The organism is Butyrivibrio sp. FCS014 (assembly GCF_000526935.1).
GTDB lineage: Bacteria > Bacillota > Clostridia > Lachnospirales > Lachnospiraceae > Butyrivibrio.
The window spans coordinates 288,357-346,027 of record NZ_JAHA01000008.1; the positions used below are offsets into that span (position 1 = coordinate 288,357).

The following is a 57,671-nucleotide window of genomic DNA, read 5'->3' on the forward strand; positions in this document are numbered from 1 at the left end:
TTCAGCTGGGCCTGCATCATCTCTATCCTGGTCTCATTGACCTTCCTCTCGGCCGCAACCCGCTCCTCCATGGTGTCCTTGAGCTGGGTCGTCATTTTGTTGAAGCCCACTGCCAGCTGCTCAAACTCATCTTCTCTGTCTATCTCGATCTTGGTGTCAAAATCTCCTTTCCTGAACCGCTTCATTCCCGAAGCCAGGATTCCTATGGGTTTCGACACATAGTTACTCATCCTGTTAGCAACAAACAGACACACCGCAACGCTGATGACCGCCAAAAGAAGTATGATCTGATAGCCCGCTCTAACCGCCGATTCGTCCAGAGGCGGAGGCGTGATATAAATGCCAAGAAGCCCGGTATTTCCAAGCTCCTTCATGTAAACATTCTTGTCAAAGCCGTCGGTATACAGCTTTCCGCCAAGGAGATTGCTGCGGATGGACGAAAGGTCTTTTCCGTCCTCGGCTGTCCCTACAAGACAGTACGGCTCCAGAAAACTTCCGGTGAGCATAAAGCCGTCCCTGGCATTTATGGATCCCGAGATCCTGTCCCGAAGCACCTGCTGATCGATCCTGATTAGGGCAACACCCGGCTCCTCCTTGTTCACCATGAGCCTTGCGATGATCAGATCTCCGCCACCTTCGGCGTCGGCGCTCATATCCTGGGAAAAGACTGTGCGGCCACCCGCCTTCACAGCTTCATAGAGCACACCGTAATAATCCGGCAGTGCCTCGGGTTTGCCCACGCTTGCTGTGGAGTACATGCAGCGGCTTCCCATATAAAGGTCCACCTGGGCAAATGGTCGAACCTGCCTGGTGGCGTCGTAAAGGTCCGCATAGATGGCGATGGAATTCTTTCTTCCCTTATAAAAGGAATCCAGAAGAACGTCGCTGGCTGCGATCAGGTCCAGGGTCTCCCCGGATTTATCCAGGATATCATTTATGTTTCTAATGGCAACGGCTTCCTGCTCCGCGTCTCTCTTCTCGTAATCGGCTCTGATCCTGGCCTGGAAGCCCTGTACTGTCAATATGCCTCCGAAGATTACAAGGAAAAGAGTCACCGCAAGGAATACCACAAAGATCTGCCGCTTGAAGGATTGTCTCACAAAGCCCATGCTCACTCTCCTTCCTGCCCGGCGAGGGCATTCCAGAGGGAAAAGACTTCCTCCTCTTCCCTGGCGGATCTTTCAACGTCAAACTTTATAAATGTCTCGGTATTGCCCCTGTTGCTGCCGATATCCCGCCTGGCGGATCTTCTGAAGAAATTCTCAAGGGCATACCTCTGGGTGTCGTAGCTCACCACGAAATCGATGAACTTTCCGGCATTATAGCTGTGTGGCGCGTTCTTTACCATGGCACATCCGTCGGGAACCGCGCTGGTCCCGTCTTCCGGATAGAGCATTGAGATGTCCTCGTATTGGTCCATGGCCTTTTTTGCTGTTTCCTCCAGAGTTATTCCTATAAGGAAACTGCCATCGGATACCTCCGGAATCACCTGCCCTGAGGAGGGAAGGATCCTGCCATCCAACTGCTGATAGAACCTTGGCACCAGGCTCTTTGGCTCCTCACCAAAAAGCTGCTCCATGGTGGAAAGTATAGTATAGCTGGTTCCGGAATTATTTGGATCTGCAAAGGCTATCTGCCCCTTCCACTTGCTGTCAAAGATTTCACTCCAGGTTGCGGGCACCTCCGAAAAAGAAACCAGCTTTTTGTTATAAACAAAGACTATGGGAAGCTCCGTAAACGGAGTCCAGTAACCCTCATCATCCACATAATCAGGGTCAAGGGCATCCTTTTCCTGTGGTACGTAGGGCATAAAAAGATCCTTGGCCGCCTCGTAGCTCTCGATACCGCCGCCGAACATTATGTCACAGCGTCCCTCCTTCGATGCCTCTTTTACCTCAGAAAACATCTGGGTAGTACCGCCGGTGTGAAGCTCCACCCATATCCCTGTCCGCTCCTCAAACTCCCTGATAATGGGAAGATACACCTCTTCCTTGTGGGAGGTGTAAACGATGAGCTGCTTCTCCGGGGGAACTGCGTAGCTTCGGGACATCTCCTCGATCTCCTGCTGCCTCTCAGAACCTGCGCAGGCACAAAGAAGGAGCATCATTGCCCCTGTCAGCGCCGCTACTGCTATGGTCTTAAGACGTTTTACTTCATTTATCCCGTGTCTCATGGTTTTATTCTACTACATCCACGCCGCAATTTGCACGGGTTGTGTGTGCGGGGTCCCCCATGGCGGGGCGCAACCGGGGGGTGAGCGGTAACCTGCCTTGATTTCACTTCTGTCTTGTGATAATATACTTAGTGCATGTTTCCGTAGCTCAGCAGGATAGAGCGTTCGCCTCCTAAGCGAAAGGTCGTGGGTTCGAATCCCGTCGGGAACATTCGCGAAGGCTACAAGCCATGCAAAATAAGGATACATAAAGCTCGACGGGAGTTTACTCACGAGAGAGCTTTTATGTATCCTTTTTTATAGGGCGCCAGCCCGCGACGAAGGAAGCTATGCTTCCGAGTTGCTGCATGGCTGTTGTGACAGGAAGCTATGCTTCCGAGTTGCTGCATGGCTGCAAACCCCAAATGCTCCCCCGGGACGGGGTTAAGGTATCATTTTCATCCAAAGACAAAAGAAAGCACTTTATGTCGGACCCCCTATATACAAACCCTCTATACTAAAGCTACAATCAAGTTGGAGGTTACCTATGAACTGGACAAAAACTATTGAAGACGCCATACGTTTTATCGAGGAGAACATCACTGAGGATCTGACGGTTGGCAGGATTGCCCGGGAAGTGAATACATCCGCGTTTTATTTCCAGAAGGGCTTTTCCATGCTGTGCGGATACACCGTCGGTGAGTATGTGCGCATGAGAAGGCTGTCTCTTGCAGGAGAAGAGCTAGTTTCATCGGACGTCAAGGTGATAGATCTTGCTGTGAAGTACGGCTATGACTCGGCAGACAGCTTCACCAGGGCGTTTACAAGGTTCCACGGAAGTACCCCGACTGATGTAAGACAAAACGGTGCCAGTATAAAGGCTTTCGCACCGCTGCATATCAAGCTCACGTTGGATGGAGGTAAAACTATGGAGTACAGAATTGAGAAGAAACCGGCATTTAAAGTAATGGGCGTTTCTAAGCTTGTTGGATACGGAAATGGCTACAGTGAAATCCCAAAATTCTGGGATGAAGTTTTTGCAAAGCCCGAAAACAAGATTATGGGCGTATACGGAGTATGCCTTGACGATGAGGTGCCAGGAGATGAATTCCGCTACATGATCGCCGACGACTACAACGAAGAACTCGCTAAGTCTGAGGGTTTTGATGTAAAAGAGATCCCTGCCTACACCTGGGCTGTGTTCCCCTGCCGCGGCGCAATGCCACAGGCTCTTCAGAGCGTTAACACCCAGGTCTTTAACGAGTGGCTTCCCGCCAGCAGCTACGAGATCGCCGCAGGTTTTAACATTGAGTTCTACACCGACGAAACAAAATATAAGCTCGGCTCTCAAGATCCCGATTACTACTCAGAGATCTGGGTTCCGGTAAAGGCCTGAAATGGTCCCTGGGGCCAGAGTTTGGCCACTCTTTTTTGCCGATTTATTTTTTTATTCGTATAAATCTTTGCTACAATAAAAAAATAAAGTGTTATTTGGGAGGTAGAAACTATGCCCGGAACAGCAGCTGACGAATTATTGAGAAAAATAAACGAAAGATCACTTGTCGCAAATCTTGAAGCCACTCATCAGGAGATCACAAATGATGATCTGGCTACCATGAAGAATTATTCCGGCCTGGAGAAGAATACCGAGCAGTATAAGAAGGGAAAACAGCTCCACGACCTTATGGTGGAACAGCTCTTGGTATCCCAGGAGAATACCGACAGTCTCACTTCAGAGTATAAAAGCCTTGTGGATGAGGCTTCAGAAAAACGACTTCAATTGGAGACAGATGCTAACCGCAAAGGCATGGAAAAAGTCTCAAATGACTTTTTGGGTACCAGGAAAAGAGCTGCCAGGAAAAGGATTGCTGAGCTCAATGCCAAAAATGCGCTTTACAACAATGCAAAGCAGGCTGAAGTAAACTCCGCCGATGAATATAAAATGACGCTTCGCAGCAACAGGTTTAAAAAATCAAAGCAGCTCAACGATGCCTGCAAGAGTTCAGGATTCTTTGCCTGGATGGCCAAGAAAAAATTTAACGGAACCGAAGAGACCCGTCGAATGGGTCTTAAAACAGAAGGCTATAAGGATGCTATTTCAGTTGGAAAGGGAAAAGAAGTTTCTTTTGACGGACACAAAGGTTCAAAACTCAAGGGGTATTGCTTTTCTCCCGAAGTCTGGAACAACAAGGTTGTCATCCTTTATACCGGTTCCGGATGCCCCGGAAGTGCAGAGGAAGGCATGGGAGAGACAATACAAAATTATCTTAATTCAGGATTTAAGGTTTATCAGGTGGATTATCGCGGATACGGTGATAGCGGATCTGCCGGTTCTGATGGTTACCTGGTGGAAGAGACCTTTACCGAGAAGCATTTTTATGAGGACGGCATGGACATCTATAATGGCGTCAAAGATGATTCAAAGGTTACGGCCAATAATATCATTATCCATGGCTACTCCATGGGTGCTTCCATTGCATCCCGTGTGGCTGCCACAGTAGCGCTTAACAACAGAAAGGCAGAAACCGCAAATCACACAGCAACCAATAATGAAAATTATATAGGTGGAATAGTCATGGACTCTCCTATGGTATCCCTGAAATATGCAGCAGGGGATGGCAGTGTAGGAAGCTTTGGCGAATGGGCCGAGGGAAAATACTCTACAGAGGAACACCTTACCACGTTAAGTGATATACAGCCTGAAGTCCCTATTCTTTTCGTCAGTGGTACATCCGTGGCTAAGGATCACCTTTCACTTGAAGGCTCCAGGATTCATAAGAAGTTCCATTTTACGAATTCGTCCTTCTCGGTCAAGAATAATTCCGGTCATGCGGACTGCCATATAAGCTCAGATCTGATCAATAACAAATTCTTAGGGATAAATGCTTAAAAGTAAGTAAACACGTTGGGGGAAAAACGGGTAATGGATGAAATCAAACTTGTTGTCGTAGACAAACAGGAGCTGGGGGTTTTTGCAGAATTTCTTGAAGAAGATGCCGGGGAGCGCTTTACAGATAGTACCGTTGCGGTTGGAGCTCTTTTGCCAAAAGAGAATTCTCTTATCCCTGCCGGTATCATAATCGGTGACTTTGTGGACGATATCATCGAACTCAAATGGCTGTATGTGGATAAAAGCTTAAGACGCAGAGGAATCGGACAGGAGCTCCTTTATTTCTATATGGATATGGCTGCCCGTATTTCAGATTGCAGCGGAGTCATGGCAGTTTTGCCGGAGAATAAGCCGGATCTTATCAGCTTTTTTGATGCCATGAGTTTTGTATTATTCGATGCAGCAGGCAGAAGACAATACGCAGCCAGGTTATCCGAAATGAAAATGCCTGCAGCAAAAAGCGGACCGCTTAATGAATGCATTCATCATCTTCCGGATATATCACCGGATCATCTTCGAAGCTTTGAAAAAAACATCATGAATTCGCAGCAGGATCTTTCCCTTGGCGTTCCATTCCCCATTCTTCCAAAGAATTTCAGTGATGAGAGTCTTGTCTGCTTAAACGGGCGCACCATAGATGCTATCCTGCTCCTTAAGAATACCCGGGTTCTGTTAGATGACGGGAAAAGAGCTGATGGCTTTGACATTGCATGGCTCTATGGAAGCCCCAAAAATGTGGTTGCCCTTGCTTCAGTTCTCGGGGCAGCAAAGACGAATCTACAAAAAAGATATGGGGAAGATGTTCCGATAACTTTTACCACTCTGAATGACAGTTCTGTTGACCTGGGGGAAAAGCTCTTTCCCGGGCACGGTTTTTCTACCTTCCAAGTCGCCTACTTCCCTTTTGAAGATGAAAGATAGCCTTCAGCGTTGTTGACTTGGTCCCTGGGGACTTAAGTCAAGGGACCATTGTATAAGCTCGGCGCACAGGATCCCGAGTACTACTCGGAAATCTGGGTTCCGGTAAAGAGCTGACAGTAAACTTTCGCAAAATTGTTTGCTGATTTATCAGATTAAAGTTGTAAATCTCTAAAGTATGGTGTATAATACTTCAAAACAAAGGCGTTTCGAATTATTTCGTGCGCCTTTTTTCTTTAATCAGCAAGGAGGAGATTTACTATGGGTGATTTTGTCAGCACAGTTGAACAGGTCAACGGCGCAGTTAACGGGTTTGTATGGGGCCTTCCCATGCTGATCCTTCTTGTGGGAACCGGCATTCTCATGACCATTCTAACGAAGGTCTTTCAGATTTCCCACTTCAGTCACTGGGTAAAAAATACCATTGGAGGAATCTTTAAGGACAAACATGTCACAGCCCACACCGGTAAGGAGGATACTCAGATATCCCAGTTCCAGAGCCTGTGTACGGCACTGGCAGCCACCATCGGAACCGGTAATATCGCAGGTGTTGCCGCAGCCATCCTGTCCGGCGGACCCGGAGCCATATTCTGGATGTGGATCGTTGCCTTTTTTGGAATGATGACAAACTTCGCCGAGAATGTGCTTGGTATCTACTACAGAAGAAGGAATTCCAGAAACGAGTGGTGCGGCGGTGCCATGTACTACTTAAAATACGGCCTCGGAGAGAAAAAAGGCTGTGCCCAGATTGGTGCTGTTCTCGCCGTAATGTTCAGCAGCTTCTGTGTTATAGCATCCTTCGGTATCGGCAACATGAGCCAGATAAACTCCATCGCAGCAAATATGAATTCTGCTTTTGGAATCTCTCACTTTATAACAGGATTTGTTCTGATGATCCTGGCAGGCCTTGTTATCGTAGGCGGTCTTAAGAGAATTGCTTCCGTAACAGAAAGACTTGTTCCTTTCATGGCCATCATCTATGTTGTGGGTGCTCTTGTAATAGTCATATTAAATGCAGATCAGATCGGACCTGTATTCGTATCCATCATCAAAGGAGCTTTCGGTATGAAGGCAGTTGGCGGCGGTATCGTAGGAAGCGGCGTTGCCTATGCGGTTCAGTGGGGAATGAAAAGAGGTGTCTTCTCCAATGAGGCAGGTCTTGGTTCTTCCGTAATGGTACACTCCAGCTCCAACGTAAGAGAGCCTGTTGTTCAGGGAATGTGGGGAATCTTTGAGGTGTTTGCCGACACTATCATCGTCTGCTCCCTCACTGCTTTTGCAGTTCTCTCCTGCGGTATCGTAGACCTTAATACAGGTGCTGTTCTTTCCGACCAGGTATCAACCGCCCTGGTGGCAGAGGCTTTCTCAACAGTATACGGCCGGTCCGGCGCAGCATTTATCGCCATAGCCATTCTGTTTTTTGCCTTCTCTACAGTACTTGGCTGGAGCCAGTATGGAAGCAGAGGCTTTGAGTACCTCTTTGGCACAAAGTCCACAAGATATTTCAAATTCATCTTCGTGGCATTCATCATGATCGGCGCAACCATGGACCTTACCCTTGCATGGGATCTGTCTGATACCTTCAATGGCCTTATGGCGATCCCGAACCTTATCGGTGTCATTGCCCTTAGCGGAACTGTTATGAAGATCACCCGCAACTACGTAGACAGAAAGATTCTTGGAAAAAAGGTAAAGCCTATGCTCTCAGCTGTTGATGAAATCCAGGAACTCCATGAGCAGGAGATCTCTGCGTAAGAAAGTGGCTCCGAATGATCTCCGGGTGCGAAGTCTTAGGACCATTTTCAAAATAGCACACGTAAAAAGAAGCCCTCGGTACAACGAGAGCTTCTTTTTTATTCTTCTATTCTTCTATTTTTCTATCCTTCCGGGCTTCCCTCACTTCCTGCTGCGATGACCTGCGCCCTGGCCTTATCCATGGCATCAATCACGGTGTCGCAGAATCTGTCAAACTCGGGATCCTCCTCATAGTGCTCCTCATGGGACAGAACATAGTCAAGAGCGATGCGCACTCCCTTGTGAAAAGGGATCGTGGTGGTCATCTGAGGCACCAGGCGTTTTAACTTACTGTTGTCAAAGACCACTGATACCGACTTATCGCCGATGAGACCTCCGCGGAAATCGTAGCCGTATTTTTCTCCAACATCTGCAAGAAAGTCTGAAGCCACATGGCAGGCCTTGAGCTCCACGCCCAAAGCATCTGCGATGGTGCTGTAGATCTGATCCCAGGTAAGGATCTCGTCCCCTGTTATCTGGAAGGCCTCGCCGATAGCGTGCCTGTTTCCCATAAGACCGATATATCCCACCGCAAAATCCCTGTTGAAGGTAAGTGCCCACAAGGAAGAACCGTCCCCCTGTATGATGACGCTCTTTCCTGCCTGCATGCGTTTTATAACCTGATAGAAGCCTTTGTTTCCGTGAACTCCAAGGGGCACATGTCTCTCATCGTAGGTGTGGCTCGGTCTTACTATTGTTACCGGGAAGCCCTCGGTCCTGTACTTATCCATGAGGAATTCCTCGCAGGCTATCTTGTTCCTGGAGTACTCCCAGTAGGGATTTGCAAGGGTCGTACCCTCCGTGATCACATAACTTGCCGCAGGCTTGTTGTAGGCTGATGCAGAACTGATAAACATGTACTGCCTTGTCCTGCCCTTAAAGAGCCTGTAGTCCCGCTCCACAGCAGCTTTGTCAAAGGCGATGAAATCGCTGACAACGTCAAAAGTCATGCCTTCCAGCTTTTTTGCAACATCTTCTTCATCGTGAATGTCGGCGGTTATCTGGAAAACGCCCTCGGGCACCTCAGCCTTTCTGTTTCCTCTGTTCAAAAGATATACCTCCCAGAGGGGATCTTCTGAAAGAGCCTTGACGATTCCCATGCTTATTGTTCCCGTTCCTCCGATAAAAAGAGCTTTCATGTGGTTGTCCTCCTGTTAAGATTCCTGTTTTCAGAATAGTCAATTTCCTTATCCGCTCTAAGCAGCGGGATCAGCGTGATATAGAATGCAAAAGCATTTATCAAAAGAGCTCCCGTCCACGCGCAGATCTCTGCATAGGCCGCAGCTTTGAAACCAAAACTTCCTATGAAGAGGGAGATCACAAGTATTCTCATTACCATTTCCATTATGCCTGAAACCATAGGCAGCATGGGCTTTCCCATACCCTGAACGCAGCTTCTTATAACAAAGAGCACGTTCAGCGAGATGATCCCGATTCCGCATCTTGGCAGGAACTGCGTCACCAGAGCGATCTGCTCAGGACCTGACAGCAATATTCCGGCAAGAGTTCCGGGGATAAATATCATGAGGCCGCCAAGAAGCAGGAAGGAAACTGCTGCTATTCCAAGGCACACATACACGCCATCCAGGATCCTTCTGTATTGCTTTGCTCCGTAATTCTGGCTGGTGTAAGCTGACATGGCATTTCCGGCAGTGGCCGCAGGATTCATGAAAAGATTCAGATACTTGGTACAGGCCGCATAAGCCGCAGTATATACCACGCCGTAGCCGTTGATGAAGTACTGGACCACCATACATCCCACCGCAGTAATGGAATTCATGAGGGCCATGGGAAGGCCGTTCTTTAAAAGTCCCAAAAAAACACTGCTCTCATTGATGAAATATCTCTTTTCCAGTCTTATTGCCTCTATCTGTCTGAGCTTGCCTATGCAAATGATGGATGAAACCACCTGAGATACGATGGTTGCAATGGCTACTCCCTCAACTCCCATGTGGAAGGTGAAGATAAAGAGGCTGTTGAGGCCTACGTTAAGGATCGATGATGCGATGATGGCCTTAAGGGGAGTTCTGCTGTCTCCCAGGGAGCGAAGCACGGACCCTGAGATGTTATAACAGATTCCCGCGGAGAGTCCGCCGAATACGATGTATCCGTACTTCAGACTGTCGCCGATTATCTTTGTATCTGTCTGCATGAGCCTTAAGGCATGGGGAAGGAACAAAACGCTGGCAACGGAAAGTACCAGGGCAAGGGCAATTCCAAGCTCAATGGTCGCCGCAAACCTGTGCCGCAGCTCCTCCTCATTTTTGGCCCCGTAGCTCTGGGCCACCAGGACACCAAAGCCGTTGGCCAGGCCAAAGGAAAACCCCACTATCAAAAAGAAAAGAGAACCCATGTTGCCTACTGCTGCCAGGGCATTGTCTCCAAGGCCCTTTCCAACGATCCAGGTGTCAGCGAAGTTATAGAACTGCTGGAGGGTGCTGGTAAGAAGCAGAGGCCAATAAAAGGAAAGTATCAGTTTTAACGGGCTTCCCTCGGTAAAATCAATCTCACTTTTTTTATTCATTACACATTCTTCCTATTCTCTATGCTGTAGTCTAATTCTATAGTTTTGCCCGGCAGAAAAGAACGCTCTTTTTTGGTAGATTTTGACCAATTTTTGTTATTGTAGAGATATGGAAAAAATAGAGAAGGAAAAAATACAGTTTAATGCACCCTGCTTCTTGATGATAACATGTCCATCACTGGATGAGCAAAATGGTCCCAGAATGCCCCGTCCCCAGGGACCATTTTGGGACCATTTTCTTTTCAGCTTGCAAGATCTCTTTTCCCGAAGATGAAGTAGGCAAGGGCGACGCAGCACACTGTAACCACAGCTGCCACCAACAGAGCCGGTATCGAAACTTCTGCTCCGGTGAAGATCTCTGAGGCATTGGCATAGGAGTAGGGCCCGATATAGAGGTAGTCCTTAAGGTCCGGAACCACTCTTCCCATAAGGTCATAAACATAGAACATCAGCGTGATGCCAAGCCCCATGCCCATCTTGCTCTTTCCTGAAAATGCGGAAATTCCAAAGCAGATAGCTGCTATCTCGAGATTCATCACAAACTGGAAGAACATAAAGGTGAGGAACTCGTTTAAGGGGAATTCCTCTCCAAGATAAAGGACACCGCACCAGTATAATAGTCCGCAGATCACTGTAAAGAGGATCAGATTTATCACAACGCACAGGGCCTTTGCGGTAAGGACCTTTCCTCTTGAAACCGGGAGCGAAAACAGAAACTCTCCGGTGTGCTTATCTTCTTCCTTTGAAATTATATCTGCCGCCATGATTGCTGCAAACATGCCGCTTCCAAGGCCGTGAACCGTGCCCACCTCTGTGGCGAAAAATCCCTTCAGAGTTGCGATGCTCAAGGTGCTCATTCCGAAGGCATCGGAGAATGCACCCATATTTGAGAAAGCATCCGCCATCTCCTTCATATCCCCTTCCATACTCTCGTAGAGCAGAACACAGATAAGACCTACAACGCCCACCGAGATGCTCCAGATCAGGAAGGTCTTCATATTAAGTTTTATTTCTCTTATCAGTATATGTTTCATCCCCGTCACCTCACTGCTCATCTTCATAGAACTTAAGGAAGGTATCGTCATCGATATCAACCCGCTCCAGCATCGTAAGCCTGCCCTCTCTCATGATGGCGGCGTGCTTGCAGTACTTGTTGACCTCCGTCAGTACATGGGTGGACAAAAGACATGTGGTCCCCTCGCTTACATATTCGTTGACCAGGTTAAAGAACGTCCTCTGCATCAGCGGGTCCAGGCCGCCTGTTGGCTCATCGAATATAAAGAGCTTAGGCCTGTGCTGCATGGCGCAGACAATGCTCACCTTCTTTTTGTTGCCGTAAGAGAGCTGCTTTATTCTCTTTTCTTTATCCACTTTCAGTCGCTCGCAGAGCTTTTCTGCCTCAGCGCTGCAATCAAGTCCTCTGACATCGGCGGCGTATTTGATCACGTCTTTAACCTTCATGGATTCGTAGAACCAGGCTTCCGACGGCATATAGCCCACATTCTTTAAAATGCCCTCATGATCCTTAACGCTGTCCATGCCAAGGATCTTTATATTTCCGCTGTTTATTTTTAGGAATCCCAGCATCGATCTTATAGTCGTAGACTTACCGGCTCCGTTGGGACCAAGGAATCCGAAGATATCCCCCTCTTCTATGCTCAGGGAAACATCTATTACTCCGCGGCTTTTTCCGTAACTCTTCGTAAGGTTCTCAATCTCAACTACTTTACTCAATTTTCTGTCCCCTCCTTTTGCCATTTTTTCTTTTCCCTAATCTACAATTAACACATAAAAAGAGCGGGAACAATGGCTGTTCCCGCAAGGTGCACTTATATTACCGTAAGATTCACTTTTTGTGCTCGGACTGAAAGATCCGAAGGTCTTCGTTGAGCTTTTTGTCGTCAATATATCGCTTTGATTTGTATATGAAGAAAACGCAGACATAGCATAACAGGATGTATGCTGCAAAAATCACCGTTGCTAAAAGGCTTCTGTCAAACCACTTAAATACGTAGGACAAAACGCTGTAGATCACAGTGCACAGCGCCATTCCCAAAATCTCTTTTCCCCCCAGGGTATCTGCTTCATCGAAGTTCCAAAGAAGATATACCTGAATGTATCCAATTACGTAGCAGGCAAGGATCATCTCCAGCATGTGAAGCATCTCCGCCACAAAAGAGCCGCCGATAAGCCTCACCACGCAGTAGAAGAACAGTATTGCAAAGAAATATAGACAGGCCTTGAATTCTATTCCGATTTCCTTTGTGAGATAGAGTTCCCACAGCGTAACCCGCGATTTATCTTTGTTTTTATCACTCATCTCATCTGTCTCCTTTCAGAAGTCTTCTGAAATCCACGGCGTATCTTCTTGAAATCATGATGTGCTCGCCGCCTTCCATGGTGGCGTCGATCCTGTTGGAGGAGAGGCTCTTTAGTGCCCGCACTTTTCCTACATTTATGATCATGGATTTGCTGCATCTGAAAAACGTCTCATCCCTCACTTCATTCATGAATGAAACCAGCGACCCTTCGATCCTGGCAACAACTTCTGTCGTATAGGCAAAGAGCTTGTCGTCCACGGTCTCCAGATACAGGATGTCCTTAAGGTCGATGGAAACGCTCCCCGAATCCGTTCTTCCCCAGAGCTTGCCGTCGTCCCCCTCAAGGATTCCGATTATTCTGTTCACCGCAGGGTTCGGGTCTTTGTACCTGATGACAATGCTCTCTTCCCCTTCAGTTATCTTCTCTATGTCAATCTTCATGTCTAATCCTTCCCTATAACTAACATAGCACAATGTAATCCTTGCAAAAAGGCCTATTTTTGTGGTATTATTTCGTCGTTTTGAGATTAAAGTTTAAGGAAAAAATTCATGGGAAAGCTTTTTAAAAATATACGCAAAATCGATACTGTGCTGGGCATAGCCTGGATACTTGCCATAATCTCAGCATTCTTCGTTCATCCGGGCAAAGAATACCTTGGCTACATAGACTTCAGGTCCTTAGGTATCCTCTGGGGCCTGATGGTAATAATCCAGGGCTTTAAGGAGAATTCGGTATTTGACAAAATCGCGGGATTTCTTTTATCAAAGGTAACAAAGAGCTGGCAACTCTCCGCCGTTCTCATCTTCATGTGCTTTCTTGGAAGCATGCTGATTACCAACGACGTAGCGCTAATCACCTTCGTTCCCTTCGCCCTGATGATACTTCACGACTGCGACCGGGAAGATATGATGATTCCCACGGTGGTCCTTCAGACCGTTGCCGCAAACCTGGGCAGTATGCTCACTCCCATCGGCAATCCCCAGAACCTGTACCTCTACGGCTTAACCGGCATGAGCCTTGGCCGCTTTATTCTGATAATGCTGCCCTACTCATTTCTCTCCGCCCTTTTACTTGCTCTCTCCCTTCTTATTATCCCTGGCAGGGAAAAGAGCCTTCAAAGAAGCAAGGATTCGGCAGTTGTAAGTAACTTCGGAAGCATTACCCAGATCATCATTTACGCGGTTCTTTTTGCCATAGCTCTTTTGGCTGTAGTAAGGATCCTGCCCTGGTATGTATTTGCCATAATTGTTCTGGTTGTTGTTGGCGGAATGGATTTAAAGATTTTACTCAGAGCCGATTATATCCTGCTCCTTACCTTCATCGGATTTTTTATCTTCACCGGAAACATGGGAAGGATCGATGTCATAAGCTCATTTCTAGAGAATGTGCTGGTTGGCCGCGAGTTCCCCATAGCCGTTGCCTTAAGCCAGATGATCAGTAATGTTCCCGCAACTTTGATGCTCTCAGGGTTTACTTCAAATTATGAATCCCTGCTTATCGGAGTTAACGTGGGAGGCCTTGGTACCCTCATTGCCTCCATGGCATCGCTGATTTCTTATAAAGCCTACAGCAAGGAGTACAGGGAAAAGAGCGGAAAGTATCTTCTTGTATTTACCGTAACCAATATAATCTTTCTTATAATCCTTGTTCTTGCATATGTAATTCACACACATTTTTAATATGATACAAAGAAGTTTCTGATAATATGTTGACGAAGACTGATAAAAGTGTTACAAATGTAAGTGGTTAGTTTCCAAGCACAATTCGGAGGTAGAGAGGGATGCTACGCAGGTGATATTGATTCATTAAGTAATAGCAGTAATTGACCCGCAAGGGTGTTATTTGCGTTGCGTGAATCGTATCATTCTATAGCAGATCTTTTCTGATTCCGGAGAGGTGCTTTTTTTGTGCCATATTGTATAATTCCAGGTATCGGGATAATTAGATTTTGTGTTAGATAAGATCCGTTTGCGCAGTGCAGACGGATTTTTTTATTGACCAACTTAGGAGGACATCATGGATAATACAACTTCAAATCAATTAGAAATCAGAAATCCCCTTTGGACAAGGGACTTTACCATAATTACCGTAGGCAGCGTTGTCTCCATGCTGGGAAACAGTATGGCCGGATTTGCACTGAGTCTTATGGTCCTTGATTACACAGGCTCCACAATGCTCTATGCGATCTACCTTATGACATACACAGTTCCGCAGCTTATTGTACCGATAATTTCAGGCGCCATTCTGGACAGGTTCTCAAGAAAAAAGATGATCTACACCCTGGACTTTACCATGGGTGGTCTCTACCTGCTCCTTGGAATACTCTTATCCCGCGGATGGTTCAATTTTCCGCTGTTTGCACTGTTTAGCTTAATAGTCGGATCTGTCGGCAGCATCTACATGGTAGCTTACGACAGCTTCTATCCGCTGTTGATCACTGAGGGGAACTATTCAAAAGCTTACTCCATAGCCAGCGTCCTTGAGACTTTTGCGATTTTCATGGTCCCGGTGGCAACCTTTTTCTATAAACTCTTCGGAATGGGCCCGCTTCTTATGGTCAACTCTGTTTGCTTTTTGGTTGCAGCAACTCTGGAGACTCAGATAAGAGCAAAAGAAAACTACATCGAAAAGCAAAAGAAAAGTATCGAAGGTGAGGATCTTTCAAAAGTCGGCCGTGTTCTTGTTGATATAAAGGAAGGATTTAGATATCTCTTTTCCGAGAAAGGACTTATGGCCATCGCCGTCTACTTCCTGTTCAGCTCAATGGCTGGAGGCGCGGCAAATGTAATCTGCCTTCCCTACTTTAAAGGTAATTTTGAAAACGGCGAGTACCTTTTCATGCTGATCTTTGGCATGAGCTTCGTTGGAAGAGCCCTGGGGGGAGCTTTCCATTACAGGAAAAAACTTGGAGCAAACCGAAAATTTACCATTGCCCTTTGCGTCTATATCATGATCGGGGTATTTGAGGGACTATATCTCTACACTCCCATTCCTATGGCAATGCTGCTTAGCTTCTTTGTGGGAGTCGGGGGAGTTACCAGTTACACCATAAGGATTTCATCCACCCAGAGCTACGTTCCTGATGAGAACAAGGGAAGATTCAACGGCGCATTTCAGGTGCTGTCAACTTCCGGATCACTGATCGCAGAGCTTTTGGCAGGTGTTCTTACGCTGGTGCTGGATCAAAGAGCAGTTCTTCTGATATTCGAGCTGTCCACCGTGGTAGCAGCCCTCCTTATCATCGGCGGAAACAGAGAGCACGTTAAAAAGATCTACAACAGAAATATGTAATCCAATCCTTCGAAAGGAGGTACTCATGTCCAAAAAAATACTGATTGAAGCAGAAAATATAGAAGTAACATACGGAGAGCAGACTGTTCTTGACTTTGAGAGGTTCTATCTCTACGAGGGCGAGAAGGTCGGGCTTGTGGGAATAAACGGAGCCGGAAAGACTACTCTTTTGAAGGTTCTTGCAGGAACAATTGAACCCACAAAGGGTAAGGTTTCCCAGTACTGCACACCTTTCTATTTTGAGCAGTTCGGAGACGGGCTAAGTTATGACGATGCTGATTATTCCGAGGCAGGTAAGCTTGGAGTCTCTGATCAGCTCTGGCAGGAGAATGTCAGTGGCGGTGAGAATACCAGGATAAGACTATCACAGCTCTTTTCCAGTCAAAGGGCTGTTGCCTTTCTCGATGAGCCCACATCGAATCTCGATAGTGCAGGGGTTGAGCTTTTGAGAAAAAGACTTTGTGAAATCGAGACGCTGGTCCTTATCAGCCACGATCGTGCCCTTTTGAATGCTGTCTGTGACAGGATCGTGGAAGTATCCTTTGGAGAGCTGAATTTCTTTGACGGCAACTACGATGACTATCTTGAGCAGAAAGCTCTTTTGAAAAAGAGCCAGTACGCGGAGTATGAGAATTACCAGGCCGAGAAAAAAAGACTCCAGGGTGTATATCTTCAGAAAAAAGCCAAGGCAAAAAGCGTTGTGAAAAAGCCAAAAAATCTGACATCCAGCGAAGCTAAAGCCATTGCCCTTTGTGGAAACAGAAAGCCCGAGGATAAGGCCCGGAGCCTGGAAAAGAGCGCAGAGAACGTGCTTAAGAGAATTGAGCACATGGAGGTCAAAGAAAAGCCCAAGGAAGAGCCCGTTGCCCGCCCGGATTTCAGGCTCACCAATCCTCCAAGGAACCCGATAGTCATAAGAGGAGAACATCTTTCCTTTGGATACGGAGATAAGCTGATTTTTGATGATGCGGATTTTATAATTAAAAATGGAGCCAAGGTAGCTCTTGTGGGAAATAACGGCGCAGGTAAGACAACCCTGATTGAACTTATCGACAGACGCGAGGGAGTCTATGTGGTTCCCGGAGCAAAGATTGGCTACGCAAGGCAGAACATGAGCCAGATCGACATGGACAAGACTGTCCTTGAAAATGTCAGGAATGTAAGTATCCAGAAGGAAAGCATAGCCCGTATCATTCTTGCGAGACTTCTTTTAACAGAAAGAGATATTCAGAAGAAAGCGTCGGAACTCTCGGGCGGTGAGAGGATGAAGCTGTCCTTTGCAATGCTGTTTGTGTCGGACGTGAATTTCCTGATTCTGGACGAGCCTACCAACTACCTGGATATTCCATCAATCGAAGCACTGGAGAGACTTCTTATGGAGTACGAAGGGACTCTTGTTTTCGTATCCCACGACAGGACTTTTGTGGATCACGTTGCAACAGAAAAACTTTTGATTCAAGACGGAAAGATAATAAAAAGTGAATAATAAAAAATCTCTATACAGAAAAATATGGGTAGTTGCTCTGCCTATCATATTTCAAAATATAATCGATGCATCGGTTAACAGTGCAGATGTACTGATGCTCAACTACGTAGGTCAGAATGCCATTAGCGCAGTTTCTCTGGCAAACTCCCTTGTGGGAATTTTGTTCATGCTGCTCTACGGAATTGGTACAGGAATTGCTATGCTGGCAGCTCAGTATTATGGCAAAGGCGACCTTGTGACCATTGAAAAGATTGAAGGAATCGGCCTTAAGTTCTCGCTGTCGGTTGCAGCACTTGGTGCATTTTTGTGCGTAACGATTCCGGATAAGCTGATGTTTATCTATACTTCCGACCCGGTGCTTATAGATCTGGGCGCAAAGTACCTTCGCTTCATCGCACCCGGCCTTTTGTTCTGGGCCATAAGCGCAGTGTATATGGCAATTCTGCGCTGTATCGGAAGAGTCGGAACAAGTACAGTGATCGAGACCACAGCACTTATTGTTAATGTCTGTCTGAATGCTCTTTTTATCTTTGGACTTTTCGGAGTTCCAAAGCTTGGAGTTATCGGCGTAGCCGTCGCTACAACGCTAAGCAGACTGATCCAGCTCATATTCTGCATCGTGATTTCTTTTGCAGGCGCCGAAGTAAAACTCTCAATAAAGCCCATGTTTGAACGGCACAGGCTTTTAGAGAAGGATTTCTTTTCCATGGCTCTGCCGGCGATAGGTAATGACCTGTCCTGGTCACTGGCTTTTTCCATGTACTCCGTGATAATCGGTCACCTGGGAAATGACATGGTAGCCGCCTATTCCATTACAAATGTCGTGCGAAACCTCGGTACGGTCTTCTGCTTCGGAATGGCATCAGCTACAGGCATCATCGTAGGTCAGATCCTTGGAAGCGGTCAAAGAGATGAAGGAATAAAGGCAGCTCACACGCTCTTTCGTCTGACTATACTTGCAGGAGTACTTGGCGGAATCATCGTTGCCCTCGTCATGCCCTTTGCACTTACCCACGCTTCTCTCACTCCCAAGGCGCTGGATTATCTTAAATTCATGCTGCTCATCAGCACCTACTACATCATGGGAACTGCAGTAAACACCTGCCTTATTGCCGGTATCTTCAGAGCAGGAGGAGACAGCAAATTCGGTTTTATCTGCGACACCATAGATATGTGGTGCTACGCTGTACCTCTGGGACTTTTGTCAGCCTTCGTGTTCAAGTTTCCAGTAAAAGTAGTGTTCTTCTTACTTTGTACGGATGAGTTTGTTAAATGGCCCTGGGTATTAAAGCACTTTTACAGTCATAAATGGGCCAGGAATATCACCAGAGAAGAGATGGATTAAACAAACCCAAAAAGAAAGGAAGCTGAACTGATCAGCTTCCTCTACATTTTCATTATTAAAGTTGAATTGCAGTCTTAAGTGCAATCTCCATCATGTCAGTAAATCCTGTCTCACGCTCTTTTGCTGTGAGCTCCTCACTCTTGAAGAGATGATCTGAGCAGGTAAGTATTGTAAGAGCATTCTTGCCGGCCTCTGCTGCGTTCATGTAAAGAGCGGGTGTCTCCATCTCTACTGCAAGAGCGCCGTAGTTTCTGTAGAGCTCACTCTCATTGCACTTCTTGTAGAAAGCATCTGAAGAAAGAACATCACCAACGTGATAAGTTACGCCCTTCTCCTTGGCAATTGCTACTGCCTTCTCAAGGATGTTATAGCTTGCTGTAGGAGCGAAGGTTCCGGGAAGTCCGTACTGGAATCCGTAGTTGGAATCTGTGTGAGCGCCCTGGGCAAAGATGATGTCCATTACGTTTACCTTGTCCTGAAGGCCGCCTGCGCTGCCTACTCTGATGATATTGTCAACGTCATAGAAATTGAAGAGCTCATAGGTATAGATACCGATTGAAGGGATTCCCATTCCGTGTCCCATTACAGACACCTCTTTTCCCTCGTACTTACCGGTAAAGCCCAACATTCCTCTGACTTCGTTTACACATTTGATATCTGTAAGAAAGTTCTCTGCGATGAATTTAGCCCTTAAAGGATCACCGGGCATGAGAACGGTTTTTGCGAAATCGCCTTTTTCTGCACTGTTGTGGGGTGTTGCCATGATCATTTCCTCCTTTTTATTTTGCTTCGGGATAATTGATATGTCCCTGCATCCATATATTTCCCTTGAATCTGCGGCCTACGGCAGGTTCTCCCATAAGGTCCTCCCTGTTGATGCAGACATCAAATTCAAGGTCATTGCAATTGATCCTCATGATGTAGACAAACTCGCCGGTGAACTTATTCTCCACAAGTCTTGTGCTCACCACCTCACCAAGAACCGAGTAGTGGTCGCACTCAACTCCGTAGGGCATAAAGTAGGTATCAACGAGACTGAAAACATCCTGCTTTCTTATCTTCTTGGACAGGGTTGTGTAAAGGTCCATGTCCTCCAGAGTCAGGGACTCGATGGCTGTCTCGTCCCCGCGTCTGGCGCTGTTTATAAGCTTATTTCTGTAATTGTTCTTTCTTTTCGCTGCCTCTTTTTCCTCTTCTGTCTTGTGGATCGGCATAAGGATCTGACCGCCTACCGAAAGGGCTGAGAGGCTTAAAGTTGTTCCCTTTATGGGAAACTTGTCCTCATTCTCGTACTTGATGTACGGGATCATGTTCTGAAGGTAAAAGATAAGGGTGACCCCGATCCTGGGTTCGTTGCAAACACCCGCGTAGGAATAGTTGGCAGCATGGCGCTCCACATTCAGGTCCTCTTCGGTACTGACGGCGGAGGGCACAAGATAAGGATAGTAATATTCGTAGATGAACTTATCCTCATCATCAAATTCTCCGCAGACTGCGATACCTATATCTTCGGCGTAATCTCTGTCAAACTCCGACAGAATCACATTGTCGTTGTTGGTGATGTAGGACCGCCTCTGGGCCTGCTGAATTGTACTTGTTATGAGATTTGTTAATTCTTTTCTTTCCTTGATGTTGGAAAATCCCACAGCCCTGAGATATTTATGCAACGGGTTCTTACCTCTTTTCCGGATAAATTACTTCTTGTTTGGAACAAGCAGCTCTTTTCCACCCATGTAAGGTCTGAGAACTTCAGGGATCTTAACGGTTCCGTCAGCCTGAAGGTTGTTCTCAAGGAATGCGATGAGCATTCTGGGAGGAGCAACTACTGTATTGTTAAGGGTATGAGCAAGATAGTTACCGTCCTTGCCCTTGATTCTGATCTTAAGTCTTCTTGCCTGAGCATCTCCAAGGTTGGAGCAGCTTCCTACCTCGAAGTACTTCTTCTGTCTGGGTGACCATGCCTCAACGTCGCAGCTCTTGCACTTAAGATCTGCCAGATCTCCTGAGCAGCACTCCAGAGTTCTTACAGGAATGTCCAGAGTTCTGAAGAGATCTACCGTGTTCTGCCAAAGCTTGTCATACCAGGTCTTGGAATCCTCGGGCTTACAGATAACAACCATCTCCTGCTTCTCAAACTGATGGATTCTGTAAACGCCTCTCTCCTCAATGCCGTGAGCACCTTTCTCTTTTCTGAAGCAAGGTGAATAGCTGGTAAGAGCCATGGGCATCTGCTCTTCGGGAACGATCTGGTCGATGAACTTACCGATCATTGAATGCTCACTGGTTCCGATAAGGTACAGATCCTCGCCCTCGATTTTGTACATCATGGCCTCCATCTCAGGGAAGCTCATAACACCGGCAACAACATTGCCGTGGATCATGAAAGGAGGAACGCAATAGGTGAATCCCCTGTCGATCATGAAATCTCTTGCATAGGAGATAACTGCTGAATGGAGTCTTGCAATGTCGCCCATGAGGTAATAGAAACCGTTACCTGCTACTCTTCTTGCTGCATCAAGGTCGATACCGCTAAAGCTCTCCATGATATCTGTGTGATAAGGAATCTCGAAATCGGGAACCACGGGATCTCCGTACTTCTGGATCTCTACGTTCTCTGAATCATCTTTTCCGATGGGAACTGAATCGTCGATGATCTGAGGAATGATCATCATCTTATTTGTAACCTGCTCGTCCAGCTCCTTCTGCTTAGCTTCAAGCTCCTCAAGCTCCTTGGCTTCCTTGGCTACTTCATCCTTGAGAGCCATGGCCTCTTCCTTTTTACCCTGAGCCATAAGACCGCCAATTTCCTTGGAAATCTTATTTCTGTGAGCTCTGATCTCATCAGCCTTCTGCTGATTGCTTCTTCTCTCGGTATCTAAGGCGATGACCTCGTCTACCAGAGGGAGCTTCTCATCCTGAAATTTCTTCTTGATGTTCTCCCTGACTACATCAGGATTTTCTCTTAGGAACTTAATGTCGATCATGTTGATCTCCTCCGCTATAAATATATTTTATACAATTATATTTTATTAAATATTACCTGTTTCCACTGTCCAGCGCCTGATCCAGCGCTCTCTTTTCATCTCTGCTCAGTTCCACATCCGCAACACCGGCATTGATGGCTTTTGAATAGGAATAGTTCATTCCGTCTGAATTATGAACTGAGTTTAAAAGGAATCCGTTGTCATTCTCATCCAGCATGCACAGAGCAAAACTAAGTTTTCCTCCGTCATGACTGAAGGCATCGTACTTCTCAAGTCCGATCTTCTGGAAGGTTCTGCCAAGTCTTCTGTTGATATCAATGATGTCCTTCCGGTTCTTGTCATTCTCAGCACGGATCATCCTGTTATCATGGAAAAGACCTACGATTTCTTCCTCCAGTGATTCGGCTTCCTTACCGTTCATGAACTTATTGTATTTCCTGGTAAGTTTTTCCAATTTCTTGGACTGAAGAATGTTTAATACAAAAAGAACTATCACCAGAACCAGCATTACTATAAAAAGAATTGCGGGATCCAGATTTCCCAATCCGATGGCATTAAATATATTGCTGTTCATATTGTCCCCCCAACCTTATGATTATTCTCTGCAAAGTCTGTCGGTGATCTTCTCAAGATCATCGGAACTGTAGAACTCTATCTCGATCTTTCCTGTTCCATCTCCCTTTGAGATGATCTCGACCTTTGTTCCGATTGCCTGTTTGCATTTCTCTGAAAGCTGACCGTATACAGCATCAAGACTCTGACTGGTATTTGTCTTGGTCTTCTTGGGCTTGGTCTTTCCAAGATTCTTGACCATCTTCTCAGCTGCTCTAACGCTGAGTTCTTCATCGAATACTTTCTGGGCAAGTTCAAACTGCTGCTCGGGGTCCTCTACAGGGATAAGTGCCCTTGCATGACCGGTGGAAAGCTGACCCTGAACTACCATTTCCCGAACCTTGTCACAGAGTTTGAGAAGTCTTAAGGAGTTGGTAACATATACGCGGCTCTTTGAAATGTTCTTTGCAATAGCATCCTGAGTATAACCGAAATCATCGATGAGCTTCTGGAAAGCCAGGGCTGCTTCGATGGGATTTACATCTTCTCTCTGAACGTTATCGATGATGGAATAAACTGCGATCTGCTCTTCGGTGAGATCCTTGATGATAACAGGAACCTCTTTTAACCCAACCTTCTGAGCGGCTCTCCATCTTCTCTCACCGCCGACGATCATGTAGTGATCGCCCTTATCTACTACAATAAGAGGATTGATGATACCGATCTGTTTGATACTGTCAATCATATCCTCCATGCTGTCTTCATCAAATGTTTTTCTTGGCTGATTCCTGTTAGGCTCAACCTTTGTAATGTTTACATTAACAACCTGTCCCTCAACGTGGTTCTCCACTACAGGTTTTGATTTAGCAACTGTTTTCTTGGCAGGGATCATTGCATCAAGACCCTTGCCCAGTCCCCTCTTTGCTGCCATTATATTTCCTCCGTATATTAGTTAAATTTCCTGTCGATTATTTCCTGAGCCAGTAATCTGTATGCTTCTGCTCCGGCAGACTTGGGTTCATACAGAGTGATAGGCAGTCCGTAACTTGGTGCCTCGGCAAGACGAATATTTCTCGGGATGATTGTCTTGTAGACATGCTCCTCGATATTCTCTTTTACATTTTCTACTACCTGAAGAGAAAGGTTTGTTCTTGAATCAAACATGGTGAACACTACACCTTCCATCTCAAGTTCGGGATTCAATCTGTCTTTTACCAGGTTAACTGTATGGATCAACTGGCTTAATCCTTCCAGTGCATAGTACTCACACTGAATAGGAACAAGAACCGTACTTGCACTTGTCATGGAATTGACTGTCAGCATACTCAGTGAAGGCGGGCAGTCAATAACTATGAAGTCATATTTGTCCTTTACTTCATTAAGTGCTCTCTGAAGAATGAACTCCTTCTCTTCCACATCCATGAGCTCTACTTCCACAGCTGCCAGATCTACATTGGCAGGAAGTATATCAAGACCCGGAAGATCTTCAAGAACATCTTTGATTATTGCTTCATCGATCGAACACTCATCAATCATCAGCTGATAAACCGTGTTCTCAATCTGGGATCTGTCCAGACCAAAACCACTTGTTGTATTTCCCTGGGGATCGGTATCCACTACCAGAACTTTCTTCTTTTTTTCTGCCAGAGCGGCAGCAAGATTGATGGTAGTAGTCGTCTTACCTACTCCACCCTTTTGATTTGCAATCGCTATTATTCTACCCATCATTCCTCCAACTCTAAAACGCTATTATGATTTTATCACAAAATATAGTCGGCGATTATATTATTTTATTAATCGCCGAGGATAATATTACATATCAGACTATATATTGTGGTAATAATTGTATTTTTAATTTCTACAATTTGTTAACTATATTTTGATGTTTCACGTGGAACTCACAATATATTGAGTTTATATGTTTCACGTGAAACAATTTTTTGTATTTTAAATTGTATCTGAATCTAATGTTTCACGTGAAACATTTTGTACATAAAACATTCAATACCACTATATCTATTTCAGAGGTTGCCTTGAAGGAACTCCGGCCTTGCGGGGATACTTCTTAGAAGTCGGTTCAACCTTCTTAACTATACATATTGTTCTTGATATATCCGAACCGGGTAAAACAAATTCATTTGCAGCTTCAAGTTTACCCCCAAGAAGATGAATGGCTCCCTTTGCCTCAGAAAGTTCACCTTCTGCCTTCTCGCTTTTATATGCAAGAAAAGATCCGCCCACCTTTACATAGGGAAGACAATATTCTGATAAGGTAGCCATATTGGCAACTGCTCTTGAGACTGCAACATCGAAAGTCTCTCTTAAAGAACCTTCCTTCTTTTGGCAGAAATCTTCAGCTCTTCCATGAAGTGTTTTTATGGAACCTGTATCATTAAGATGAAGTTCATCTATAACAGCATTAAGAAAATTAAGTCTCTTATTCAATGAGTCCAATAATGTGATATTAAGTTGAGGGAAAACAATCTTAAGAGGAATACCCGGAAAGCCTGCCCCGGTTCCTATATCTATAAGCGATAGTTCTTTTCCCTTAAAATCAAAATATCCGGCACTGCTGATACTGTCAGTAAAGTGAAGTCTGCAAACATCATCAAAATCCGTGATGCCTGTAAGATTCATAACCTTATTCCATTCCACCAGCATGGAATAGTAAGTATCAAACTGCTTAAGCTGATCATCGGTAAGCGCTATACCATACTCAGTAAAATCTTTGATCATATTATTGTACTTAGTTCTCATCACTCTGTCCTCGACGTAATGAATCAAGATAGATTATTAGCACAGAAATATCAGCGGGATTAACTCCACCTATTCGTGATGCCTGTCCTATATTTACCGGTCTGAACTTTTCAAGTTTCTGTCTTGCCTCAAGGCGCAGACTTGATACATCATCGTAATCAATATCAGCAGGTATCAGTTTAGACTCAAGTTTCTTGAACTGTTCAACCTGTCTTTGCTGCCTGTCTATATATCCTTCGTATCTTATTGTTATCTCTACCTGTTCGGTAACATCAAAAGGAAGCTCCTCTCTGTCCGGATCAATCTCTTTTATATTCTCATAATTGAATTCCGGTCTGCAGATAAGTTCGGCAAGAGATGTAGCTGTTTTTAAAGGTGAGCTTCCATTCTTTTCCATGAAGGATTGGATCCTGGCATTGGCACCAACAACTGTCTTCTTAAGTCTATCCACTTCCATTTGTATCTGTTCTTCTTTTAAAAGTAACTTCTTATATTTCTCCTCACTGATAAGACCTACTTCGTACCCTTTTTTTCGAAGTCTTATATCCGCATTATCCTGGCGAAGAAGTAATCTGTACTCAGCACGGGAGGTCATCATTCTATAGGGTTCAAAATTCTCTTTAGTAACAAGGTCATCTACAAGAACTCCGATATACCCTTCGGACCTGTCAATGTAAATATAATCTTTACCAAGGATTTGCATTGAAGCATTGATACCTGCATAAAGACCCTGGGCAGCTGCTTCTTCATAACCACTGCTACCATTGAACTGACCGGCACTGAAAAGACCGCGGATATCTTTGATCTCCAAAGTAGGATGAAGCTGACCCGGGCAAAGGCAATCGTATTCAATAGCATATGCATTCTTAACTATCTTACAATTTTCAAGACCGGGAACTGTTCTGTACATGGCAAGCTGAACATCCTCAGGAAGTGAAGAGGACATTCCGTCAATGTACATCTCATTGGTATAAGTACCTTCAGGTTCAACAAAGACCTGATGTCTTTCATGATCAGGAAACTTAACTACCTTATCTTCAATTGAAGGACAATACCTTGGTCCCACACCTTCTATGATACCTGCATATATAGGTGATCTATCTATGTTTTGTCGTATTATTTCATGTGTTTTTTCGTTTGTATATGTGAGCCAGCATGAAACCTGTGGCTTCTGAACATCCTTTGGATCTGTATCAAATGAGAAAGGAATAACAGGCGTATCACCAAACTGCTCGGACATTTTGGAATAATCGATCGATCTTCCATCCATTCGGGCAGGGGTTCCTGTCTTAAATCTTCTAAGTTCGATACCGGCTTTAATAAGTGATTCTGATAAATAGTTAGAAGGTAAAAGACCATTCGGCCCACTGTAGGTAATTGCCTCACCTGTAAGACAACGGCTCTTTAAATATGTTCCGGTACAAAGAATTACCGCCTTGGCTTCATAGATGATTCCTGAAAAAATCTTAACGCCAATGATCCTTCTCTTATAGCCTTCTCTTCTTAAGGTCTCATCTTCAATATCTTCAAAAAGGATCTCGGAAACTTCTGCCTGCTTGATGGTAAGATTATCCTGCTCTTCCAAAACTCTTCTCATTGCTTTGGAATATTCCATCTTATCAGCCTGGCATCTTAAGGAATGAACCGCAGGTCCTTTGGAGGTATTGAGCATCTTGGACTGAAGAAAAGTCTTATCGATTACTTTTCCCATCTCTCCGCCTAGAGCATCAATCTCTCTTACAAGATGTCCCTTCGAAGATCCGCCGATGTGAGGATTGCAGGGCATAAAAGCAATGTTGTCAGCACTCATTGTAAAGACAACAGTTGAAAGCCCAAGCCTTGAACAGGCAAGAGCAGCTTCACATCCGGCATGACCGGCACCTATAACTATTACATCCGATTTTTCTCTTATATCTAACATTTCTTATTTTCCCATACAGAACTTGGAGAATATTTCTTCCACCAGATCATCTCCAACTTCTTCACCAATGATCTCACCCAGTAAAGTATATGCATTTGTAAGATCAACCATATAAAAATCTTCCGATACTCCGTCTTCAATTCCACGAAGCACAAGCTCAAGACTTTGTATCGATCCTTCAAGTAATGTCTTATGTCTTAGATTTGTAATATAGATTTCCTGCCTCGGTGCAATATCACCGTTAAAGAAAATATCCGCTATGGATTTCTTTAATTCATCAATGCCTTCTCCATTGAGAAGAGAAGCAGTAATGACAGGAATATTATCGTCTTCCCTTTCCGAAAAAAGCATAGGAAGAATATCTTTTGTTATTTTAATACTTCCTGTAAGATCGTTCTTATTAAGTATAACTATAGTCTTCTTATTTGAGCAAAGACCGGCTATAGCCTTATCTTCATCATCTATGTCAGAGGTGGAATCAAGAATGTAAAGACAAAGATCGGCTTCTTCAATCTTGTCCTTGGCCTTGTCCACACCTATCTTTTCTATAACATTATCTGTATCTCTGATACCGGCTGTGTCCACAAGGTTAAGAACTATGTCATCAATTCTAATGGTCTCTTCGATAACATCTCTTGTGGTTCCGGCAATATCAGTAACGATTGCCCTTTCACTTCCGTATAGTGCATTAAGAAGTGAGGACTTTCCTGCATTGGGCTTTCCTATAATAACAGTTTTAATGCCTTCTTTTCTTATCTTTCCTTCATCAGCTGTGGAAACAAGTTTCCTAAGTTTAAAAGAAACGGTATTTATCACTCCGCTCAGCTTTTCAGGAAATCCTGTAAGATCATAGTTCTCAGGATCATCAAGTGCGGATTCGATAAAGGCCATATTATACAAAAGTTCTTTTCTTATCGCTTTTACTTCTTTGGAAATACTTCCCTGAAGCTGGCTTCTGGAACTCTCAAGAGCAAACTTATTCTGTGCTCCGATGATATCCATTACAGCTTCGGCTTTGGTAAGGTCAATCCTTCCGTTCAAAAAAGCTCTCTTGGTAAACTCACCGGGCTCGGCAAGCCTGCAGCCTTTTTTTATCAGAAGAGAAAGGATCTCATTCATCACCAGCATTCCGCCGTGACTGTTGATCTCTATAACATCTTCTTTGGTATAACTGTGAGGTGCTTTCATATAAGAGATCATCACTTCATCAATGATCTTTCTGTTATCTCCATCTTCATCACAAATATATCCGAACCTTATAGTATTCGGATCATGAGATAAAAGAGTATGTTCCTTCTTCCCGGAGACATAGATTCCGTCACATATCTGGAGTGCTTCTTTTCCGCTTACTCTTATGATACCGATTCCGGCATCAGACATGGCGGTTGCAATGGCACAAATTGTATCATCTTTGAAATTATTAAGAACACTGCCCATGGTCTTTACCTAAACAAAACCCCTCAAGGCTGTGCTCGAGGGGTATCTAGTTGAAATTATTTCTTTAAAGTAACTACTATTCTTCTGAAAGGCTCATCACCTTCACTGTGAGTTGTAACGTATTTGTCATTCTGAAGTGCTGAGTGGATGATCCTTCTCTCATAAGGGTTCATAGGCTCAAGAGCAACAGACTGTCTTGTCTTTCTTACCTTATATGCGATGTTCTTGGCAAGGTTCTCAAGTGTAGCTTTTCTTCTCTCTCTGTAGTTCTCTGTATCAACTTTTACATGAACATAATCAGCAGTGTCTCTGTTAACTACCAGTGAGATGAGGTACTGAAGTGAATCCAGTGTCTGTCCTCTCTTGCCGATGAGAACTCCCATCTCTGCTCCGCTGAGCTCTACGTCCAAAATGTTGTCCTCTGCTCTGAACTTTGAATTAACTTCTACTTCCATGTTCATTGCAGCAAATACTTCTTTCAGGAATGCATTTGCCTTGGCAACAACTTCCTCGGCATTTACAGGAACTGCATTTTCCTTAACTTCCTTAGTCTCTTTTTCTTCTTTGACTTCGGGCTTTTTCTCAGCAGCCTTTTTCTCAGGCTTCTTCTCGGATTTGTTTTCTTTCTTTACTTCAACCTTCTCGGTCTTCTCTTCCTTTTCAACCTTAGGCTCTTCTTCTTTGATCCTTGCTTTGATAACTGCAGGCTTAGCTGCTATACCAAGAAATCCTGAAGATCCGTTTGAAATAACTTCATAATCAAGTCTGTCGCTTGTTACCATAAGAGTTTCACAAGCTTCAGTGATTGCATCATCTACATTCTTTGCAGAAAACTCCTGATATTCCATCGTACTTATGTAACCTCCGGATTATATTCTATTAGTCGTTGTTATTATTCTCGTTGAATTCCTTTACCATGTTAGCCTTGGCAAGAAGTGAATCCTTACGAATCTTGTTGTTCTTATAAACATCCTGGGCGCTCTTTATCTTTGCTTCCTTCTCAGCTTCTGAAACTGAAGAATTCTTGCTTGAAAGATCGTCCTTTCTTGTGGAGAGATTAGCATACATACTCATGTTACGAGTAGTCTTAAGCTTCTCCTGCTTCTCTTTGTACTTAGCTGTATTCTTGGCAATCTCAGCATCTATATCGATCTTGTCAATATGCTTATTGATAACTACCTGCTGAATTGATCTGATAACAGCACCGGCAATCCAGTAGATACCCATACCTGCAGGAAGACTCAAACAGAAGAATGCTGACATGATAGGCATCATGACATTCATTGTCTTCATTGACTGCTGCATCTGAGCTGTAGGATCATCGGGATTGGGCTTGTCGTTATTGCTGGGCTGAGGCATAAGCTTAGTGTTGATCCACTGAGTAAGCGCAGCCAGTATGGGAACAAGAAGTCCACCGATCAGAAGTCCGATGTTCTTCTCAGGGAATCCTGTGGTGATCATGTACATAGGTGTATCACCAATGTTGATTCCAAGGAAATTGTTGTATCCGTTCAAAAGAGTGTGTGTCTTCTCGATAGAATCAGAAAGACTTGGGAACTGGCTTGTGATACTTGCCCAGTCCGCTGATGATGCTCTGTTAAGTACGTCGATAAAAGTATTCTTAATATAAGTAGCATCACCGTTTACAAATGCATCATTGGTAAACTGTCTTGAAAACTGTGTAGCACCCTTAAGGCTCTGAAGAAACTCTGCAGCACCTGCTGTTTCCATAAGGTTCTCCACCAGGGGAGAAAAAGCATCTTTTACGATAGTAACGTAAGCAGGAATTGAATAAATAACACGATAGAGTGCAAACAGGATAGGCATCTGGATCAAAAGCTGAAGACAGCTTCCTGTCTGGGATACTCCATACTTGGCATAGACTTCCTTGGTCTCTTGCTGCATTGCAAGCATTGAGTCGTTGTCTTTTTTACCTTTATACTTAGCCTGAATAGCCTGAAGCTCAGGACTCATCTTAGCCTGAAGCTTGGAAAACTTCTGCTGTTTGTAAGTAAGAGGTAAAAGACATAGATAAATAACAATAGTAAAGATGATGATTGCAAGACCGATGTTGGGAATTCCAATGCTGTTGAGCACATTGAAGATTCCGTTCATAAGATGTCCCAAAAGCCATGCCACGGGACCTACGATCTTACCACCATACTGTGTGAGCAGTACTCCCTTCAAAATTAACCTCCTCGAAATTATGGAACCGGATCATACCCGCCGCTGGAGAAAGGATTGCATCTTAAAATTCTCCAGATTGCCAAAAGTCCCCCTTTTAAGGCTCCATATTTTTCTATTGCTTCCAGTCCGTACTGAGAACATGTAGGTATATACGGACATTTTGTTCTCTTTAATGGAGAAATGTACTTCCTATAAAGTTTGATCAGAAAGATAAGTATCTCTTTCATATTAATTACCGCCATTTTGCATTATGCGGGCCTTCCTCGCCAGAAACAAAAGAGATTCTTCTATATCAAAATATGATGCATCTCTTGCACAGGCTCTGGCTACGACTACTATGTCCAAACCACTATTGAACATATTTTCATGTAGCCGGTAAGCTTCTCGAACAAGTCTTGCAAATCTGTGCCTTACAACACTGTTCCCTATTTTTTTGCTGCATGATATTCCGACTCTGTTAATAGAACTGCCATTTTCCCACACATAGACAACGATCGTCTTATTAGCATAACTTTTGCCGTTCTCATAGACATTTCGGAATTCATTATTCTTTTTTAAAGACTGTGAAAAAATCATTCTGTCTTCCTTTAGCTTAGGGCGTTGAAAAAAGGCCACAAAAGAATTGCGGCCTTTAAAATCATGCTGATAATCTCTTTCTTCCCTTAGCTCTTCTGGCAGCAAGAACTTTTCTGCCACCCTTTGTAGCCATTCTTGCTCTGAAGCCGTGAACTCTGGCTCTCTGAAGCTTATGAGGCTGGAATGTCATCTTCATATCGGAAACACCTCCTTCTTTAATCGAAAATAATTACCTTAAAGGTACAATTAATATCCAGTGTGGAAAAAATCTTTATAATTATAATAAATAAAAATATGTCAGTCAAGCCCCAAAATAAGCCACTCTCGGATTCTCTCAGATACAAAATTTTTTTCACATTTTTTTCGACAACATATTGTGGATAAAAAAATTATCCACACCAAAATGTTGAAATTGTGGATAACTTGTTCATAAAAAAATATTTTAAAAAGATATCCACATTTTTTTAAATTTTTGTGGAAAAATCGGTTTATAAGTTTTTTATAATTTCTTGAAAACTGCATGTTTAAGCCATTTATAACAGTTGAAAGGGTAAGGTGGATAATACATGACTTATCCACAATAATTAATTTTTTCCATTTTAACGTCTGTTTCAAAAAAAGTTATCCACAATATGACCTGAGTTTGATATTTAAAGTCTTTTAATATAAAATAGTAGAAGTCTAATTTTACGTATGTTGGGGAGTTTTTTAATGCTATCATCTGCAGAAATCACCGAAAAATTAAAACAGAATTGGGAGAGCATCAAGGAAAAGGTCAGAACTGATGCTACTATTACAAATGTAGCTTACAGAACCTGGGTAGATCCTCTTGTTTTCCACGAATATAAGGACAACACGGTTATTGTTGTTATCTCTGATGACAATGCTGTGTCTCTTGATTATGTTCCCAATCACTATCTTGTTTTCTTCAAGGTTGCCATATCCGAACTTTTAGATGATATGGAGATTGATGTTTCTTTTATTTTAAACAAAGACATTATTAATAATGAAGAAACTCAAAACGATTCCGATAATTATGACGGCAACAGTCAGTATTCATCTGACCTGGATCATGATTCCAGTAATCTTAACAGCAAATACAGATTTGATACTTTCGTTGTAGGCAGCAACAATAAGTTTGCTCATTCCGCAGCTCTTGCTGTTGCTGAATCTCCTGGAACAGCTTACAACCCTCTTTTCCTTTACGGAGGTCCCGGACTTGGTAAGACTCACCTTATGCACTCCATCGGACATTTCATTATAGAGAATAACCGAAGTGCTAAGGTTTTGTATGTTACTTCCGAGCAGTTCACCAACGAGGTTATTGAATCCATCAGAAGCGGCAAGACCGAGAGAATGGCCAAGCTCAGGGATAAGTACAGAACCGTTGATGTTCTTATGGTCGATGACGTTCAGTTTATAATAGGAAAAGATGCAACTCAGGAACAGTTTTTCCACACCTTCAATGATCTTCATCAGGCCGGAAAACAGATAATCATTTCATCAGATAAGCCTCCGAAAGAAATGGAGACACTTGAAGAAAGATTCAGATCAAGATTCGAGATGGGACTTATTGCCGATATCCAGTCTCCCGATTATGAGACCAGAATGGCTATCCTCAAGAAGTATTCGGATAACAATGCCAATACTATCAAGAAGATAGACAATGAAGTTCTTGATTATATTGCCACCAATATCAAATCCAACATCAGAGAACTTGAGGGTGCTCTGACCAAGATCATCGCTTACTCCAAGCTTTACAATGTGGATATCACACTGGAAAATGCTAAGGAAGCTTTGAAAGATATTATATATCCGGACAACACGAAGGTTATAACACCTCAGCTTATCATTGATACTGTATGTGAACACTACAATGTTAAAAAGGAAGACATTGTTTCCAAGAAGCGTCTTACAGAGATCGTTACACCAAGACAGATCATCATGTACCTTTGCAGGGAATACACAGAAGTTTCTCTGGAAGAAATCGGAAGACTTCTCGGTAAAAAAGATCACACTACAGTTATGAACGGTATCGACAGGATCAAAGAAAAGAAAGCAATAGACAGCGAGCTTAGCAAGAATCTGGATATAATCTCCAAGAAGATCAATCCTTCACTTTAAGTTATACACAATTGTGGATAAAATTCTTGATAACTTTGTTGATTAAAAGAGGATAGATTGTTTATTAGGGTGGATAAGTTTTTTCCACCCTAATTTCATTATATTTGCCTTGTTTATAACTTTTTATTTTTCAACATACTATTTTTTGTTTTCAACAATCAAAAGTTTGTAAAAAAGCCTTAGAAATTGTATAATAGAATAGGTTTTACACATATCAACAATCATTATTAATATTTTAATTATTAATTTATATTTATTTTATATTTAGCAACCGAAGGGAGTATTGTTCAGATGAAATTCGTATGCTCAAAAGCAAATCTGATGGGTGGATTACAGATTGTACAAAAAGCTGTTCCTTCCAAAACAACAATGTCTATTCTTGAGTGTATCCTTGTTGATGCTACTGAAGGTGTTATCAAGTTTAATGCCAACGATATGGAACTTGGTATCCAGACTGTTGTTGACGGAAATATTATAGAGAGAGGTCTTATTGCAATCGAATCCAAGATCTTCGGTGATATTGTAAGAAAGCTTCCCGACAGTGAAGTTACAGTAGAGACTGACAGCAGCAATAAGGTTACCATCAGCTGCGGTAAGGCTAAATTCAACATCATAGGAAGAAAAGGTGATGACTTTACTTATCTTCCCTCCATCGAGAAGATCGACGGAGTAAGTGTTACTCAGTATACATTAAGAAATGTTATCCAGCAGACTATCTTCTCCATTGCAGAGAATGACAATAACAAGATGATGAGCGGTGAGCTCTTTGAAGTTGACGGCGATAACCTTAAGCTTGTTTCTCTTGACGGACACAGAATCTCCATTAGGAAGGTTAAACTTGGCGCTTCATATCCTTACAAGAAAGTTATTGTTCCCGGCAAGACATTAAACGAGATCAGTAAGATCTTAGGTGACAGCACAGAGAAGATGGTAAACATCTTCTTTACCGATAAGCATGTTCTTTTCGAGTTTGATAAGACAATCGTTGTATCAAGACTTATTGAAGGAGAATATTTCAGTATCGATCAGATGCTCTCAAGTGATTACGAGACCAAGATGAGCATCAACAGAAAGGAGTTCCTGGATTGTATTGACAGAGCCACCATCTATGTTAAAGAGGGTGACAAGAAGCCTGTTATCATTTCCATTACCGATGGAACCATGGAACTTAAGATCAATTCGGCTATAGGAAGCATGGATGAGGAAATTGACATCGAGAAACAGGGAAAAGACCTGATGATAGGCTTTAATCCCAAATTCCTTATCGATGCACTTCGTGTAATAGATGACGAAACAGTAGATATTTACCTTGTTAATCCCAAGGCTCCATGCTTCATAAGGGACAAAGAAGGTGCTTATATTTATCTTGTTCTTCCTGTTAATTTCACAACAGTTGATTAAGGATTTATCAGATGGAAACTATAAAGTTAAGAGAAACAGATGAATTTATAAAACTCGGACAGGCCCTTAAAAAGGCCGGTCTTGAGGGTTCGGGAGTTGAAGCCAAGAACGACATTCTTGCCGGTCTTGTTAAAGTCAACGGAGAAGTAGAAGAAAGAAGAGGCCGTAAGCTTTACGAAGGCGACATCTTTGAGTACGACGGCGTACAGGTAAAAGTAGAGAAATGATAATTAAGTCGTTAGAGCTTGCGGATTTTAGAAATTATGAAAACCTCAGAATAGATTTCAGCAGTGGTACCAATATTCTTTACGGTGACAATGCCCAGGGTAAGACCAATATTCTTGAGGCAATCTTTGTCTCTGCTACCACCAAATCACACAAAGGCAGCAAAGACAAGGAAATCATAAGATTTGGCAAGGAAGAAGCACATATAAGAACGATCCTTGAAAAAGATGGAGCTGAATACAGGGTGGATATGCACCTTCGCAGCAGCAGATCCAAGGGAATTGCAATAGACGGTCAGAAAGTCAAAAAGGCTTCCGACCTTATAGGAAAACTCAACGTAGTATTTTTTTCACCGGAAGATCTTAGTATCATAAAGAACGGTCCCTCAGAAAGGCGCAGGTTCATGGATATGGAACTGTGCCAGCTGGATCAGATATATCTAAACAGTCTTTCTAAGTATAACAAGCTTGTAGTCGAAAGAAATAAGGTTCTTAAGGATCTTTTTGAGCACCCTGAAAACAGCGTTCTTTTGGATGTTCAGGACAAGCAGCTGTGCGAATACGGATCCGTCATAATCAAAGCCAGAGAAAAATTTATCCGGGAGCTTAACGAAATCATCAGTCCCATACATGAGAAACTGACAGGAGGAAAAGAAATACTGTCTGTTTTCTATGAGCCTAATGTGTCTGCAAATGAATTTGAAAAGAAATTATCTTCTGCCAGAAAGAAGGATATGATACTCAAGCAGACCACGATTGGTCCTCATAAGGACGATTTTTCTTTTGTTGTACGCAAAAAATCCGAATCCGAAGGAGACAACAGGGAAATCGACATAAGAAAGTTCGGATCCCAGGGACAGCAAAGAACTGCATCACTGTCTCTTAAACTTGCAGAGATTGAAATTGTAAAAAGAGCCAAGAAGGAAAATCCGGTACTTCTTCTGGATGATGTTCTGTCAGAGCTTGACAGTAACAGACAGAATTATCTTCTTAATACCATAGGAGATATTCAGACTATTATCACCTGTACCGGTCTTGATGAATTTGTAAATAACAGATTTGAAATAGATAAGCTGTTTAAAGTTACTGATGGTACAGTAAGCAGCGAGAACTAAGGAGTGAAGGATGAGCAACGAAGCAGTACAGTATGGTGCCGACCAGATCCAGATTCTTGAAGGTTTGGAGGCAGTAAGAAAAAGGCCCGGAATGTACATAGGTACCACGGCCAGCAGAGGACTTCATCATCTTGTTTACGAGATTGTTGATAACTCGGTTGATGAAGCATTGGCAGGTTTTTGTGATCACATCGAAGTAACCATAAACGAGGATAACACCATCGTTGTAAAGGATAACGGACGTGGAATCCCTGTAGACGTCAATCACAAGTCCGGTCTTACCGGAGTTGAAGTAGTATTTACCATTCTTCACGCAGGCGGAAAGTTCGGCGGTGGAGGATACAAGGTATCCGGCGGACTTCACGGTGTTGGTGCATCTGTTGTTAATGCCCTCTCCGAGTGGCTTGAGGTTCAGGTTACAAGAGGCGGCAAGGTTTATCAGCAAAGATATGAAAGAGGCAAGGTATGCTACTCCCTTAAGGAAGTTGGAGAAGCTCCAAAGGACGTTACGGGAACAAGAGTATACTTCAAGCCTGATGCAGAGATATTTAAAGAGACCACAGTCTTTGACTACAACATTTTGAAGCAGAGACTTCGTGAGATGGCTTTTTTGACCAAGGGACTTAAGATCACTCTTTCAGACATGAGAGTCGAGGAAGGTGAAGAACCGGTAGTTCAGTCCTTCCACTACGAAGGCGGAATCAAGGAGTTTGTTCAGTATCTCAATAAGAGCAAGACTTCTCTCTACGATGAGATCATGTACTTTGAAGGAAGCAAGAACAACGTAGCCGTTGAAGTTTCACTGCAGCATAACGATTCCTACACAGAGAGTATCTATACCTTTGTTAACAATATCAATACCCCTGACGGAGGAACACATCTTGAAGGATTCAAGGCAGCAATCACCAAGACCTTCAATGATTATGCAAGAGCAAACAAAATGCTTAAGGACAACGAAGAGAACCTCACCGGTGAGGATATCAGAGAAGGCCTTACAGCTATCATCAGTGTAAAGATAGAGGATCCTCAGTTTGAGGGACAGACTAAGCAGAAACTCGGTAACTCCGAGGCAAGAGGCGCTGTTGCCAGCATCGTTGGCGAGCAGCTCACCTACTTCCTTGAGCAGAATCCTTCAGTAGCCAAGAAGATTCTTGAGAAGGCCATCATGGCTCAGAGAGCCAGAGATGCCGCAAGAAAAGCCAGGGACATGACAAGGCGTAAGAACGCTCTTGACGGACTTGGACTTCCCGGAAAGCTTGCCGACTGTTCTGATAAGGATCCCAAGAACTGCGAGATATTTATCGTAGAGGGAGATTCTGCGGGCGGTTCCGCTAAGACAGCAAGAAGCCGTGCTACTCAGGCTATCCTTCCCTTAAGAGGTAAAATCCTTAACGTTGAGAAAGCAAGGGTTGACAGGATCTACGGTAATGCCGAGATCAAGGCAATGATCACTGCTTTCGGAACAGGTATCCACGACGATTTCGATATCAGCAAACTTCGCTATGATAAGATCATCATCATGACCGATGCGGACGTGGACGGTGCGCATATCGCTACTCTTATGCTCACCTTCCTCTACAGATTCATGCCTCAGCTTATCAAGGAAGGCCATGTATATCTGGCACAGCCCCCGCTGTACAAGCTCGAGAAGAATAAGAAGGTATGGTATGCCTTCAGTGATGAGGAGCTTAACAAGATCTTAAATGACGTGGGACGTGATCAGAACAACAAGATTCAGCGATACAAAGGTCTTGGTGAGATGGATCCCGAGCAGCTCTGGGAGACAACAATGGATCCCGAGAGCAGAGTTCTTCTCAGGGTTAACATCGATGAAGAATCAGAATCAGATATTGATGTTACCTTTACTACTCTTATGGGCGACAAGGTAGAGCCCAGACGTGAGTTCATCGAGAAGAATGCCAAGTTTGTAAAGAATCTTGATATTTAAGATAAGGGGAATTTTATAAAATGCCTGATAATAAAAACAACAACAACGAAATGCCGGAGGAGGGTTATGAGAAGACCACTACCGACAGAATAAAGGAAGTGGATCTTCAAAAGACCATGGAATCCGACTATATCGATTACGCCATGAGCGTTATCGCATCCCGTGCTCTTCCTGATGTAAGGGATGGTCTTAAGCCGGTTCAGAGAAGAATTCTCTACTCCATGGTGGAACTCAACAACGGTCCCGACAAGCCCCATCGTAAATGTGCCCGTATTGTCGGTGATACCATGGGTAAGTACCACCCTCACGGTGACAGCTCCATCTACGGATCTTTGGTAAATATGGCACAGCCCTGGTCCATGAGATACTGCCTTGTTGACGGTCACGGAAACTTCGGTTCTGTGGACGGCGACGGCGCAGCTGCCATGCGATACACAGAGGCAAGACTTACAAAGATCTCCATGGAGATGATTGCAGATATCAACAAAGATACTGTTGATTTCACTCCCAACTTTGATGAGACGGAAAAAGAGCCTTCGGTACTCCCCAGCAGATTTCCCAATCTTCTGGTTAACGGTACTACCGGTATTGCGGTTGGTATGGCTACAAACATTCCCCCTCACAACTTAAGGGAGGTTGTAAGAGCCGTTGTTAAAATGATAGACAACAAGATCCTTGAGGACAGAGATACAGAGATTGACGAACTCCTTGATATCGTCAAGGCTCCCGACTTCCCTACAGGCGGTATCATCCTTGGAACAAGAGGTGCCGAGGAAGCCTACAGAACAGGAAGAGGTAAGGTTATCGTAAGGGCTGTCACTGACATCGAGCCCATGAATAACGGTAAGAACAGGATTGTTATTACGGAACTTCCCTATCTTGTAAATAAAGCTAACATGATTTCAAAGATTGCCGAGCTTGTTAAGCTTAAGAAGCTCGACGGTATTACTGCCCTTCGTGATGAATCAGACAGAGAAGGTATGCGCGTTGTAATTGAGCTTCGTGCCGATGTAAACCCTAATATCATGCTCAATAAGCTTTACAAGCACACCCAGATGCAGGATTCCTTCGGAATCATCATGCTGGCTCTTGTAAATAATCAGCCTAAGATCATGAGCCTTACCGAGATGCTCACTCACTATATCAGGCATCAGGAAGAGGTTGTGACCAGAAGGACTCAGTTTGATTTAAAGAAGGCTGAGGAGAGAAACCATATCCTGGAAGGTCTGCTTATCGCTCTTGATAATATCGATGAAGTGATAAAGATCATCAGAGGAAGTGAGACGGTTGCCATTGCCAAAGAGCAGTTGATGAGCCGTTTCGGTCTTTCAGATGTTCAGGCCCAGGCTATCGTTGATATGAGACTTCGTACTCTGACAGGCTTGGAAAGAGACAAGCTTGAGCAGGAGCACGCAGAGCTCTTAAAGAGGATTGAGGAGTTAAAGGCAATCCTTGCAGACAAGAAGGTTCTTCTTGGAGTTATCAAGACAGAAATCAGTGAGATTGCCGACAAGTACGGCGATGACAGAAAGTCCCAGATCGGTCACGATGATTCCGATATTGATACAGAGGACCTTATCCCCAATGTTAATACAGTTATCGCCATGACAAACCTTGGATACATCAAGAGAATGTCCATCGATAACTTTAAGTCCCAGAACCGTGGAGGCAAGGGAATTAAGGGAATCACCACCATCGAGAATGATTTTGTGGAAGATATCCTAATGACCACCACCCACAACTATGTAATGTTCTTCACCAATACGGGAAGAGTTTACAGACTCAAGGCTTATCAGATTCCCGAGGCATCAAGAACCTCAAGGGGAATGGCTATAGTAAACCTTCTTCAGCTGGCACCCGGAGAAAAGATATCAGCGATGATCCCGGTACAGGGATTCGAAGATGATGATAAGAGCCTGTTTATGGTAACCAAGAAAGGTACCGTTAAGAAGACTCCTATCACTGATTTCTCAAATGTGAGAAAGACAGGACTTGCTGCCATAAGTCTTCGTGATGATGACGAGCTTATAGAGGTTAAGACAGTCAAGAAGACTTCCGAGATTTTCCTTGTTACCAAGAACGGAATGTGCATCCACTTTGATGAGAAGGATGTCCGCTCTACAGGAAGATCCTCTATCGGTGTCCGCGGCATGATGCTTGATGATACCGATGAGATTGTCGGAATGCAGATAGATACTCAGGGAGATTCACTTCTCATTGTTTCCGAGAACGGATACGGAAAGAGAACAACACTTGAGGAATTCCACTCTCAGTTCAGAGGCGGAAAAGGTGTTAAGTGCTACAAGATCACCGAGAAGACAGGAAGTGTCATCGGTGTTAAGGCTGTTAATGATGACAATGAGATCATGATGATCACCAATGCCGGAACCATAATACAGCTTAGAATGACAGATATTTCAGTTCACGGCAGAGTTACCTCAGGAGTTAAGATGATAAATCTTGATAAGGGAGTAACTGTAGCCAAGATTGCAAAGGTACGTGAGAAGATTTCTGACGGAGATCACGAGATCGACAACATAGACGACGTTAGTGAAGATGTAGAGGAATAATGAGGGGCCTATGAACATCGGACTGCTAGTAACAGAATTGGAAGACAGTGAAGTTAAGAAGATTTGCATCGGAGCATGCAAGGCTGCCAGGGATAAGGACGTGACCCTTGTGATCATGCCCGGAAAATATCTTGTGGGAGACAATTCGGATATAGAGGACAAGCAATATGTCCTCCAGCAGTCCGCTGTATTTGATTACGCGAACAGCTCTGATTTTGATTCTCTTATCATCGATGCAGAGAGGATTGGTTCAAAGACTACTATTCTCAAGAAAGAAGCTTTTCTCAAAAAGTTCGAGAGCATTCCTGTCCTGACCCTGACTGAACAGGAGGGATTTGTAAACGTTAATCCTGTACAGTCCGATGATTTTAAATTTGAACAGCTGGGCTACGAAGCAATATGCGATGCTGTGTTCTATGTAAAGAACCAGGTTATTCCTCCTGCTGAATCACCAAAAGATTTTTCCTGCGTGGATGTTCCGGATCAGGATGTTGTCCGTATTATTTCCCAACTTGGAAATCATCTTCTTCACAGAAAGTATGACTCAGAGAAGGCCTACGAAGAATTAACAAAAATGGCCATCAGTAACGGAATTAGCAACTGCGGTGTATACACCTACAGTAAAAAGATAAGAAATACCCTTAAGTATCCATGGGAGAGACCTGCTGAGATAGGCATGAAAAGTGTTGTAATTAATGGCAGGGAGATGGCGTTTGGCAATGAAGGAATGACTGTTGATACAGGAAAAATCATCTCCAACTTCACCAAGGATGTATCCAAGATCCTCATTATGGGAACCTTGTTTGTAGGTGACTATCAGCTTGGACTTCTTATATCCGAGTTTAAACCGGGATATTTGATCGATTACTTCTTTGACAGCATAACAAGCCTTGCTACAGGTATTTCAAGACTCTCCTATCTCGAGAAATCTCTTGATAAGACTATTGAAGAGCTCTATGAAGTCCAGGAGGAACTTGCAAGAGATGACTCTGTTCTTGATCACATCGGAGATCAGGATTACTTAACAGGCGGTCTTAACAGACGTGGCTTCTTTGCCAAGGCCTATGATCTTCTTAAAGAGAAATTTGAACCCGGCACAAATGCAGTAGTTGCCTATATTCATATGGAATCCTTAAAGAGGATCAACGATATGTACGGCCATGAGGAAGGTGACAGGGCTGTTAAGCGTATAGCCAGTATTCTCGAGGAAGTATTCTCCGGCTGTATTTACGGAAGAATCAGAGGCGATGAGTTCGCAGTACTTGTTATCACCGACGATGAAGGAAAGGCTGAGACTCTCCGTGAGGAGATGTCCACCCAGAACGCCAAGCTTCTTGCAGAATCCAACAGATATATCAATCATCTTCAGTACTCTATCTGCGAATTCGGACATGATGAAAATCTTTCCCTTCGCGAGATGCTTAAGGAAACTGACGAAAACCTTCAGAAAATCAAAGGAAATCTGTGACATATTATGGGAAAAAAGCTTGTATCATGGAATGTAAACGGACTTCGGGCCTGCGTTTCCAAAGGCTGCTTTGAGGAGTTCATGAATAAGGAAAACCCTGATGTTATCTGTCTTCAGGAGACCAAGCTTCAGGAGGGTCAGATTGAAATGGACCTTCCCGGATATGAAGAATTCTGGAATTATGCAGATAAGAAGGGATATTCCGGAACAGCTATATTTACCAAAGAAAAGCCTGTTTCCGTATCTTACGGAATGGGAATAGATGAGCACGACCACGAGGGAAGGGTCATCACCGCAGAGTACCCTGATTATTACCTCGTCACTGTATATGTTCCCAATGCCAAGGAGGACCTTTCAAGACTTGAGTATCGTCAGCACTGGGAGGATGATTTCCTTGCATTTATCAAGAAACTTGAGGAAAAAAAGCCGGTGATCTACTGCGGAGATCTCAATGTAGCCCACAAGGAGATCGACCTTAAAAATCCCAAACCCAACAGAGGACATGCGGGATTTACAGATGAGGAGCGCGCTAAATTCGACAATGTAGTCTCCTCCGGTCTTGTTGATACCTTCAGACACTTTTATCCTGATCTTGAAGGTGCTTATTCCTGGTGGTCCTACAGGTTTAACTCAAGGGCCAAGAACGCAGGATGGCGTATCGATTACTTTGTGGTGTCGGAATCTCTTTTGCCCAGGATCGAGGATGCGAAGATTTATGCAGATGCTCTTGGGTCCGACCACTGCCCTGTTGGCCTGATTTTGAAATAAGTTAGAGGAATTCCCGATGATTAAAAAGAAAACACTTCTGACAATTTCAGCTGTAGCCGCACTTATCGGTGGTGTGTACGCTGCAGCCGACTATATATACAAGCTCTCATCAGTGCCTCACGAGAACCCCGAAAAGGATGATTTTGATCCTCAGATCACCATGGGAAGGGCTTTTGTCAGAGAGCACAAGAAAAGGGAAGATATTTTTATCGAGTCCTTTGATGAGCTCAGGCTCCATGCCAACTATATTCCTGCAAGTTCAGACAGCCACAAGTATGTCATACTCATTCACGGAATCTGGACCAACAGCGAATATTGCGGTATTTACGCGCGTCATTATCTGGAAAGAGGCGTTAACTGCCTGCTTCCCGATCTTCGCGGTTTTGGAAAGAGCGAGGGCGATTATATAGGTTACGGCCTTGATGACAGCATGGACATCATGAGCTGGATCGATTATCTTATAACCGTTGATCCAAAGGCAGAGATCATTCTCCACGGAGTGTCCATGGGTGCTGCCACAACCCTTATGACAACAGGGGCTAAACTTCCGGATAACGTTAAGGCCGCAATTGCCGATAGCTCTTTTACCACATTAAGAGCTGAGTTTGCTGCGGCTTACAGAATCCTTTCCAAGGCTCTGATCCCGATTCCTTTGGCACTTGCCATATCAAGAGGTATCATTATGCTGAAGTCGGGATTTGATATCAATGATGTAAACTGCCTTAAGGCGGTGGCAAGGTCCAAGACCCCCACTTTGTTTACACACGGCGACGAGGACACCTTCATCAATCCGCAGATGTGCTCTAGGCTCTATGAAGCAGCCGCCTGTCCCAAGCAGTACTGCATGATCCTTGGGGCCAATCATATCGAGGGAGTCGTTAAGGATCCTGAGAATTACTGGAACAAGGTAGACGGATTCCTTGCTAAATATGCCTTTTAAGGATAGGAAATATGGGTTTTAATTCCTTTAGATTTATATTACTGTTTCTGCCGGCGCTTTTGGCGGGATGGTACATATTAAACAGATTTGAAAAATATACAGTGGCTGACCTGTTTCTGGCAGGTATGTCACTGTATTACTATTATACATTCGGCGCGTTTTTCCCTGTTATTCTGCTGGTATCCATGGCAGTAAATTACGGACTTGGAATGCTGGTGGAAAGGTCTTCCGACAAGGGGAAAAGAGCCATCAAGATAATCGGCGTCATCTTCAATCTGGCGCTTCTTTTCTACTTCAAGTATCTGGGATTTTTCGTGGACAACATCAATCAGGTGGCAGGCCTTACCCTTACCGCAAGACAGATCCTGATGCCCATCGGTATCAGTTTCTTTACCTTTGGCCAGATTTCCTTTATTGTGGACAGGGCAAACGGCGACGCACCGGTCTACTCCATTACGGAGTATCTTTTGTACATGACCTATTTCCCGAAACTGATCCAGGGCCCTATCGCCTTCCACAAGGAGATCATCGATCAGTTCAGAGACAGGACAAAAAGACACTTTGACTCAGACACATTCGCAAGAGGCGTTATGTCTTTTATCATAGGTCTTGGCAAGAAGGTCATTCTGGCGGACACTCTCTCATCGGCCGTCAATTACGGATTCCATTACACCTACTACATGGACACTCTGACGGTGATCGTGGTGATGCTCTCCTATACTTTCCAGATTTACCTTGATTTTTCCGGCTACTGCGACATGGCAAACGGCGTCAGTCTCATGCTGGGAGTCAGGCTTCCTACCAACTTCAACTCTCCCTACAAGGCAGCTACCGCGAAAGAGCTGTGGCAGAGATGGCACATGACCCTCTCCCGGTTCTTCATAAAGTACGTCTACATTCCTCTTGGAGGAAGCCGCAAAGGCAAGGTCAGGACTATCATAAATGTGCTCATCGTCTTTGTCTTAAGCGGACTTTGGCACGGCGCAGGCTGGACCTATATCTGCTGGGGCCTTATGCAGGGCCTTCTTGTGGTCTGGGACGACCTGGGAATCGTGGGAGTTAAGGGAAGTGTGACGGAAAACTCCGGCAGGGCTAGGAAATATCTCCTTAGGGATAAACCTCTTATCATGGTTCCGAAGTTTGTGGGAAATGCCATGACCTTCCTTATGTTCGTTATCTCCTTGATCTTCTTCAGATCCCAGGATATGACCTATGCCATTCAGATGTTTAAGCAGTTCTTCTTTTTTACCTATCCGGGGTTTTTGTACAGGACAGCGTCACAGCTGGAGATTGCAGAAAACTACCTGCCAAGACAGCTCTTTTCACAATTGGGCATAAGCGGCGGGGAGACCATAGTATATATGGCGACAATGCTGGTGATCCTTGCGGTTTGCGGATTTATCATGACCCGCAGGAACACTGTGGAGATTGTGGAGAATACCAGATTTGACAAAAAGACAGTGGCCGGACTTGCCATCGTTTTCGTGTGGTCCTTTATATCGCTGTCCAATGTCAGTACTTTCATATACTTCCAGTTCTGAGAGCGAGCTTAGAAGATCAGCTGCGCAGCGGTTAATTTTCCACAGCGGGCACAGTGAAGACTGATAAAGATTTTAAGATTGGATTATTATGGCAGATAACAAAAACACTTCTGCAAATTTCATAAAGCGGCTTTTTTGTGCGGTTTTAGTGGTACTTGTGCTTATCGGGGTAACGGTCTATGTTTTCGACCCCTTCTATCATTACCACAAGCCCTGGCTTGGGATGAAGGCGGTTTTAAATGACAAGGAATATCAGTGCATCGGGAGCCTTCGTAATTTCGACTACGACTCGCTTCTAGTGGGTTCTTCGGTTATGGAGAACAATGACAACGCCTGGTATGACGAGGCCTATGATATTAAGTCAGTTAAGGCAATCCGTTCCTACGGCGCAACAGCGGACCTTTGCTATCTAATGGACACAGCCTACGAGGATCATGATATCAAATATGTTTTCTACAACATTGACCCGTCTTCTCTTTATGCGGATCCCGAGACCACCTTTGAATCCACGGGATGTCCCATGTACCTCTATGACAGGAATCCCTTCAATGATGTGCAGTATCTGTTCAACAAGGACGTGCTTTTGGAGAAGATTCCCTATGAGGCGGCATGTTCCTTTTTGGGAGATTACAGGGAGGGACAGTCCTACAACTGGGCTCAGTGGAAGACCTTCGGAGAGGAAAGCACTCTTTCTGTGTATTTCAGGACCAATGAGGTTAAGCCCATGATGGAAGAGACGGCTTATGCCGACAAGCTTAAAGCAAACATAGCTCTTTTGACAGAACAGGTGAAAGCTCATCCTGACACACAGTTTATCTTTTTCTATCCGCCCTACTCTCTTTTATGGTGGGATATGACCTACAGAAATGGCGAGACCGACGCAGTTATCTACTGTGAAAAAGAGATGACGAAGGCTCTTTTGCAATATGACAACGTGAAGATCTTCTGCTTCCAGAAGGAAAAAGAGGTAGTGACGGACCTGAATAATTACATGGACACTCTTCATTTTTCTCCGGAGATAAACCGGATTATGCTGGATGAGATCCTTGTGGATAAAAATGAGCTGAATGTGGATAACTATGAGAAATTTCTGGATGAAGTGAAGGATTTTTCCGATGAAGTTCAGGAAAGTTATATTAAGGTCTATGAGGAACAGGGACGTTTAAGCTATGAGTCCCTTGAGGAGTAAACTTTTTTAACAAGCCTTTGGCAAAAGTGATATACTATCAGCAGAAAAACAGCGAAAAGAAGGATAGAACAGTGAGTGAAAGACCTACAAAACGAATTGTACTTACAGGCGGAGGAAGCGCGGGACATGTAACACCCAACATCGCGCTTATTCCTGCTTTGAAGGAAGCCGGGTTTGAGATTTTCTACATCGGCTCATATACGGGAATAGAGAAGAAGCTTATTGAGGACTATAACATTCCGTATTTTGGAATTGCCACAGGTAAGCTCAGAAGATATTTTGATCCCAAGAATTTCTCGGATCCTTTCAGGGTTCTGAAGGGCTTTAGAGAGGCAGTCCAGCTTCTTAGGAAGATAAAGCCGGACATTGTTTTCTCCAAGGGCGGATATGTAAGTGTCCCGGTTGTCAGGGCTGCAGGGTTTCTTAGGATACCCTATATAGTTCATGAATCAGATATGACACCCGGACTTGCCAATAAGCTTAGTATGTCGGGAGCAAGGAAGATCTGCTGTAACTTCCCTGAGACCATGAGGGTTCTTCCCGCAGACAAGGCGGTGCTTACAGGGACACCTATAAGAGAGGAGCTGGGAAAAGGCTCTAGGGAAGCCGGCAAGAAATTCTGCGGTTTCACCGATGATAAGCCCGTACTTATGGTCATCGGCGGAAGTCTTGGCGCCCAGTCAGTAAACGAGACCGTGCGTTTTGCTCTTCCAAGACTCCTTCCCCACTTCAATGTGGTACATATCTGCGGCAAGGAGAAAATGGACAACTTAAAGCTCACCGTGCCCGGATACAAGCAGTTTGAATATGTTAAGAATGAACTTAAGGATATCTTTGCCATGGCTGATATTGTGGTATCAAGAGCCGGGGCAAATTCCATCTGCGAGCTTCTTGCTCTTAAGAAGCCCAATATCCTGATCCCGCTGTCAACAAAATCCAGCAGGGGCGACCAGATGCTCAATGCAAGATCCTTTGAGCAGCAGGGATTTTCAATGGTCATCGACAATGACGAGCTTGATGAGGACATTCTGGTGGAGACCATTGATGAGCTGTACAACAACAGGGAGAAATATCTTGAAGCCATGAGTAAGAGTGAGCTTCACAGCGCTACAAAGACAATTGTGAGAATTATCAACGAGGAGATCCAGTAATGATTTACAAGACCAGAGGAACCTGTTCCACTCAGATCGATATCGAGATGGATGGCGAAATTATAAAGAATGTTAAATTTACCGGAGGCTGCAACGGCAACCTTCAGGGAGTTTCAAGACTTGTACAGGGCATGAACGGTAAGGAAGCAATTGAGAAGCTTCGCGGCATCAAGTGCGGCTTTAAGCCCACCTCCTGTCCCGATCAGCTCTCTTACGCCATTGAAGAGGCAATGAAAGCATAATAATCTGCAGGGAACCATCCCGGGGAGCTCAATATGATAGACGGCAAAAAAATCGTAGCACTTTGTACCTACGGAATTCATGATCCTCAGGTTTTCAGCTTTATTTCCGATCTCAATGAGAAGTTAAGACCCAGGAACAGTCAGCTGTTTATTTACACCATGAATACCGAGCTTGGAAGCGGCGGAGAATTCTACATGGCAGAGTCCTCTGTCTATGATCTTGTGCCCTACGACAGGGTGGATGCCGTCGTTATCATGGCTGAGAAGATAAAGAGCCCGTCAGTGGTTCAGCACATTATAGACAGATGCAAAGAAAAGGATATTCCTGCCATTGTCATTGACGGTGATTTTGAGGATGTATCCCTGGTTAAGTTTGATTATGCCAAGGGCTTTGAGTCGGTAGTCCGCCACATGATAGAGGACCACAAGGTAAAGCGTCCCCATTTCATGGCAGGGAAAAGAAACAATGAATTCTCCGACCAGCGTATAGAAGTGTTCAAGAAGGTAATTGAAGAAAACGGAATTGCCTTTGAAGAGAGCATGATAAGCTACGGTGACTTCTGGTCTGTTCCCGCAAGACTTGCCGCATCACAGCTCCTTAAGAGGAATGAGCTTCCGGATGCAATTATCTGTGCAAATGATATCATGGCCATAAATGTCTGCGATGTATTTGAGTCAGCAGGTGTGTCGGTTCCCGGGCAGGTACTGGTATCGGGTTTTGACGGCATTGATGAAGCATTTTTGACAACTCCCGGAATCACCACAGCTATCTGCGACAGCAAGACACTGGCAAATACAATAATGGATGTGATCATGAGGGTATTTGCCGGAGAAAAGAATATCATCAGCAGTATAGTTCCGACTTTTATAGCAAATGAATCCTGTGGGTGCCCAAGAGCAAACTTGAGCTCCATGAACAGTGTTCACGAATTCAACAACAGATTCTATCATCATCAGGATGATATCCATATCATGCGGAATTTCACCGCCTATGTCATAAGCAGCGAAAATCTGGAGGAATGTGCCTATCATTTCAGGCATTCCTATGCAGAGAACATGTGCTGCGTAATAGAGGATTCCTGCCTCGATTTCAACAGAAACTATTTCATTGAAGATGTGGAAGATACCACAAAGACAGTCATATACGATTATTACAAAACAGAGGACAAACCCTACCCTTACGATCCTGAGGGCATTATCCCCAATCTTGATATGATCATAGAAAAGGGTTATCCGCCGGTGTTCAATGCCCTGGAGTTCATGGGTAAAACCATCGGTTTTGTCTGCTACTCTTTTGAAAAATACAATCTCATAGACTATTTCAGGACACCTACCCTTACCAATTCCATAGAGCTTGGTCTTGGTGGCTACATAACCATGCACAACCAGCGCCATCTTCGTGAAGAAATCCGAAGGATGTATCAGAACGATGAGCTCACGGGCCTCTACAACAGGCTTGCCTTTATCGCCAAGTTAAAAGAGCTAAAGGAGGAGCCGGATCTTATCGGCAAAAAGATCACTGTGCTTATGGCGGACCTCAACGGCCTTAAGCAGATAAATGACACTCTCGGACACACTGCCGGTGATAAGGCCATTGCAGCCGTAGCCGACGCTTTAAGGAGCACATGTCCGCCCGGCTCACTGTGTGTAAGGTTTGGCGGCGATGAGCTTCTTGCCCTGATTCCCGGGGAAGGCATGAGCGACAAGATCATAGCTGCAATGCAGGCACACCTTAGAGAATCAAGCAGAGAACAGGGCTTTCCCATATCCGCCAGCTATGGTACTACAACCACGGTATTCGACGAAGACCTCAACATTGATCAGATAATCGGTAAGGCCGATGAGAAGATGTACGACATGAAGAAGAAATTAAAGGGACAATGATATGGTAAAAGAATATACGGCAAAACCTATTGTAACGGAAAAATATCTTCTCGGGGAATCACCCTACTTCGACAGGCGCTACGACCGTCTTTCCTGGGTGGATATCATCGCGGGCAAATTCTATACAAAGACAGGGGATGAGATTTCCTGCTTTGATTTCGGTGAGCCCGTAGGCGCCGCCATTCCTCTTAAGGATGAGGACGGATACCTTGTTGCGGGAAAGACTGCTCTGTGGAAGTATGCCGGCGGCAGGAAGGAAGAGATTTTTGCTTTAGGTTCTGTTTATGAAGCCTATCAGAGATCCAATGACGCCAAGGCAGATCCTTACGGCAGAGTATTTTTAGGTTCCTGCACAGGAGATGATGACCATGAGCCTTCGGGAGATCTGTATCGCTTTAATGACGGGAAGATAGTCCGGGTTCAGGAGAAGACCAGGATTGCCAACGGAATGGCCTGGAATAAAGCAAGGACAAAGTTCTTCTTCTCGGATTCCTTAGAGCATGGAGTTCTTGTTTACGACTACGACGAGGCTACGGGAGATATTTCGAATAGGAGAAAGCTCTTTTCCGTGGAAGACGGTGTTCCCGATGGAATGACAATAGACAGTGAAGACAGACTCTGGCTTGCAGTCTGGGGCGGAAGCAGGATCGAGTGCCATGATCCGGAAACAGGCGAGCTTCTTGCTATTGTCAGAGTACCGGCCCTTCACACCACCTCCTGCTGTTTCTTCGGGGAGAATAAAAATACACTGTTCATTACATCCTCCGGCAATGATCTGACCGGAGAATTCGACGGATGTCTGTTTGAATGTAAAGTGGATGCAAAGGGCGCAGATGAGCCGTTTGCGGTGATATAAAATGAAACAGAAGAAAACAGCCCAAAAAAGAGAGTGAGCAATTTGCCCACTCTCTTTTCAGTTTTCGTCCTATTCGAATTTATAATTATCCAAAATATCTCTTGAGAAGTCCTGCAAATGCTCTTCCGTGGCGGGCTTCGTCTCTTCCGATCTCATGAACAACGTCATGGATGGCATCCAGGTTGAGCTCCTTGGTCTTCTTGGCAAGATCTGCGCGACCCTGTGTTGCGCCGTACTCAGCTTCTGCTCTAAGCTCAAGGTTCTTCTTGGTGGAGTTTGTAAGATCTTCACCTAAAAGCTCGCAGAACATTGCAGCGTGCTCAGCCTCTTCCCAGGCAGCCTTCTCATAGAATGCACCAATCTCAGGATATCCCTCGCGGATAGCTACACGAGCCATGGCAAGATACATTCCTACCTCGTGGCACTCACCGTCACGCATCTCTCTAAGACCCTGCTTAACATCCTCGGGTGCGCTGCTGGCTACGCCCAGTACATGCTCGCAAGCCCAAACCTTCTCGCCCTCTTCCTGCTTTGTGAATTTCTCTGCAGGAGCTTTACATTTAGGACAAAACTCCGGGGGCTGATCTCCCTCATGAATGTAACCACAAACCTGACATATCCATTTCATAGAAATATTCTCCTTTCCTGCGCTAAGCGCTTTAAAAGCAGTGAATAATTATGCCGTCCATTTCAGCATAGCACAAAGAAATAACTAATGTCAGACTTTAGAAATATTTAAGAAATAAAATTACAGTTTATGAAAATTTATTACAAAATGATAATAAATGTGCGATATACTAATAGTGGATGTTAATCGTCTTATGGAGGCAAAGGCATATGAATATTGTCAGTGAAAAAATAAAAAGCTGTTACGCATCACTTCCGCAGTCAGAGAAACTGGTTGCCGACTATGTCCTGGAGAACAAAGATGCACTCTTTAAGCATCCGATAAAGGAACTGGCCCGTCTTTCGGGAACAACTCAGGCTGCATGGACCCGGTTTGCCCAGGCAATCGGTTATAACGGACTTAAAGATCTTAAGAATGCCTATTATTCAGAGGCTAACACCACACTGGCCCAGTCTGATAAGGGAGGACCGAGAGTCACCTTCAAGGATGTTAATGAATATACATCTCTCCAGTCGATTGCGGACAATATCTGTGCCACCAGCGTTCAGGCCGTACAGACCACCTACAGGCTTTTTGATGCCGGAACCTTCAGTGAAGCGGTCAGTCACATAGTAGAGGCAGAACAGATCCAGGTCTTTGGCGTAGGAACTGCCGGGGTTGCGGCATATGATCTTTACTGTAAACTTCTTAGGATCCATTACAATGCCGTATTCAATCAGGATCATCACATGAATCTGATGACCGTATCCCAGATAAAGTCAGGGGATGTAGCTATCTTCTTTTGCGATAATGCCAAGAATACTGAAATTATGCAGCTCTTTTCTATTGCAAAAGAACGTGGAGCTGTTACAATAGCAGTGACAAAGCTCGGAAACAATGCCCTTACAACAGGCTGTGATCATGTTCTTTTTGCCACCTCTCCGGAGATAGACAAGAAGAGCGGGATCACCAGTTCCAGATTTGCACAGCTGTTCCTTGTGGATACGCTTTACACCGCCATCGCAAACCGCGATTACGAAAATATTCAGGGATATCTTAAGAACTCCTATGATGTATTCCACGAAACAGCAAGAGAATAAATATAAAGGAGAATCAAAATGGATCTTATACCCAGCTTTTCTGTTGATCATACCAGGATCATTCCCGGAATCTTTACCAGCAGAGTAGATGTTCTCGGAAACGAGAAGGTTACAACCTATGACGTCAGAGTAACAAAACCCAATGTTGAGCCCGCAATGGATGTGGCTGCAATGCACTCTTTGGAGCACATCATCGCAACATTCCTTCGCAACGACCCCGACTGGAAGGATGAAGTCGTATATTGGGGTCCCATGGGCTGCCTTACTGGCTTTTACCTTATCATGAAGGGCAACCGCGCACCTAAGGAGCTCCATGATCTTCTGCTTCGCGCATTCAGATCAGTTAAGGATACCGAGGAAGTTCCCGGTGCTCAGGCTGTAAACTGCGGAAATTACTGCCTCCACGATCTTGAAAAGGCAAAGGTACAGGCTGCGAAATTTGCGGATTATCTTGAGGCAAATGCAGATAACGAGGCTATCTTTGTATATCCTCAGTCCGAGAGACTTGTTACAGATGACGGCCGCGAGTTCTTTGATTCATAAGAAAAAGAGGTAACTGACTCATGAAGATAGGCATAATCGGAGCCATGGAGGTGGAGGTAGAATCCCTGAAAGCTTCCATGGACATTAAGAATACGGTAAAAAAGGCATCGATGGAATTCTTTGAGGGAACCATCGGAGCCACCGAGGTTGTGGTTGTAAGAAGCGGAATCTGTAAGGTAAATGCCGGCATCTGTGTCCAGATTCTTGCGGACACTTTTGGTGTTACCCATGTTCTTAACACGGGAGCAGCCGGATCACTGGATGCCCGTATCAATATCGGAGACATCGTCCTTTCAACGGATGCCTGCTACCACGATGTGGATGCCACCATATTCGGTTACAAAAAGGGAGAGATCCCTCAGCTTGGAACCCAGGTCTTCACAGCAGATAAGGAACTTATTGAGAAGGCAAAAGAGGCGATTAAGAAAGCCGCACCGGATCTTGGAATCTTCGAGGGAAGGGTCTGCAGCGGAGATCAGTTCATCTCCTCACAGGAAGTTAAGGACGCCATCAAGGCTGACTTTGGCGGAATGTGCACAGAGATGGAAGGTGCAGGAATCGCTCAGGCATGCTTCCTTAACAACATTCCTTTCGTGATCATCCGTGCCATCTCTGACAAAGCCGACGGCTCAGATATTATGGATTATCCGGAATTTGAGAAAAAGGCAGCCCACGACTGCGCCGCCCTTGTACTGGAATTGCTTAAGACATTGTAAGGGATGATCAAAAATCCCCGTAAATAATCCAGAATACAAAAAAGCACATTACTTTGCGAAACATGAGCAAAGTAATGTGCTTTTTATATTACAGCCACTGACGTGACTTTTCGTTTTTTATTAGATGTTCAGAAGTTTGCTGTACTCTGCAAGAGCGCCGTCTGTCTCGTGAGCAAGAACCTTCTTGGCAAGAACCTTACCAAGCTGAACGCCTTCCTGATCGAAGCTGTTGATGTTCCATACAAAGCCCTGGAACATAACCTTGTTCTCAAAGTGTGAAAGCAGTGCTCCGAGGGACTTGGGATTGAGCTCCTCACCTACGATAATGCTTGAAGGACGTCCGCCCTTGAAGTTCTTGTTGAGGTTCTCATCCTTCTTGCCGCAGGCAAAGGCAACGATCTGAGCTGCAACGTTGGCACAAAGCTTCTGCTGGCTGGTGCTGTCCTGGATAACAACATCATTGGCAAGCTGGCTGTTCCTGAAGCCGATGAACTGAAGCGGAATGATGTCTGTTCCCTGGTGAAGGAGCTGATAGAAGGAATGCTGTCCGTTGGTACCGGGCTCACCGAAGATGATGGGTCCTGTTACATAGTCTATAGGCTCGCCGAAGCGGTTTACGCATTTACCGTTGGACTCCATATCCAGCTGCTGAAGGTGAGCAGGGAAGCGGCTAAGGCCCTGAGAGTAAGGAAGAACTGCGGTACTGTCATAGCCAAGAACGTTGCGCTCATAAACTCCGATAAGAGCATCCAGCATAGCGGGATTTGCAAATACGTCCTTATTGGCTGCGAGCTTGTCTTCCTCTGCTGCTCCGTCAAGGAACTGAGCAAATACGTCGGGACCGAAGGCAAGTGAAAGAACTGCTCCGCCTACGCCTGAAGTTGAAGAATAACGTCCGCCGATATAATCATCCATGAAGAATGCTTCAAGGTAGTTGTCAGACTTTGCAAGAGGTGATGTCTGTGATGTAACTGCGATCATGTGCTTGCCCTGATCAAGGCCTGCCTTCTTAAGTGCATCTGTCACGAAGGACTCGTTTGTAAGAGTCTCAAGGGTTGTACCTGACTTTGAAACCAGGATGAAGATTGAGTGCTCTACATCTATTGAATTAAGAACTGCGGAGGCATCATCGGGATCCACATTTGAGATGAACTTGGCTTCCATCTTGAAGTTGCCGGTCTTCTTAGCCCAGTTCTCAAGGGCAAGATACATTGCTCTGGGACCAAGGTCGCTGCCGCCGATACCGATCTGAACAACGGTTGTGAACTTCTCTCCCTTTGCGTTTGCAATCTCACCTGAGTGAACCTTGTTTGCAAACTCGGCAATTCTCTTCTGCTCATTTAAATAGAACTCTCTCTTGTTTACGCCGTCAGCTGTAACGTCTTCGCCAAGTTGTCCTCTTGTAAGCTGATGAAGAACAAGGCGCTTCTCACCTGTGTTGATGACTTCTCCGTTGTAGAGAGCCTCAAACTTCTCGGAAAGCTGAGCTTCCTCGGCAAGAGCCTTAAGAGCTTCAAGAACGTCTCCGTCAACAGCCTTTGCTGCGTAGTTAAAGGAAAGGCCTGCAGCCATGGGAACAGAATACTTTTTAACTCGCTCTGCTCCGCTCTCGCCGGTCATAACCTCGGCAACGTTGACTTTAGCAACCTTTTTAAGTGCATCATAAGATTTAAGCGTATCAAGATTGTTCCAATTGATCATATTCAAACCTCCGCTGATAATTAGTGAAATCGTTTTCCAATCCGCATTAAAGTGTAGCAGAGAAAAAACCGCTAATCAAGCAAAAGTACAATAAAAAATGTCTTAAGTTTGCAATAAATATGGTATACTTAGATAAGGCTTAGGGGGAAACAATGCGATTTCGTACAAAACTCTTAATCACGTCAGTGGCGATCGTGATAATTCCGCTGATCCTTCTCCTTGGAACATATCTGGCTCTGGGGCAATATCTTATACACAAGCAGCAGACCCAGAAGTATACCAGCGTAGTAGATTACGGTATGGTTACGGATCCGGGTGGAACATTTGCATCCATGACCGACGAACTGGTCAATGAGATCGCCCTTAATATGCTCACAAATCCCTTTATTCTTGAAGACAAATCTTTTTTGGAGTATCTTGACTCTCAGATTGCTTCCAGATATTCATATATAGTTGTTATAAAGGGACATGACGTATATTACGTTGCTAACAGGGATCGGGCAAAAGAGGTAATTAATGAGCTTCCTGAATATGGCAATAGCATAGAAGGAATCTATTACACAACCTCCAAGAATCTGGTCAGACAGATAGATTTCAGATTCTCCGACGGAAGCCGGGGAAGTCTGTATTTTATCTCCGGTATCAGAACTGCATTTTCAGCGTCCATCCTCATCTACATGTGCGTTGCGGTAATATTCATACTGCTGATCACCAGCTTAATGCTGACCATGTGGATCGGACGAAGCTTCTTCAGACCCATCGGGGAACTGAACGCAGCGATGCAGCAGGTCAAGGACGGTAACTTTGATTACATCCTTCCCACTGATATCAAGGAGAAAAGTGAGATCGGAGCTCTTTTCCGCAATTATGAAGACATGAGGCTCCGCCTCAAGGAATCCGCTGAAGAGAAGATCGAAAGGGAGAAACAGAACAAGGAACTGATAAGCAACATCTCCCACGACCTTAAGACTCCCATTACAGCCATAAAGGGTTATTCCCAGGGACTTTTGGAAGGCGTAGCCGACAGCCCCGAGAAGCAGATGAAATACATTAAGATCATTAATAGCAAGGCCAACGATATGAACAACCTTATTAATGAGCTTACCCTGTATTCCAGCATAGATAACAACAGGATACCTTACAACTTTGCCAAGCTGAATGTGGCTGAGTATTTTGGAGATTGTATCGAAGAGATCGGAGCAGATCTGGAGAGCAAATCCATAAAACTCAATTACTCCAACCTGTGTGCGCCGGATACCATGATAGTTGCGGATCCCGAGCAGATAAAGAGGGTTGTAAACAACATCGTCAGCAACAGCGTCAAGTATCTGGGCAGAGATGACGGATCGGGACAGATCGATATCAGGATCCTGGATGAAGTAGACTCCGTGAGAGTCGAACTTGAAGATAATGGTAAGGGCATTGCCCAAAAAGATATTCCAAATATTTTTGACAGGTTTTACAGAACCGACTCCTCCAGAAATTCCAAGCAGGGCGGAAGCGGCATAGGTCTATCGATCGTTAAGAAGATCATTGAAGACCACGGTGGATATATATGGGCCACCAGCCATGAATCCGAAGGTACCTGCATGCACTTCGTTCTTAGGAAGTACATCGAGTTCGCGGATGGCGCGGAGACAGTAACCGTCGACAAATAATAAAAGAAAGGTAGAGAGGGTGTATGAGCAGAATACTTATTGTTGAGGACGAAGAGGCGATTGCTGACCTTGAAAAGGATTATCTTGAGCTTAGTGATTTTGAGGTAGCCATCGAGAATACCGGTGATGCCGGGCTTCAGACAGCGCTTGCAGAGGATTTTGACCTTATCATTCTCGACCTTATGTTGCCGGGAATGGATGGCTTCGAGGTCTGCAAGCACATCAGGGAAAAGAAAGATGTGCCGATCCTGATGGTTTCCGCCAAGAAGGATGATATCGATAAGATAAGAGGTCTTGGTCTTGGTGCTGATGACTACATTACAAAGCCCTTCAGCCCTTCAGAGCTGGTTGCTAGAGTAAAGGCACATATGGCCAGATATTCAAGACTTGTAGGTTCAGGTCATGAGAACAATGATTTCGTAGAGATCAGAGGTCTTAAGATCGACAAGACCGCAAGAAGAGTTTATGTGGATGATCAGGAGAAGAGCTTCACAACCAAGGAGTTCGATCTTCTTACTTTCCTTGCAGAGAATCCCAATCACGTATTTACAAAGGAAGAGCTCTTCAGAAAGATCTGGAACATGGATTCCATCGGCGACATCGCTACAGTTACCGTACATATCAAGAAGATCCGTGAGAAGATCGAGTATGATACTTCCAATCCTCAGTACATTGAGACAATCTGGGGCGTAGGATACAGATTTAAGGTTTGATGAATGGTCGGGAACATACGATACATATATGAAGATCAGGACATTCTGGTCTGTCACAAGCCTGCAGGCATGGCAA

Annotated in this window: 53 protein-coding genes and 1 tRNA gene (2 of these 54 cut by a window edge); 30 read left to right on the top strand and 24 right to left on the bottom strand. The window is 44.4% G+C overall.

What is annotated here, in order from left to right; translation table 11 throughout:
* On the bottom strand, positions 1–1,109 hold the 5' portion of the coding sequence (locus T456_RS0110130) for a sensor histidine kinase (RefSeq protein ID WP_024866053.1). Its footprint begins 604 nt before the window's first position; 1,109 of the gene's 1,713 nt are visible here — the first part of the coding sequence; its start codon is at positions 1,107–1,109; the stop codon falls past the left edge of the window.
* 2 nt (positions 1,110–1,111) lie between these two features.
* Complete coding sequence (locus T456_RS0110135) at positions 1,112–2,173, bottom strand: extracellular solute-binding protein (protein WP_024866054.1); 1,062 nt, start codon at positions 2,171–2,173, stop codon at positions 1,112–1,114.
* Between the two features lie 137 nt (positions 2,174–2,310).
* On the opposite strand from T456_RS0110135, the gene T456_RS0110140 reads away from it, so the two are divergent.
* The 5 genes from T456_RS0110140 (at position 2,311) to T456_RS0110160 (ending at position 7,715) form a co-directional block, all read left to right on the top strand.
* A tRNA-Arg gene (locus T456_RS0110140) sits at positions 2,311–2,384 on the top strand.
* 315 nt (positions 2,385–2,699) lie between these two features.
* Positions 2,700–3,548, top strand: a complete 849-nt coding sequence (locus T456_RS0110145) for an AraC family transcriptional regulator (protein WP_024866055.1) — start codon at positions 2,700–2,702, stop codon at positions 3,546–3,548.
* Positions 3,549–3,659: 111 nt separating this feature from the next.
* The gene (locus T456_RS0110150) at positions 3,660–5,042 is read left to right on the top strand and encodes an alpha/beta hydrolase family protein (RefSeq protein WP_024866056.1); all 1,383 of its coding nucleotides are present in this window, start codon (positions 3,660–3,662) and stop codon (positions 5,040–5,042) included.
* A gap of 33 nt (positions 5,043–5,075) precedes the next feature.
* Positions 5,076–5,963 carry a GNAT family N-acetyltransferase gene (locus T456_RS0110155; protein WP_024866057.1) on the top strand — a complete coding sequence of 296 codons (888 nt, stop codon included), beginning with the start codon at positions 5,076–5,078 and terminating at the stop codon, positions 5,961–5,963.
* 258 nt (positions 5,964–6,221) lie between these two features.
* Positions 6,222–7,715, top strand: coding sequence for an alanine/glycine:cation symporter family protein (locus T456_RS0110160; RefSeq protein WP_024866058.1), 1,494 nt, complete (start codon positions 6,222–6,224; stop codon positions 7,713–7,715).
* A gap of 122 nt (positions 7,716–7,837) precedes the next feature.
* On the opposite strand, the gene T456_RS0110165 is transcribed toward T456_RS0110160, so the two are convergent.
* From T456_RS0110165 to T456_RS0110190, 6 genes are all read right to left on the bottom strand, one after another.
* Entirely contained in the window at positions 7,838–8,893 is a 1,056-nt protein-coding gene (locus T456_RS0110165; RefSeq protein WP_024866059.1) for an NAD-dependent epimerase/dehydratase family protein, read from the bottom strand.
* Complete coding sequence (locus T456_RS0110170) at positions 8,890–10,278, bottom strand: MATE family efflux transporter (RefSeq protein ID WP_024866060.1); 1,389 nt, start codon at positions 10,276–10,278, stop codon at positions 8,890–8,892. The genes T456_RS0110165 and T456_RS0110170 overlap by 4 nt, the downstream gene beginning before the upstream one ends.
* A gap of 242 nt (positions 10,279–10,520) precedes the next feature.
* Positions 10,521–11,312: an ABC transporter permease subunit gene (locus tag T456_RS0110175; protein ID WP_035801778.1), complete on the bottom strand. Its 792-nt coding sequence runs from the start codon at positions 11,310–11,312 to the stop codon at positions 10,521–10,523.
* A 10-nt stretch (positions 11,313–11,322) separates the two neighbouring features.
* A complete protein-coding gene (locus T456_RS0110180; RefSeq protein WP_024866062.1) occupies positions 11,323–12,012 on the bottom strand; it encodes an ABC transporter ATP-binding protein in 690 nt (229 codons plus the stop codon).
* A gap of 112 nt (positions 12,013–12,124) precedes the next feature.
* Positions 12,125–12,598, bottom strand: a complete 474-nt coding sequence (locus T456_RS0110185) for a DUF3021 family protein (RefSeq protein WP_024866063.1) — start codon at positions 12,596–12,598, stop codon at positions 12,125–12,127.
* 1 nt (position 12,599) lies between these two features.
* The gene (locus tag T456_RS0110190) at positions 12,600–13,040 is read right to left on the bottom strand and encodes a LytTR family DNA-binding domain-containing protein (protein ID WP_024866064.1); all 441 of its coding nucleotides are present in this window, start codon (positions 13,038–13,040) and stop codon (positions 12,600–12,602) included.
* Between the two features lie 108 nt (positions 13,041–13,148).
* On the opposite strand from T456_RS0110190, the gene T456_RS0110195 reads away from it, so the two are divergent.
* The 4 genes from T456_RS0110195 (at position 13,149) to T456_RS0110210 (ending at position 18,722) form a co-directional block, all read left to right on the top strand.
* Positions 13,149–14,279, top strand: a complete 1,131-nt coding sequence (locus T456_RS0110195; RefSeq protein WP_024866065.1) for an SLC13 family permease — start codon at positions 13,149–13,151, stop codon at positions 14,277–14,279.
* Between the two features lie 337 nt (positions 14,280–14,616).
* The gene (locus T456_RS0110200) at positions 14,617–15,891 is read left to right on the top strand and encodes an MFS transporter (RefSeq protein ID WP_024866066.1); all 1,275 of its coding nucleotides are present in this window, start codon (positions 14,617–14,619) and stop codon (positions 15,889–15,891) included.
* Between the two features lie 25 nt (positions 15,892–15,916).
* Positions 15,917–17,377, top strand: coding sequence for a ribosomal protection-like ABC-F family protein (gene abc-f / locus T456_RS0110205; protein WP_035801870.1), 1,461 nt, complete (start codon positions 15,917–15,919; stop codon positions 17,375–17,377).
* Positions 17,370–18,722 carry an MATE family efflux transporter gene (locus tag T456_RS0110210; RefSeq protein ID WP_024866068.1) on the top strand — a complete coding sequence of 451 codons (1,353 nt, stop codon included), beginning with the start codon at positions 17,370–17,372 and terminating at the stop codon, positions 18,720–18,722. The genes abc-f and T456_RS0110210 overlap by 8 nt, the downstream gene beginning before the upstream one ends.
* A 55-nt stretch (positions 18,723–18,777) precedes the next feature.
* Here T456_RS0110210 and deoD read toward each other — a convergent pair whose 3' ends face one another.
* The 14 genes from deoD to rpmH all read right to left on the bottom strand — a co-directional run bounded on the left by deoD (position 18,778) and on the right by rpmH (position 31,332).
* Positions 18,778–19,485 carry a purine-nucleoside phosphorylase gene (gene deoD, locus T456_RS0110215; RefSeq protein WP_035801786.1) on the bottom strand — a complete coding sequence of 236 codons (708 nt, stop codon included), beginning with the start codon at positions 19,483–19,485 and terminating at the stop codon, positions 18,778–18,780.
* 16 nt (positions 19,486–19,501) lie between these two features.
* Positions 19,502–20,389, bottom strand: coding sequence for a DUF3881 family protein (locus T456_RS0110220; protein ID WP_024866070.1), 888 nt, complete (start codon positions 20,387–20,389; stop codon positions 19,502–19,504).
* A gap of 27 nt (positions 20,390–20,416) precedes the next feature.
* Positions 20,417–21,706 (bottom strand): serine--tRNA ligase, encoded by a 1,290-nt coding sequence (gene serS / locus T456_RS0110225; RefSeq protein WP_024866071.1) that lies wholly within the window; start codon positions 21,704–21,706, stop codon positions 20,417–20,419.
* 52 nt (positions 21,707–21,758) lie between these two features.
* Entirely contained in the window at positions 21,759–22,280 is a 522-nt protein-coding gene (locus T456_RS0110230; protein WP_024866072.1) for a DUF4446 family protein, read from the bottom strand.
* 21 nt (positions 22,281–22,301) lie between these two features.
* Positions 22,302–23,189: a ParB/RepB/Spo0J family partition protein gene (locus T456_RS0110235; RefSeq protein ID WP_024866073.1), complete on the bottom strand. Its 888-nt coding sequence runs from the start codon at positions 23,187–23,189 to the stop codon at positions 22,302–22,304.
* Positions 23,190–23,206: 17 nt separating this feature from the next.
* Positions 23,207–23,983: a ParA family protein gene (locus T456_RS0110240; RefSeq protein ID WP_024866074.1), complete on the bottom strand. Its 777-nt coding sequence runs from the start codon at positions 23,981–23,983 to the stop codon at positions 23,207–23,209.
* 291 nt (positions 23,984–24,274) lie between these two features.
* Positions 24,275–25,015 carry a 16S rRNA (guanine(527)-N(7))-methyltransferase RsmG gene (gene rsmG / locus T456_RS0110245; protein ID WP_024866075.1) on the bottom strand — a complete coding sequence of 247 codons (741 nt, stop codon included), beginning with the start codon at positions 25,013–25,015 and terminating at the stop codon, positions 24,275–24,277.
* Complete coding sequence (gene mnmG / locus T456_RS0110250; protein ID WP_024866076.1) at positions 25,005–26,936, bottom strand: tRNA uridine-5-carboxymethylaminomethyl(34) synthesis enzyme MnmG; 1,932 nt, start codon at positions 26,934–26,936, stop codon at positions 25,005–25,007. Before mnmG ends, rsmG begins: the two co-directional genes overlap by 11 nt.
* A gap of 3 nt (positions 26,937–26,939) precedes the next feature.
* Complete coding sequence (mnmE, locus tag T456_RS0110255; protein WP_024866077.1) at positions 26,940–28,373, bottom strand: tRNA uridine-5-carboxymethylaminomethyl(34) synthesis GTPase MnmE; 1,434 nt, start codon at positions 28,371–28,373, stop codon at positions 26,940–26,942.
* A gap of 56 nt (positions 28,374–28,429) precedes the next feature.
* Complete coding sequence (gene jag / locus T456_RS0110260; protein ID WP_024866078.1) at positions 28,430–29,221, bottom strand: RNA-binding cell elongation regulator Jag/EloR; 792 nt, start codon at positions 29,219–29,221, stop codon at positions 28,430–28,432.
* A gap of 31 nt (positions 29,222–29,252) precedes the next feature.
* On the bottom strand, positions 29,253–30,560 hold the full coding sequence (locus T456_RS0110265) for a YidC/Oxa1 family membrane protein insertase (protein WP_024866079.1): 1,308 nt from the start codon (positions 30,558–30,560) through the stop codon (positions 29,253–29,255).
* Positions 30,561–30,577: 17 nt separating this feature from the next.
* Positions 30,578–30,787, bottom strand: coding sequence for a membrane protein insertion efficiency factor YidD (gene yidD, locus T456_RS0110270; protein ID WP_024866080.1), 210 nt, complete (start codon positions 30,785–30,787; stop codon positions 30,578–30,580).
* A gap of 1 nt (position 30,788) precedes the next feature.
* Positions 30,789–31,136, bottom strand: coding sequence for a ribonuclease P protein component (gene rnpA, locus T456_RS0110275; protein WP_024866081.1), 348 nt, complete (start codon positions 31,134–31,136; stop codon positions 30,789–30,791).
* Positions 31,137–31,197: 61 nt separating this feature from the next.
* A complete protein-coding gene (gene rpmH / locus T456_RS0110280) occupies positions 31,198–31,332 on the bottom strand; it encodes a 50S ribosomal protein L34 (RefSeq protein WP_013282343.1) in 135 nt (44 codons plus the stop codon).
* A 515-nt stretch (positions 31,333–31,847) separates the two neighbouring features.
* Between rpmH and dnaA the strand changes: the two genes are divergently transcribed.
* The 15 genes from dnaA (at position 31,848) to T456_RS21310 (ending at position 50,557) form a co-directional block, all read left to right on the top strand.
* Positions 31,848–33,260, top strand: coding sequence for a chromosomal replication initiator protein DnaA (gene dnaA / locus T456_RS0110285; RefSeq protein ID WP_242835918.1), 1,413 nt, complete (start codon positions 31,848–31,850; stop codon positions 33,258–33,260).
* A 291-nt stretch (positions 33,261–33,551) separates the two neighbouring features.
* Positions 33,552–34,661 (top strand): DNA polymerase III subunit beta, encoded by a 1,110-nt coding sequence (gene dnaN, locus T456_RS0110290; RefSeq protein WP_024866083.1) that lies wholly within the window; start codon positions 33,552–33,554, stop codon positions 34,659–34,661.
* A gap of 11 nt (positions 34,662–34,672) precedes the next feature.
* On the top strand, positions 34,673–34,888 hold the full coding sequence (locus T456_RS0110295) for an RNA-binding S4 domain-containing protein (protein WP_024866084.1): 216 nt from the start codon (positions 34,673–34,675) through the stop codon (positions 34,886–34,888).
* Positions 34,885–36,000, top strand: a complete 1,116-nt coding sequence (recF, locus tag T456_RS0110300; RefSeq protein WP_024866085.1) for a DNA replication/repair protein RecF — start codon at positions 34,885–34,887, stop codon at positions 35,998–36,000. Before T456_RS0110295 ends, recF begins: the two co-directional genes overlap by 4 nt.
* Positions 36,001–36,010: 10 nt before the next feature.
* Entirely contained in the window at positions 36,011–37,948 is a 1,938-nt protein-coding gene (gene gyrB / locus T456_RS0110305) for a DNA topoisomerase (ATP-hydrolyzing) subunit B (protein WP_024866086.1), read from the top strand.
* A 50-nt stretch (positions 37,949–37,998) separates the two neighbouring features.
* A complete protein-coding gene (gene gyrA, locus T456_RS0110310) occupies positions 37,999–40,518 on the top strand; it encodes a DNA gyrase subunit A (protein ID WP_035801872.1) in 2,520 nt (839 codons plus the stop codon).
* Between the two features lie 10 nt (positions 40,519–40,528).
* Entirely contained in the window at positions 40,529–41,986 is a 1,458-nt protein-coding gene (locus T456_RS0110315; RefSeq protein ID WP_024866088.1) for a GGDEF domain-containing protein, read from the top strand.
* Positions 41,987–41,992: 6 nt separating this feature from the next.
* A complete protein-coding gene (locus T456_RS0110320) occupies positions 41,993–42,754 on the top strand; it encodes an exodeoxyribonuclease III (RefSeq protein ID WP_024866089.1) in 762 nt (253 codons plus the stop codon).
* 16 nt (positions 42,755–42,770) lie between these two features.
* Positions 42,771–43,694: an alpha/beta hydrolase gene (locus T456_RS0110325; RefSeq protein ID WP_024866090.1), complete on the top strand. Its 924-nt coding sequence runs from the start codon at positions 42,771–42,773 to the stop codon at positions 43,692–43,694.
* Positions 43,695–43,705: 11 nt separating this feature from the next.
* Entirely contained in the window at positions 43,706–45,235 is a 1,530-nt protein-coding gene (locus tag T456_RS0110330) for an MBOAT family O-acyltransferase (protein WP_024866091.1), read from the top strand.
* Between the two features lie 88 nt (positions 45,236–45,323).
* Entirely contained in the window at positions 45,324–46,424 is a 1,101-nt protein-coding gene (locus T456_RS0110335) for a hypothetical protein (RefSeq protein ID WP_024866092.1), read from the top strand.
* 71 nt (positions 46,425–46,495) lie between these two features.
* A complete protein-coding gene (locus T456_RS0110340) occupies positions 46,496–47,575 on the top strand; it encodes an undecaprenyldiphospho-muramoylpentapeptide beta-N-acetylglucosaminyltransferase (RefSeq protein ID WP_035801875.1) in 1,080 nt (359 codons plus the stop codon).
* Complete coding sequence (locus tag T456_RS0110345) at positions 47,575–47,817, top strand: TIGR03905 family TSCPD domain-containing protein (protein WP_024866094.1); 243 nt, start codon at positions 47,575–47,577, stop codon at positions 47,815–47,817. Before T456_RS0110340 ends, T456_RS0110345 begins: the two co-directional genes overlap by 1 nt.
* 33 nt (positions 47,818–47,850) lie before the next feature.
* Positions 47,851–49,701 carry a diguanylate cyclase gene (locus T456_RS0110350; protein ID WP_024866095.1) on the top strand — a complete coding sequence of 617 codons (1,851 nt, stop codon included), beginning with the start codon at positions 47,851–47,853 and terminating at the stop codon, positions 49,699–49,701.
* Position 49,702: 1 nt separating this feature from the next.
* Entirely contained in the window at positions 49,703–50,557 is an 855-nt protein-coding gene (locus T456_RS21310; RefSeq protein WP_024866096.1) for an SMP-30/gluconolactonase/LRE family protein, read from the top strand.
* 85 nt (positions 50,558–50,642) lie between these two features.
* Here the strand turns inward: T456_RS21310 and T456_RS0110360 are convergent, their stop codons facing one another.
* Complete coding sequence (locus tag T456_RS0110360; RefSeq protein WP_024866097.1) at positions 50,643–51,185, bottom strand: NADH peroxidase; 543 nt, start codon at positions 51,183–51,185, stop codon at positions 50,643–50,645.
* A gap of 209 nt (positions 51,186–51,394) precedes the next feature.
* Between T456_RS0110360 and T456_RS0110365 the strand changes: the two genes are divergently transcribed.
* From T456_RS0110365 to T456_RS0110375, 3 genes are read left to right on the top strand one after another with little or no spacing between them, the layout of a single operon-like run.
* Entirely contained in the window at positions 51,395–52,264 is an 870-nt protein-coding gene (locus tag T456_RS0110365) for a MurR/RpiR family transcriptional regulator (protein ID WP_024866098.1), read from the top strand.
* Positions 52,265–52,282: 18 nt separating this feature from the next.
* The gene (locus tag T456_RS0110370; protein ID WP_024866099.1) at positions 52,283–52,807 is read left to right on the top strand and encodes an S-ribosylhomocysteine lyase; all 525 of its coding nucleotides are present in this window, start codon (positions 52,283–52,285) and stop codon (positions 52,805–52,807) included.
* Positions 52,808–52,827: 20 nt separating this feature from the next.
* Positions 52,828–53,523, top strand: coding sequence for a 5'-methylthioadenosine/adenosylhomocysteine nucleosidase (locus T456_RS0110375; protein ID WP_024866100.1), 696 nt, complete (start codon positions 52,828–52,830; stop codon positions 53,521–53,523).
* Between the two features lie 120 nt (positions 53,524–53,643).
* On the opposite strand, the gene T456_RS0110380 is transcribed toward T456_RS0110375, so the two are convergent.
* The gene (locus tag T456_RS0110380; protein WP_024866101.1) at positions 53,644–55,224 is read right to left on the bottom strand and encodes a glucose-6-phosphate isomerase; all 1,581 of its coding nucleotides are present in this window, start codon (positions 55,222–55,224) and stop codon (positions 53,644–53,646) included.
* A gap of 152 nt (positions 55,225–55,376) precedes the next feature.
* On the opposite strand from T456_RS0110380, the gene T456_RS0110385 reads away from it, so the two are divergent.
* The 3 genes in view from T456_RS0110385 to T456_RS0110395 are tightly spaced (at most 23 nt apart) and all read left to right on the top strand, a layout consistent with a single transcriptional unit that may run on beyond the window.
* Positions 55,377–56,882 (top strand): sensor histidine kinase, encoded by a 1,506-nt coding sequence (locus tag T456_RS0110385; protein ID WP_024866102.1) that lies wholly within the window; start codon positions 55,377–55,379, stop codon positions 56,880–56,882.
* 23 nt (positions 56,883–56,905) lie between these two features.
* Positions 56,906–57,595: a response regulator transcription factor gene (locus tag T456_RS0110390; RefSeq protein ID WP_024866103.1), complete on the top strand. Its 690-nt coding sequence runs from the start codon at positions 56,906–56,908 to the stop codon at positions 57,593–57,595.
* A gap of 3 nt (positions 57,596–57,598) precedes the next feature.
* Positions 57,599–57,671 carry the 5' portion of an RluA family pseudouridine synthase gene (locus T456_RS0110395; protein ID WP_024866104.1) on the top strand. The gene runs 713 nt beyond the window's last position, so 73 of the gene's 786 nt are visible here — the first part of the coding sequence; it begins with the start codon at positions 57,599–57,601; its stop codon lies off the right edge, out of view.

Excerpts from the sequence above, each read along its gene's own strand:
- T456_RS0110155 (WP_024866057.1), top strand. The coding sequence starts at position 5,076 with ATGGATGAAATCAAACTTGTTGTCGTAGACAAACAGGAGCTGGGGGTT.
- T456_RS0110320 (WP_024866089.1), top strand. The coding sequence starts at position 41,993 with ATGGGAAAAAAGCTTGTATCATGGAATGTAAACGGACTTCGGGCCTGC.
- rpmH (WP_013282343.1), bottom strand. The coding sequence starts at position 31,332 with ATGAAGATGACATTCCAGCCTCATAAGCTTCAGAGAGCCAGAGTTCAC.
- T456_RS0110235 (WP_024866073.1), bottom strand. The coding sequence starts at position 23,189 with ATGGCAGCAAAGAGGGGACTGGGCAAGGGTCTTGATGCAATGATCCCT.
- T456_RS0110175 (WP_035801778.1), bottom strand. The coding sequence starts at position 11,312 with ATGAAACATATACTGATAAGAGAAATAAAACTTAATATGAAGACCTTC.
- rnpA (WP_024866081.1), bottom strand. The coding sequence starts at position 31,136 with ATGATTTTTTCACAGTCTTTAAAAAAGAATAATGAATTCCGAAATGTC.
- T456_RS0110370 (WP_024866099.1), top strand. The coding sequence starts at position 52,283 with ATGGATCTTATACCCAGCTTTTCTGTTGATCATACCAGGATCATTCCC.
- T456_RS0110380 (WP_024866101.1), bottom strand. The coding sequence starts at position 55,224 with ATGATCAATTGGAACAATCTTGATACGCTTAAATCTTATGATGCACTT.
- mnmE (WP_024866077.1), bottom strand. The coding sequence starts at position 28,373 with ATGGGCAGTGTTCTTAATAATTTCAAAGATGATACAATTTGTGCCATT.
- T456_RS0110345 (WP_024866094.1), top strand. The coding sequence starts at position 47,575 with ATGATTTACAAGACCAGAGGAACCTGTTCCACTCAGATCGATATCGAG.
- T456_RS0110150 (WP_024866056.1), top strand. The coding sequence starts at position 3,660 with ATGCCCGGAACAGCAGCTGACGAATTATTGAGAAAAATAAACGAAAGA.
- T456_RS0110360 (WP_024866097.1), bottom strand. The coding sequence starts at position 51,185 with ATGAAATGGATATGTCAGGTTTGTGGTTACATTCATGAGGGAGATCAG.
- T456_RS0110390 (WP_024866103.1), top strand. The coding sequence starts at position 56,906 with ATGAGCAGAATACTTATTGTTGAGGACGAAGAGGCGATTGCTGACCTT.
- dnaN (WP_024866083.1), top strand. The coding sequence starts at position 33,552 with ATGAAATTCGTATGCTCAAAAGCAAATCTGATGGGTGGATTACAGATT.
- gyrA (WP_035801872.1), top strand. The coding sequence starts at position 37,999 with ATGCCGGAGGAGGGTTATGAGAAGACCACTACCGACAGAATAAAGGAA.
- yidD (WP_024866080.1), bottom strand. The coding sequence starts at position 30,787 with ATGAAAGAGATACTTATCTTTCTGATCAAACTTTATAGGAAGTACATT.
- dnaA (WP_242835918.1), top strand. The coding sequence starts at position 31,848 with ATGCTATCATCTGCAGAAATCACCGAAAAATTAAAACAGAATTGGGAG.
- T456_RS0110325 (WP_024866090.1), top strand. The coding sequence starts at position 42,771 with ATGATTAAAAAGAAAACACTTCTGACAATTTCAGCTGTAGCCGCACTT.
- deoD (WP_035801786.1), bottom strand. The coding sequence starts at position 19,485 with ATGGCAACACCCCACAACAGTGCAGAAAAAGGCGATTTCGCAAAAACC.
- T456_RS0110160 (WP_024866058.1), top strand. The coding sequence starts at position 6,222 with ATGGGTGATTTTGTCAGCACAGTTGAACAGGTCAACGGCGCAGTTAAC.
- T456_RS0110190 (WP_024866064.1), bottom strand. The coding sequence starts at position 13,040 with ATGAAGATTGACATAGAGAAGATAACTGAAGGGGAAGAGAGCATTGTC.
- T456_RS0110135 (WP_024866054.1), bottom strand. The coding sequence starts at position 2,173 with ATGAGACACGGGATAAATGAAGTAAAACGTCTTAAGACCATAGCAGTA.
- recF (WP_024866085.1), top strand. The coding sequence starts at position 34,885 with ATGATAATTAAGTCGTTAGAGCTTGCGGATTTTAGAAATTATGAAAAC.
- T456_RS0110185 (WP_024866063.1), bottom strand. The coding sequence starts at position 12,598 with ATGAGTGATAAAAACAAAGATAAATCGCGGGTTACGCTGTGGGAACTC.
- T456_RS0110195 (WP_024866065.1), top strand. The coding sequence starts at position 13,149 with ATGGGAAAGCTTTTTAAAAATATACGCAAAATCGATACTGTGCTGGGC.
- T456_RS0110315 (WP_024866088.1), top strand. The coding sequence starts at position 40,529 with ATGAACATCGGACTGCTAGTAACAGAATTGGAAGACAGTGAAGTTAAG.
- T456_RS0110350 (WP_024866095.1), top strand. The coding sequence starts at position 47,851 with ATGATAGACGGCAAAAAAATCGTAGCACTTTGTACCTACGGAATTCAT.
- T456_RS0110165 (WP_024866059.1), bottom strand. The coding sequence starts at position 8,893 with ATGAAAGCTCTTTTTATCGGAGGAACGGGAACAATAAGCATGGGAATC.
- T456_RS0110200 (WP_024866066.1), top strand. The coding sequence starts at position 14,617 with ATGGATAATACAACTTCAAATCAATTAGAAATCAGAAATCCCCTTTGG.
- T456_RS0110230 (WP_024866072.1), bottom strand. The coding sequence starts at position 22,280 with ATGAACAGCAATATATTTAATGCCATCGGATTGGGAAATCTGGATCCC.
- serS (WP_024866071.1), bottom strand. The coding sequence starts at position 21,706 with ATGATCGACATTAAGTTCCTAAGAGAAAATCCTGATGTAGTCAGGGAG.
- T456_RS0110295 (WP_024866084.1), top strand. The coding sequence starts at position 34,673 with ATGGAAACTATAAAGTTAAGAGAAACAGATGAATTTATAAAACTCGGA.
- rsmG (WP_024866075.1), bottom strand. The coding sequence starts at position 25,015 with ATGAGAACTAAGTACAATAATATGATCAAAGATTTTACTGAGTATGGT.
- gyrB (WP_024866086.1), top strand. The coding sequence starts at position 36,011 with ATGAGCAACGAAGCAGTACAGTATGGTGCCGACCAGATCCAGATTCTT.
- abc-f (WP_035801870.1), top strand. The coding sequence starts at position 15,917 with ATGTCCAAAAAAATACTGATTGAAGCAGAAAATATAGAAGTAACATAC.
- T456_RS0110330 (WP_024866091.1), top strand. The coding sequence starts at position 43,706 with ATGGGTTTTAATTCCTTTAGATTTATATTACTGTTTCTGCCGGCGCTT.
- T456_RS0110385 (WP_024866102.1), top strand. The coding sequence starts at position 55,377 with ATGCGATTTCGTACAAAACTCTTAATCACGTCAGTGGCGATCGTGATA.
- T456_RS0110365 (WP_024866098.1), top strand. The coding sequence starts at position 51,395 with ATGAATATTGTCAGTGAAAAAATAAAAAGCTGTTACGCATCACTTCCG.
- mnmG (WP_024866076.1), bottom strand. The coding sequence starts at position 26,936 with ATGTTAGATATAAGAGAAAAATCGGATGTAATAGTTATAGGTGCCGGT.
- jag (WP_024866078.1), bottom strand. The coding sequence starts at position 29,221 with ATGGAATATCAGGAGTTTTCTGCAAAGAATGTAGATGATGCAATCACT.
- T456_RS0110145 (WP_024866055.1), top strand. The coding sequence starts at position 2,700 with ATGAACTGGACAAAAACTATTGAAGACGCCATACGTTTTATCGAGGAG.
- T456_RS0110240 (WP_024866074.1), bottom strand. The coding sequence starts at position 23,983 with ATGGGTAGAATAATAGCGATTGCAAATCAAAAGGGTGGAGTAGGTAAG.
- T456_RS21310 (WP_024866096.1), top strand. The coding sequence starts at position 49,703 with ATGGTAAAAGAATATACGGCAAAACCTATTGTAACGGAAAAATATCTT.
- T456_RS0110375 (WP_024866100.1), top strand. The coding sequence starts at position 52,828 with ATGAAGATAGGCATAATCGGAGCCATGGAGGTGGAGGTAGAATCCCTG.
- T456_RS0110335 (WP_024866092.1), top strand. The coding sequence starts at position 45,324 with ATGGCAGATAACAAAAACACTTCTGCAAATTTCATAAAGCGGCTTTTT.
- T456_RS0110170 (WP_024866060.1), bottom strand. The coding sequence starts at position 10,278 with ATGAATAAAAAAAGTGAGATTGATTTTACCGAGGGAAGCCCGTTAAAA.